Annotated in this window: 52 protein-coding genes and 2 pseudogenes (1 of these 54 running past the window's edge); 15 read left to right on the forward strand and 39 right to left on the reverse strand. The window is 40.0% G+C overall.

Annotation, left to right across the window (positions count from 1 at the left end):
• Nucleotides 1–133: 133 nt before the first annotated feature.
• Entirely contained in the window at nucleotides 134–1306 is a 1173-nt protein-coding gene (gene iadA, locus JOC78_RS15060) for a beta-aspartyl-peptidase (protein WP_204557383.1), read from the reverse strand.
• A 59-nt stretch (nucleotides 1307–1365) separates the two neighbouring features.
• On the reverse strand, nucleotides 1366–2862 hold the full coding sequence (yfcC, locus tag JOC78_RS15065; RefSeq protein ID WP_204557385.1) for a putative basic amino acid antiporter YfcC: 1497 nt from the start codon (nucleotides 2860–2862) through the stop codon (nucleotides 1366–1368).
• Nucleotides 2863–3015: 153 nt separating this feature from the next.
• On the opposite strand from yfcC, the gene JOC78_RS15070 reads away from it, so the two are divergent.
• Nucleotides 3016–5037 carry a sigma 54-interacting transcriptional regulator gene (locus tag JOC78_RS15070; RefSeq protein ID WP_204557395.1) on the forward strand — a complete coding sequence of 674 codons (2022 nt, stop codon included), beginning with the start codon at nucleotides 3016–3018 and terminating at the stop codon, nucleotides 5035–5037.
• Nucleotides 5038–5177: 140 nt separating this feature from the next.
• Here the strand turns inward: JOC78_RS15070 and JOC78_RS15075 are convergent, their stop codons facing one another.
• The 4 genes from JOC78_RS15075 to JOC78_RS15090 form a co-directional block, all read right to left on the reverse strand.
• Nucleotides 5178–5318 (reverse strand): FbpB family small basic protein, encoded by a 141-nt coding sequence (locus JOC78_RS15075; RefSeq protein WP_204557396.1) that lies wholly within the window; start codon nucleotides 5316–5318, stop codon nucleotides 5178–5180.
• 165 nt (nucleotides 5319–5483) lie between these two features.
• A complete protein-coding gene (gene acnA / locus JOC78_RS15080) occupies nucleotides 5484–8204 on the reverse strand; it encodes an aconitate hydratase AcnA (RefSeq protein WP_204557398.1) in 2721 nt (906 codons plus the stop codon).
• Nucleotides 8205–8417: 213 nt separating this feature from the next.
• On the reverse strand, nucleotides 8418–10922 hold the full coding sequence (locus tag JOC78_RS15085) for an AAA domain-containing protein (RefSeq protein ID WP_204557399.1): 2505 nt from the start codon (nucleotides 10920–10922) through the stop codon (nucleotides 8418–8420).
• A gap of 112 nt (nucleotides 10923–11034) precedes the next feature.
• Nucleotides 11035–11979, reverse strand: coding sequence for a magnesium transporter CorA family protein (locus tag JOC78_RS15090; protein ID WP_204557402.1), 945 nt, complete (start codon nucleotides 11977–11979; stop codon nucleotides 11035–11037).
• A 216-nt stretch (nucleotides 11980–12195) separates the two neighbouring features.
• Between JOC78_RS15090 and JOC78_RS15095 the strand changes: the two genes are divergently transcribed.
• On the forward strand, nucleotides 12196–12501 hold the full coding sequence (locus JOC78_RS15095; RefSeq protein ID WP_420829952.1) for a hypothetical protein: 306 nt from the start codon (nucleotides 12196–12198) through the stop codon (nucleotides 12499–12501).
• 103 nt (nucleotides 12502–12604) lie between these two features.
• Here JOC78_RS15095 and JOC78_RS15100 read toward each other — a convergent pair whose 3' ends face one another.
• The gene (locus tag JOC78_RS15100; protein ID WP_204557406.1) at nucleotides 12605–14752 is read right to left on the reverse strand and encodes a DNA topoisomerase III; all 2148 of its coding nucleotides are present in this window, start codon (nucleotides 14750–14752) and stop codon (nucleotides 12605–12607) included.
• Nucleotides 14753–14890: 138 nt separating this feature from the next.
• Here JOC78_RS15100 and JOC78_RS15105 point away from each other — a divergent pair, with 138 nt between their 5' ends.
• The gene (locus tag JOC78_RS15105) at nucleotides 14891–15793 is read left to right on the forward strand and encodes an AEC family transporter (protein WP_204557409.1); all 903 of its coding nucleotides are present in this window, start codon (nucleotides 14891–14893) and stop codon (nucleotides 15791–15793) included.
• Nucleotides 15794–15828: 35 nt separating this feature from the next.
• Here the strand turns inward: JOC78_RS15105 and tlp are convergent, their stop codons facing one another.
• The 3 genes and pseudogenes from tlp to JOC78_RS15120 form a co-directional block, all read right to left on the reverse strand.
• Complete coding sequence (tlp, locus tag JOC78_RS15110) at nucleotides 15829–16071, reverse strand: small acid-soluble spore protein Tlp (RefSeq protein WP_420829954.1); 243 nt, start codon at nucleotides 16069–16071, stop codon at nucleotides 15829–15831.
• Nucleotides 16072–16155: 84 nt separating this feature from the next.
• Nucleotides 16156–16917 (reverse strand): ABC transporter permease, encoded by a 762-nt coding sequence (locus JOC78_RS15115; protein ID WP_204557414.1) that lies wholly within the window; start codon nucleotides 16915–16917, stop codon nucleotides 16156–16158.
• A 229-nt stretch (nucleotides 16918–17146) separates the two neighbouring features.
• Nucleotides 17147–17669: pseudogene (locus tag JOC78_RS15120) on the reverse strand (ABC transporter ATP-binding protein); the annotation flags it as partial.
• Nucleotides 17670–17903: 234 nt separating this feature from the next.
• On the opposite strand from JOC78_RS15120, the gene yppF reads away from it, so the two are divergent.
• Nucleotides 17904–18134 carry a YppF family protein gene (yppF, locus tag JOC78_RS15125; RefSeq protein WP_204557417.1) on the forward strand — a complete coding sequence of 77 codons (231 nt, stop codon included), beginning with the start codon at nucleotides 17904–17906 and terminating at the stop codon, nucleotides 18132–18134.
• A 45-nt stretch (nucleotides 18135–18179) separates the two neighbouring features.
• On the opposite strand, the gene JOC78_RS15130 is transcribed toward yppF, so the two are convergent.
• The 5 genes from JOC78_RS15130 to JOC78_RS15150 all read right to left on the reverse strand — a co-directional run bounded on the left by JOC78_RS15130 (nucleotide 18180) and on the right by JOC78_RS15150 (nucleotide 23344).
• The gene (locus JOC78_RS15130) at nucleotides 18180–18323 is read right to left on the reverse strand and encodes a hypothetical protein (protein WP_204557420.1); all 144 of its coding nucleotides are present in this window, start codon (nucleotides 18321–18323) and stop codon (nucleotides 18180–18182) included.
• Nucleotides 18324–18437: 114 nt separating this feature from the next.
• Nucleotides 18438–19211, reverse strand: a complete 774-nt coding sequence (locus tag JOC78_RS15135; RefSeq protein ID WP_204557423.1) for a thermonuclease family protein — start codon at nucleotides 19209–19211, stop codon at nucleotides 18438–18440.
• A gap of 66 nt (nucleotides 19212–19277) precedes the next feature.
• Nucleotides 19278–19865: a lytic transglycosylase domain-containing protein gene (locus JOC78_RS15140; RefSeq protein WP_338023219.1), complete on the reverse strand. Its 588-nt coding sequence runs from the start codon at nucleotides 19863–19865 to the stop codon at nucleotides 19278–19280.
• A 151-nt stretch (nucleotides 19866–20016) separates the two neighbouring features.
• Nucleotides 20017–21528: a glycine betaine uptake BCCT transporter gene (locus JOC78_RS15145; protein WP_204557431.1), complete on the reverse strand. Its 1512-nt coding sequence runs from the start codon at nucleotides 21526–21528 to the stop codon at nucleotides 20017–20019.
• Between the two features lie 256 nt (nucleotides 21529–21784).
• On the reverse strand, nucleotides 21785–23344 hold the full coding sequence (locus JOC78_RS15150) for a hypothetical protein (RefSeq protein WP_204557434.1): 1560 nt from the start codon (nucleotides 23342–23344) through the stop codon (nucleotides 21785–21787).
• 222 nt (nucleotides 23345–23566) lie between these two features.
• Here JOC78_RS15150 and JOC78_RS15155 point away from each other — a divergent pair, with 222 nt between their 5' ends.
• The 5 genes from JOC78_RS15155 (at nucleotide 23567) to JOC78_RS15175 (ending at nucleotide 28648) form a co-directional block, all read left to right on the forward strand.
• Nucleotides 23567–23932: a DUF485 domain-containing protein gene (locus JOC78_RS15155; protein WP_420829953.1), complete on the forward strand. Its 366-nt coding sequence runs from the start codon at nucleotides 23567–23569 to the stop codon at nucleotides 23930–23932.
• Nucleotides 23929–25455 (forward strand): solute symporter family protein, encoded by a 1527-nt coding sequence (locus JOC78_RS15160; protein ID WP_204557441.1) that lies wholly within the window; start codon nucleotides 23929–23931, stop codon nucleotides 25453–25455. Before JOC78_RS15155 ends, JOC78_RS15160 begins: the two co-directional genes overlap by 4 nt.
• Before the next feature lie 148 nt (nucleotides 25456–25603).
• Nucleotides 25604–26329, forward strand: coding sequence for a L,D-transpeptidase family protein (locus tag JOC78_RS15165; RefSeq protein WP_239587210.1), 726 nt, complete (start codon nucleotides 25604–25606; stop codon nucleotides 26327–26329).
• A 108-nt stretch (nucleotides 26330–26437) separates the two neighbouring features.
• On the forward strand, nucleotides 26438–27664 hold the full coding sequence (locus JOC78_RS15170; RefSeq protein WP_204557443.1) for an ATP-grasp domain-containing protein: 1227 nt from the start codon (nucleotides 26438–26440) through the stop codon (nucleotides 27662–27664).
• A gap of 12 nt (nucleotides 27665–27676) precedes the next feature.
• Nucleotides 27677–28648: an ATP-grasp domain-containing protein gene (locus JOC78_RS15175; protein ID WP_204557446.1), complete on the forward strand. Its 972-nt coding sequence runs from the start codon at nucleotides 27677–27679 to the stop codon at nucleotides 28646–28648.
• On the opposite strand, the gene JOC78_RS15180 is transcribed toward JOC78_RS15175, so the two are convergent.
• From JOC78_RS15180 to JOC78_RS15220, 9 genes are all read right to left on the reverse strand, one after another.
• Nucleotides 28645–29208 (reverse strand): hypothetical protein, encoded by a 564-nt coding sequence (locus JOC78_RS15180; RefSeq protein ID WP_204557449.1) that lies wholly within the window; start codon nucleotides 29206–29208, stop codon nucleotides 28645–28647. The two genes, JOC78_RS15175 and JOC78_RS15180, sit on opposite strands and share 4 nt — an antisense overlap.
• 189 nt (nucleotides 29209–29397) lie before the next feature.
• On the reverse strand, nucleotides 29398–30510 hold the full coding sequence (gene ald / locus JOC78_RS15185) for an alanine dehydrogenase (RefSeq protein WP_204557451.1): 1113 nt from the start codon (nucleotides 30508–30510) through the stop codon (nucleotides 29398–29400).
• A 104-nt stretch (nucleotides 30511–30614) separates the two neighbouring features.
• Nucleotides 30615–31853 (reverse strand): PucR family transcriptional regulator, encoded by a 1239-nt coding sequence (locus JOC78_RS15190; protein ID WP_204557453.1) that lies wholly within the window; start codon nucleotides 31851–31853, stop codon nucleotides 30615–30617.
• Between the two features lie 141 nt (nucleotides 31854–31994).
• Nucleotides 31995–32429, reverse strand: coding sequence for a DUF1284 domain-containing protein (locus JOC78_RS15195; RefSeq protein WP_204557455.1), 435 nt, complete (start codon nucleotides 32427–32429; stop codon nucleotides 31995–31997).
• Nucleotides 32430–32629: 200 nt separating this feature from the next.
• Entirely contained in the window at nucleotides 32630–32809 is a 180-nt protein-coding gene (locus JOC78_RS15200; RefSeq protein WP_204557457.1) for a hypothetical protein, read from the reverse strand.
• Nucleotides 32810–33016: 207 nt separating this feature from the next.
• A complete protein-coding gene (locus JOC78_RS15205) occupies nucleotides 33017–33607 on the reverse strand; it encodes an SCO family protein (protein WP_239587211.1) in 591 nt (196 codons plus the stop codon).
• A 174-nt stretch (nucleotides 33608–33781) separates the two neighbouring features.
• Nucleotides 33782–35878, reverse strand: a complete 2097-nt coding sequence (locus JOC78_RS15210) for a heavy metal translocating P-type ATPase (RefSeq protein ID WP_204557458.1) — start codon at nucleotides 35876–35878, stop codon at nucleotides 33782–33784.
• Between the two features lie 115 nt (nucleotides 35879–35993).
• Nucleotides 35994–39125, reverse strand: a complete 3132-nt coding sequence (locus tag JOC78_RS15215) for an AAA family ATPase (protein ID WP_204557460.1) — start codon at nucleotides 39123–39125, stop codon at nucleotides 35994–35996.
• Nucleotides 39122–40267, reverse strand: coding sequence for an exonuclease SbcCD subunit D (locus JOC78_RS15220; RefSeq protein WP_204557461.1), 1146 nt, complete (start codon nucleotides 40265–40267; stop codon nucleotides 39122–39124). The genes JOC78_RS15215 and JOC78_RS15220 overlap by 4 nt, the downstream gene beginning before the upstream one ends.
• A gap of 128 nt (nucleotides 40268–40395) precedes the next feature.
• On the opposite strand from JOC78_RS15220, the gene JOC78_RS15225 reads away from it, so the two are divergent.
• The 3 genes from JOC78_RS15225 to JOC78_RS15235 all read left to right on the forward strand — a co-directional run bounded on the left by JOC78_RS15225 (nucleotide 40396) and on the right by JOC78_RS15235 (nucleotide 42304).
• Nucleotides 40396–40716: a DMT family transporter gene (locus JOC78_RS15225; protein WP_204557463.1), complete on the forward strand. Its 321-nt coding sequence runs from the start codon at nucleotides 40396–40398 to the stop codon at nucleotides 40714–40716.
• 21 nt (nucleotides 40717–40737) lie between these two features.
• Nucleotides 40738–41787, forward strand: a complete 1050-nt coding sequence (locus JOC78_RS15230) for a potassium channel family protein (RefSeq protein ID WP_204557466.1) — start codon at nucleotides 40738–40740, stop codon at nucleotides 41785–41787.
• A 91-nt stretch (nucleotides 41788–41878) separates the two neighbouring features.
• Nucleotides 41879–42304: a DUF2621 domain-containing protein gene (locus JOC78_RS15235; protein WP_204557468.1), complete on the forward strand. Its 426-nt coding sequence runs from the start codon at nucleotides 41879–41881 to the stop codon at nucleotides 42302–42304.
• Between the two features lie 39 nt (nucleotides 42305–42343).
• On the opposite strand, the gene JOC78_RS15240 is transcribed toward JOC78_RS15235, so the two are convergent.
• From JOC78_RS15240 to JOC78_RS15250, 3 genes are all read right to left on the reverse strand, one after another.
• The gene (locus JOC78_RS15240; protein WP_204557470.1) at nucleotides 42344–42841 is read right to left on the reverse strand and encodes a CcdC family protein; all 498 of its coding nucleotides are present in this window, start codon (nucleotides 42839–42841) and stop codon (nucleotides 42344–42346) included.
• A 141-nt stretch (nucleotides 42842–42982) separates the two neighbouring features.
• Complete coding sequence (locus JOC78_RS15245) at nucleotides 42983–43342, reverse strand: response regulator (protein ID WP_204557472.1); 360 nt, start codon at nucleotides 43340–43342, stop codon at nucleotides 42983–42985.
• A gap of 107 nt (nucleotides 43343–43449) precedes the next feature.
• Nucleotides 43450–44157: a cytochrome c biogenesis CcdA family protein gene (locus tag JOC78_RS15250; protein ID WP_204557474.1), complete on the reverse strand. Its 708-nt coding sequence runs from the start codon at nucleotides 44155–44157 to the stop codon at nucleotides 43450–43452.
• Nucleotides 44158–44375: 218 nt separating this feature from the next.
• On the opposite strand from JOC78_RS15250, the gene JOC78_RS15255 reads away from it, so the two are divergent.
• Nucleotides 44376–44567 (forward strand): Spo0E family sporulation regulatory protein-aspartic acid phosphatase, encoded by a 192-nt coding sequence (locus JOC78_RS15255; RefSeq protein ID WP_204557476.1) that lies wholly within the window; start codon nucleotides 44376–44378, stop codon nucleotides 44565–44567.
• Nucleotides 44568–44806: 239 nt separating this feature from the next.
• On the opposite strand, the gene JOC78_RS15260 is transcribed toward JOC78_RS15255, so the two are convergent.
• The 6 genes from JOC78_RS15260 to yneA all read right to left on the reverse strand — a co-directional run bounded on the left by JOC78_RS15260 (nucleotide 44807) and on the right by yneA (nucleotide 49194).
• The gene (locus JOC78_RS15260) at nucleotides 44807–45022 is read right to left on the reverse strand and encodes a YneF family protein (RefSeq protein WP_204557479.1); all 216 of its coding nucleotides are present in this window, start codon (nucleotides 45020–45022) and stop codon (nucleotides 44807–44809) included.
• Between the two features lie 80 nt (nucleotides 45023–45102).
• Nucleotides 45103–45549 carry a sporulation inhibitor of replication protein SirA gene (sirA, locus tag JOC78_RS15265; RefSeq protein ID WP_204557482.1) on the reverse strand — a complete coding sequence of 149 codons (447 nt, stop codon included), beginning with the start codon at nucleotides 45547–45549 and terminating at the stop codon, nucleotides 45103–45105.
• Between the two features lie 157 nt (nucleotides 45550–45706).
• On the reverse strand, nucleotides 45707–47713 hold the full coding sequence (tkt, locus tag JOC78_RS15270) for a transketolase (RefSeq protein ID WP_204557485.1): 2007 nt from the start codon (nucleotides 47711–47713) through the stop codon (nucleotides 45707–45709).
• Between the two features lie 180 nt (nucleotides 47714–47893).
• Nucleotides 47894–48127: a DUF896 domain-containing protein gene (locus JOC78_RS15275; RefSeq protein WP_204557488.1), complete on the reverse strand. Its 234-nt coding sequence runs from the start codon at nucleotides 48125–48127 to the stop codon at nucleotides 47894–47896.
• Nucleotides 48128–48199: 72 nt separating this feature from the next.
• Nucleotides 48200–48871: a YneB family resolvase-like protein gene (locus JOC78_RS15280; protein WP_204557491.1), complete on the reverse strand. Its 672-nt coding sequence runs from the start codon at nucleotides 48869–48871 to the stop codon at nucleotides 48200–48202.
• Between the two features lie 5 nt (nucleotides 48872–48876).
• Entirely contained in the window at nucleotides 48877–49194 is a 318-nt protein-coding gene (yneA, locus tag JOC78_RS15285) for a cell division suppressor protein YneA (protein ID WP_239587213.1), read from the reverse strand.
• Between the two features lie 159 nt (nucleotides 49195–49353).
• Here yneA and lexA point away from each other — a divergent pair, with 159 nt between their 5' ends.
• Nucleotides 49354–49971, forward strand: coding sequence for a transcriptional repressor LexA (gene lexA, locus JOC78_RS15290; RefSeq protein ID WP_204557494.1), 618 nt, complete (start codon nucleotides 49354–49356; stop codon nucleotides 49969–49971).
• A gap of 137 nt (nucleotides 49972–50108) precedes the next feature.
• Here the strand turns inward: lexA and JOC78_RS15295 are convergent, their stop codons facing one another.
• On the reverse strand, nucleotides 50109–50567 hold the full coding sequence (locus tag JOC78_RS15295) for a GNAT family N-acetyltransferase (protein WP_204557497.1): 459 nt from the start codon (nucleotides 50565–50567) through the stop codon (nucleotides 50109–50111).
• A 192-nt stretch (nucleotides 50568–50759) separates the two neighbouring features.
• Between JOC78_RS15295 and JOC78_RS15300 the strand changes: the two genes are divergently transcribed.
• Entirely contained in the window at nucleotides 50760–52331 is a 1572-nt protein-coding gene (locus JOC78_RS15300; RefSeq protein WP_239587214.1) for a sensor domain-containing diguanylate cyclase, read from the forward strand.
• Nucleotides 52332–52476: 145 nt separating this feature from the next.
• Here JOC78_RS15300 and JOC78_RS15305 read toward each other — a convergent pair.
• The 5 genes and pseudogenes from JOC78_RS15305 to hflX form a co-directional block, all read right to left on the reverse strand.
• Nucleotides 52477–53938: pseudogene (locus JOC78_RS15305) on the reverse strand (IS1182 family transposase).
• Nucleotides 53939–54085: 147 nt separating this feature from the next.
• On the reverse strand, nucleotides 54086–55420 hold the full coding sequence (gene glnA, locus JOC78_RS15310; RefSeq protein ID WP_204557500.1) for a type I glutamate--ammonia ligase: 1335 nt from the start codon (nucleotides 55418–55420) through the stop codon (nucleotides 54086–54088).
• Between the two features lie 40 nt (nucleotides 55421–55460).
• Nucleotides 55461–55868 (reverse strand): MerR family transcriptional regulator, encoded by a 408-nt coding sequence (locus tag JOC78_RS15315; protein WP_275582039.1) that lies wholly within the window; start codon nucleotides 55866–55868, stop codon nucleotides 55461–55463.
• 135 nt (nucleotides 55869–56003) lie between these two features.
• A complete protein-coding gene (locus JOC78_RS15320) occupies nucleotides 56004–57266 on the reverse strand; it encodes a methionine gamma-lyase family protein (protein ID WP_204557504.1) in 1263 nt (420 codons plus the stop codon).
• 17 nt (nucleotides 57267–57283) lie between these two features.
• Nucleotides 57284–57671, reverse strand: partial view of a GTPase HflX gene (gene hflX, locus JOC78_RS15325; protein WP_204557518.1) — the final stretch only. 869 nt of this gene lie beyond the right edge of the window; only the last 388 of its 1257 coding nucleotides appear in the window; its start codon lies beyond the right edge, outside the window; it ends in the stop codon at nucleotides 57284–57286.

Raw genomic sequence — 57671 nt, forward strand, 5'->3', positions numbered from 1 at the left:
TCACTATGGACACCCTTGCTTTTGGCTATGTACTTACCGCTACCAGGTCGTACTCGGGACTTTCACCCGTTAGAGTTCGCCCATGCTGGGCGAACGAAAAGGACTCGGAGTACATCCCCGAGTCCTTTTTTCATTATTCAAATGTTCCTTTTATCAGCGCCTTGCCTTCTTGGACCATGATCTGTCCCTTCGATATAACTGTATCAATTTCAAGCGTCTGTTCATTTAACAGAACAAGATCGGCATCCATTTGTTTTTTTATGAGCCCTTTTCTTCTCAGCTTTAATATCTTTGCCGGAGTGGATGTAATCACCTGGATAGCTGTCTCAAGAGGAATTCCTTCTATTAGTACAGCATCCCTTACTTCTTTAAAAAGAGAATTCACTTTTCCTAGCTTCAAGCCAATTAATTCACCTTGTTCATTAAAATCCGGGAGACTTGCCTGGCCATCTGAAGTAAAAGTTATTTGTTCGACCGGCACTTCAGCTTCCAGCGCGGTTTTTAATGCTCTGCTGCACTTAACCTCTCCTTCTTCTAAGAACTTAGGAATGGTGCTCGTAGTAAAATCAATGAATCCCCCTCTTTTAGCAAATTCTATCCCCGCTTTAAATAAATAAGAATTACGGTTGATATGAGTAGGATAGAATTGGGTAATCGGAATGTCAGTTTCATCAACCACCTGTTCTAAAAGTGTTAGACAATCCTTGCTGTCCCCTACGTGAACATTGACAATGCCCGCTTTGCCTGAAAGCATACCGCCAATTCTCGCAGCTGACGCGATTTTGGCCATTTCCTCTTTCGTCGGCTGAGAGGAACGGTGGTCCGCAATAGCGATCTCACCCGCTCCGATGATTTTATCAATGAGGATCAAATCATTTTCAATTGACCCTGTCAATGTTTTGACTGGCACTTGATAGGACCCTGTTTGCACATAGACAGTCAGCCCCTCTTCCTCTAAGCCTCTTGCTTTAGCAATTAGATTCTCCATCGTCCGCGTCGTGCCATCTGTTCCAATGACTCCAACTAGCGTGGTAATACCTGAGAGTGTAGCATCAGTTAAGTTTAATTCAGGCGTTCTCGTATGATAGCTGCCTTCACCGCCACCGCCTGTAATATGGACGTGGCCATCAATAAATCCAGGCACGAGAACCTTTCCTTGTGCATCAATGACTTCTATTTCAGCAAAGTCGGATGGCACATTAATCTGATCCGCTATCCGGCCAATCTTCTCGTCAATAATCAGCACATCTTGTTTGCCAAGCCGCTGAGGTGCATATACTTGTGCATTCTTAATTAACTTCAACATATTTGTCATTAACTCCTTTGCCATTCACTTCACTAAACGATTCATTCACCCCGTCGGATTTAAAAATCGATTAGAACTGCCCCAATTACAAATACACTTGATAAAATGAACATCAATATCATAAATTTCAAAATAAATTTCGCCCAAGTTCCCCATTCAATTCTCGCTGCACCGAGCGTTCCCATTAGCGCTGCTGAGGTCGGAACTAAAATGTTTGTCAGTCCGTCTCCAAGCTGAAAGGCAAGAACGGCTACTTGTTTTGAAACGCCAGTAATATCAGCCAATGGAGCCATTAATGGCATCGTCAAAGCGGCCTGCCCTGAACCGGATACAACGAAGAAATTAAAAATGGATTGAAAAACATACATAAACCATGCGGACAATACGACCGGAAACCCTTCCATCGCTTGACTTGCCCCGAAGAGCATTGTATTTAATACAGAAGGTTCAGCGGGGCTGTCTCCGCCTAAAATAATGACGATTCCTTTAGCCATCCCGACAATTAAGGCAGCCGGCAATAGATCTTTGGCTCCTGCTGTAAAGCTTTCTGCTATATCGTTCACTGTCATGTTGTTCAGTTTAAAAAGGACGCCAATGATTCCAGCCACAAGTCCCATTGTGAAGAATTGAGAGGCGATCTCAGGAATGTAATACGCACGCTCTACGACTCCCCAAACCACCCAGACAATTCCTGCAACTACTGTTACTATCACCAGAAGATGCCCTAGATTAAATGCCGATTTTAAGCTGCCCGTTTCCGCATCTTTAAAGTAAAGATCTGACTCTTTTGTTACTGAAAGCTGGGGGTTTTTTTTGATTTTAGATGCGTAAACCATCGTGAAAACAATTCCAGTTAAAGTGAATACTGCCCACATCGCCATTCGAAATCCTGATCCCGATAATACCGGCACTCCAGCTACACCTTGCGCAATCGATACCCCAAATGGATTCATCCATGATGTCGCAAAGCCAATCTGTGTCGCCACATACGTAATCATTACCCCGACAATGGCGTCGTAGCCGATTCTAATTATGACCGGAACTAAGATCATGGCAAACGCGATCGCTTCTTCTCCCATGCCAAATACGGCCCCCCCAAGAGAAAATAAGAAGAAGATGACAGGGATCATCAATCCTTCCCTGCCTTTTGTTTTAACGATCACTTTCATTAGGCCTTCATCAACAGCCTGCGTTCTCATGATGATTCCGAAAGAGCCGCCGATAATAATAATAAATGCTACAACACCAACTGCTGATCCCCATTTATCTCCGGAAACCATTCCTTCAAACACATAATTTAAAAATCCAGTCTCTCCTCCGCCTTCGAATAAAGAGGTGCCGTCTGTTTGCTTTTCTCCCGCCTCATTCATTGAATAAGTAAAGCTATCTGGTTTCACAACCGTTTTCGTCACTTCACTGCCGTCTTTTTCATACGTTACTTCTTCAGTCTCGAATTGTCCCTTTGGCACTACATACGTAAGAGCTGCTGCTAGAAGAACAACAAAGAAAACAATGACAAACGTATGCGGCATTTTCCAAGTTTCATTTTGTTTCATCTCTTCTCCTCCTTTGCTTTTCTGTATATTAATTATTGCAATTTTTGTGCCATGGCAGAGATTGCTTACATTCACTACTTTAAGTTAAAATAGGGTTAAAAATTATTAACCTATTTAACCAAATAACCTATTTAAAACCTAAAAGGAGAGACAATGACCATTTATAAACAATTAGCGTTAATCACTGGTTCCATTCAGACAAAAGAACAATTACATCAGCAGTTAGTTCAAATTTTTGGAGAATATATTAAAATAGAAAGCTACGCTGTGGATGAATCTGTCCCTCTTTCCTTCACCAACAAGATGATCGTCTACTCTTCTCATGCTGTTAAGGATGAAACGACTAACTTACACATAACCGGCTGCAGGGAGATTATCTCTAAGCGCACGGCCAACTATGATTATATCGATCAATTATTTTTATTAAAGAAAAACACGAAAGTTTTGTATGTAAATGATTCATTTGAATCCGCAGCTGAAGCCATAGATAACTTGCTGCACCTTGGTATGGACCATCTAGAATATATCCCCTATTCAAAAAGCCTCCCTGTTCCGTTCCAAATAGATGCAGCGGTCACACCCGGGGAAAATGAGTTAGTTCCGTCTTTCATCACCCATACCATTAACCTTGGCGTGAGACTGATAGATATTCATACGATCATTCAAATTGCTGATTTCTTCCAGTTGCCTGAAGCAACCGTAACGAGTGTAACGAATCGATATTTAAAGAAAATTATTGATTTAAGCCAAAAGCTCTCGTCCATTTCCCAAAAAGCCAAGTCGTTAAATCACTTTTTAGAAAAAGTGGTGGACGGTGTCAATGATGGAATTTTGGCTTTCACTGCCAACGGACAAATCACCGTATTTAACGAAGGACTGTCTAGAATGACAGGATGGTCAGCTGACCAGGCGATCGGAAAAGAACTCACCCGAATCTTTAAAGACGAGAAGATGGCTGAGTTTTTATTATATGGACAAGAAGAGGGAAACCAATACTTTTCGTTTGCTCACTCTAATGCAATGGTTTCAAGATTCTACCTCAAAGATGAAAAGACCATTGTTGCCACCTTTAAAGATGTCGACGAGACAATTAAAATGGAAAAGCTGCGCCACACCGACCTCCAAAAGAAAGGGTATCTATCTAAGTACAGCTTTCATGACATTATTGGGAATAGTTCCATTCTCGAAACCACCAAAAAAACAGCCGGGAAATTAGCAGCCGTCGAGTGGCCCATTCTTATTTTTGGAGAAACAGGCACCGGAAAAGAATTATTTGCAGGAGCCATCCATCAAGCCTCACCTAGAAAAGACAAGGCCTTTGTCGCTGTGAACTGCAGTGCACTCTCGGAGGATTTGCTTGAAAGTGAATTGTTTGGTTACGAGGAAGGTTCTTTTACAGGCGCCAAGAAAGGCGGAAAAAAAGGATTATTTGAACAAGCGGATGGCGGCACTTTATTTTTAGACGAAATCGGCGATATTAGCTCCAAGCTGCAAGCACGCCTGCTTCGTGTTCTCGAAGAAATGGAAGTACGTAGAATTGGAGGAGATAAACATATTCCAATTAACGTGAGAATTATTGCGGCGACTAACAAAGATCTGCACGCGAAGACGATGGACGGTTCTTTTCGAGCTGATCTATACCATCGCCTAAAAGTTCTCTATCTGCAATTGCCATCGCTGACGGAGAGAAAAGAGGACATACCTCTCCTAATCCGCCATTACTTAAATGAAATGAACAAACAAGATTTAGTTCTGCTTCCTGAAACTTTCCGCCTCCTAATGGACTATCATTGGCCTGGAAATGTAAGAGAGTTAAAGAATATGATCCAATATGTAGTAACGGTAGCTGACGATCAAGTCTTACCTGGGCACCTTCCTATTCAGCTACAAACAGAAGAAACACCCGTTCTTTCTGATAAAAAGCGAGAGTGGGTATCCCTTTTACAAATTATTTCAAAAGGCAATGCAGAGCGGCAATCCGTTGGGCGCAAATCTTTATCTGCACAGCTGCCTCCAACCTGTAAGCTAACAGAACAGCAAATTCGTACAAGATTAAAAGAACTGCAATCATTAGGGTACATTGTCATTTATAAAGGCCGCAGAGGCAGCCAAATGACTAGCGCAGGTGAGAAATTTCTCTCTGAAAACATTCACGCCGTCACTTTGCATGACTAGTAAATAAAAAAAGTTGGCTCAAATAGGTGAAATATTTATTTCACTCATTTGAGCCAACTCTGTTAAACATATATAACGGGATTGATTGCATAAGATAAGCAAGCAGTATCAATTGGCGCAGATCTTTAACTGCAGCGTTCTCACTTTGCTTGTTTTAATTTAAGCTCTAATCGTTCTTCGATTTTTTCTTCTAACAATCTCATCGCTTCTGCATCTCCCATTAATTCCTGCTTGTTTTCCTTCACTAAGTCAGCAAATGACTTCTTTCTCATCTTTCTCATTTTATTGCCCTCCTTCCGTCTCATCGTTATCTATATCTTACCCTCTTTCAACCTTATGTATACGGAATATTCTAATAATTTTACTGGAACTATAGGAAATATGTATGCTTCTAGTTTAAATAAGGAAAACCCCTTGCTGTAACAGCAAGGGGCAAACATTTATGATTATGCTTTTACGTCAGCTAATTTTCCGCGAAGAACCATTTGAAGGATTCCACCGTGACGGTAGTAATCTACTTCAACATCAGAATCAAAACGCACAAGCGCTTGGAATTCTTTCTTTTCTCCATCTTCATTTGTAGCTGTTACAGTAACTACATCACGAGGTTTCACTGAATCTTCAAGGTTCACTTCAATAACTTCTTTGCCAGTCAAACCAAGTGTAGTCGCATTTTCTCCCAATTTAAATTGCAATGGAAGAACACCCATCATGACTAGGTTAGAACGGTGAATACGCTCATAGCTTTCAGCAATAACCGTCTTCACACCTAGCAGGCTTGTTCCTTTAGCAGCCCAGTCACGAGAAGATCCCATTCCGTAATCTTTACCAGCAAGAACAGCAAGACCTGTACCGTCTTCTTGATACTTCATGCAAGCATCGTAGATCGGCATAATTTCTTCTGTAGGCCAGTAAGTTGTGAATCCACCTTCTGTACCTGGTGCTACTTGGTTACGGATACGGATGTTAGCGAATGTACCGCGCATCATTACTTCGTGGTTACCGCGTCGTGAACCATAAGAGTTGAAGTCACGAGGCTCAACACCTTTAGAGCGAAGGTACTTACCAGCTGGTGTATCCTTGCCGATCGCACCTGCAGGAGAGATATGGTCAGTTGTTACTGAATCGCCGAAGCGGCCCATTACACGCAATCCTTTAAGCGGCTGAATCTTCTCTGGAGCTGCAGACAGACCTTCAAAGAATGGAGGGTTCTGAATGTACGTAGAATCATCATTCCAGCTGTAAAGAGCTTCATTGCTTGTTTGGATTTGGTTCCAGCGTGAGTTGCTGTCAAATACGCGCTCGTACTCTTTACGGAATACTTCAGGAGTAACCGCACGCTGTACAGCTTCTTTCACTTCCTCAGTGCTTGGCCAGATATCTTTAAAGAATACGTCTTTTCCATCTTTATCTTGACCGATTGCATCTTTAGCAAAATCAATATTCACTGTTCCAGCTAGTGCATATGCTACTACTAACGGAGGTGATGCCAGGTAGTTAGCTTTTACAAGCGGGTGAATACGGCCTTCAAAGTTACGGTTACCGGAAAGAACAGATGTGACAAGAAGATCTGAATCAGCCACTGCTTTTTCAATTTCGTCTTTTAATGGACCTGAGTTACCGATACAAGTTGTACAGCCGTAACCAACTGTGTTAAAGCCGATTTTATCCATATATTCTTGCAAACCAGCATCGCGAAGGTAGCCAGTAACTACTTTCGAACCTGGAGCTAGAGATGTTTTTACGTATTTCGGTACTTCTAGACCAAGTTCAACAGCTTTTTTCGCCACTAAACCTGATGCAAGCATTACGTATGGGTTAGAAGTGTTTGTACAAGATGTGATCGCAGCAATTGCCACTGCTCCTGTTTTCATCTCCACTTTTTCGCCGTCAGCAAACTTTACAGTCGTTGTTTTTTCTAATTCTTTTTCTCCTAATCCGAAACCTTGGTTTCCTTCAGGAGCACTAACTGAAGTTTGGAATGCTTTTTGCATGTTTGATAGCGGAATTAAGTCTTGCGGACGTTTTGGACCTGATAGGTTCGGTTCAATTTCAGCAAGGTTAATTTCAACTACATCTGTGTAAACAGGCTCTTCATTTTCAGGTGTGAAGAACATGTCATTTTCTTTTAAATATTGCTCTACAACTTTAATGTGGCTTTCTTCACGGCCAGTTAAACGCATGTAATCTAGTGATTCTGCATCTACTGGGAAGAATCCGCAAGTAGCTCCGTACTCAGGTGCCATGTTAGCAATTGTTGCACGGTCAGCAAGCGGCAATACCGCTACGCCAGGGCCGAAGAACTCAACGAATTTACCAACTACGCCTTTAGAACGCAATACTTGAGTTACTTTAAGAGCTAAGTCAGTAGCCGTCGCGCCGTTAGGAAGTTCTCCTGTCAGCTTCACACCCACTACTTCTGGGATTGGGAAGTAAGATGGCTGTCCAAGCATGCCAGCTTCCGCTTCGATACCGCCAACACCCCAGCCTAGAACACCGATCCCATTGATCATCGTTGTATGAGAATCTGTACCGACTAAAGTATCCGGATACGCTTCCAATTCACCATCAGCTGTTTCTACTGCATGTACCACGTTCGCTAAATACTCAAGGTTAACTTGGTGAACGATACCTGTTGCAGGAGGAACTGCACGATAGTTATCAAATGCCTTTTGAGCCCAGCTTAAAAACTCGTAGCGCTCTGCATTTCTTTCAAATTCAAGTTCCATATTTCTTTCAAGTGATTCCTGAGTTCCATAAGTATCAACCTGAACAGAGTGGTCAATAACTAAATCTACTCCGATTTCAGGGTTAATGACATCTGGGTTTCCTCCCATATCAGCCATTGCTTTACGAAGTGAAGCAAGGTCAACAACTACAGGAACGCCCGTGAAGTCTTGCAGGATAACACGAGAAGGCTTAAAAGGAACTTCTGCTTCTTTAACATCTGCAGATCCCCAATTTGCCAAGTTTTCAACATGCTCTTTTTTGATTACATAGCCGTCATATTGACGAAGGACGGATTCTAAAAGCACCTTAACAGAATAAGGCAGGCGAGAAACTTTTGCCACACCCGCTTCTTCTAACGCTGCGATGCGATAATAATTGTAACGCTTACCATCAAGCTCAAATTTCGAACGGGCATTAAATACATCATTCTTTGCCATCCCGATTCCCCCTCTATTTATAAATATGTAATGTAAGCCGAAAAGCGGGAAATAAAATTATTTCTTACTTTTCATACATTTCCATCATAATACAAGGAATTGTATAAGTAAATAACTAGAATTGAATTGTAATTGATAAGAATTTCTTATCAATTACAATTCTTTCAAAACTATTCAAAAGGATGAATTGCTTTGGCCTTCCATATACAAACTCTAGACGAACCTGACAATATCATAGGTTTGATGGCAGCCTTGACAAACACCCTCCACCTTCTTTCCCGTCCACTCCGCAGAAATCGGACGGCTGCAGGAACTGCACTCAGCATTTACCCATTGAAAGTACTTATTCAACGTATGTTTAGAAATAAATTCCTCATATCCGCATCTCTCGCATTCTGTACGCACATACTGATTGGCAATAATTCGCATAGATATACAACCGCTGCATTGCCTGCACCTGACATAGCTTGAACAATAGTCCCTTAACGTCTGTTTCGGCAAATGCGCATTCTCTGCTTTCGTTTGCTTAAACCAAGTCTTTAGCTCTAGTGTATTATTCTCAGGACTGAACAGATCGTTGAACACTTTAATAAATTCTTCTGATTTAATCCTGATTTGAATATTGGGCAATGGGGCTCCTAGCCAAAATATTTCATCGTCAATGATGATAAAAGGATAGGGCACTGTCACAAATTTCATTTCGACTTGTTTAAAAGGCGTCTTTTTTAGTTTACATAATAATATTATAGAAACTTTATTCTCGATTTTTTTAAGAAGTGCCCAGAATTTTTTAGACGGTTTTGAACGAGGCGGCAAGCCAATGACGACAGATCTTTTAGCTTTCAATACATCTTTCATCCAGGCTATCTCGTCATTTCCAGAAAAACTTTTCAATTTCTTATTCATTTGGCGCTCTTCTTTAAATAATGTATCTAAACCATTTACACGATTGGCCTTTTGAAAATGCCTGGTCAGCTTTCTGATCAATTGTGCAGGAGAAACGGTTCTTTGCAGGAAGCTTTCATCAGCTAAAAGAATAAACTTCCCTCTCGCTCTCGTCATAGCCACGTTTATTAGCCGCTCACTTATATCACCCGTCAGGATACGTCCCGCCGCCAATTGGGGTGAACTGTCCGTGGCATCAAAAATAATCATATCCCGTTCTGAACCTTGAAATTTATGAACGGTCGCTGCCGCAAGGAATTGTTCTGCGTGTTCTTTTGGGAAAAATGTGGTCAAACACGCGTTCATCAATTGAGCTTGCGCACGGTAAGGAGTAATGTATCCGATTGATTCTATTCCGCTGGCCCTAGCTTCAAAGATCAGCTGCAGCGCAGACATTAGAGATAGAAGATTATATTTAGACGATGAATTTCCCTCTTTTAAACTAAGCGGCCATTCCGACTCTATGTTAACCATCACGGCGGCGCTTTTTGCAAACGGCCTTTTATTCGAGATTGCTTCTCGAGCTCTGTCCATTCCCGCAGCATCAAAAACTTTACTTTGATAAATTTCTTTATTCGTAAAGGCAGATATTTCTGGGTGCATTCTCCTTTGGGTGTCGAGCATAAATAAATGAGGATGCCCTTTTGGACTGAATGCGGCATTTGCAATTCCTGAGTGGTGAAAAATATCCTGTTTCAGCCATTTGGATGCTAGCGGATGACGGCTTAATCCGATAGGCGGCAGCTGCTTAAAATCTCCGCATATGATGATATGCTCACCAAGCGTTGCCGCAAATGCCAGCTGAGGCACATAAGCCATGCTCGCTTCATCCACGATGACTAAATCATATTCCTGTGAATAAACAACGGGGTCAATAGCCGATTTAGACAAAGTGGATCCCAGCACTTTTGCATTTTGTGCCAGGTCATTCACTTCTTTTTCCCACTCTTTCTTCACTTTTGACAGTTCCCGGTCCTTACGGCGAAGAAAACTATCTTGCTCCAGTTCTTTCTTTTTTTCATATAAAGCAGCATTTTTTTGAGCAGCGAGTGCCCCTGCATATAAGTCCATGTTCTCCGCTGGCTCATTATGAAGCATCGTTCCGTGCCTTAACACCTCACCCGTTTTCCACTTGCCTTTTAATTTTAAAAAATGATACAGCTCTTTTAACAGCACATCAGCTGCCGCATTGCTTTGGGCAAGAATTAATACTTTTCTCCCTTTCAAGTAATGAGCGGCGGCTAATCTTGCTAGTGTATATGTTTTTCCTGTCCCAGGCGGACCCCAAATATAAGTGACCGGATTATATTTCGCGCGGAGGACGGCTTCATGAAGACGATTTTTCACCTTTACTTTCGGATGCTGATCCGGCATATCAGGATAGAGAAGCTGATTCATCCGCTTCATCCCTTTGGCTGTTTCTTCTGCTTCCTCAATCCGCTCAGATAATTTTTGCAAAAGCTCCCAAGGTTCATTAAAAAGACTCGCGGAATCAATGTCGTTTCCTAAGTAATCATCAAGTTCAATGATCACTTCCCTTCCGCGAGCAGAAAGCAGAACCCCCTGACATTCAGCGTCTTTCGTTTCTAGACGAATAGGAGAATTATCTGGAATCCACATGTCCCAGGCACTTTGAAAAGAATAGATCGATTTTTTATCAGTTTGGGAAAGACAATCTCCGTTTCTTATAGGGATGCCTGCTCCGCCTTGATCCTTTAAAGCATAAATTTCCTGCTCAATGGCGATTTTCCATTCATTAATGACTTGTTTCATCTATATGACACTCCAATAAAGATACTTACTTTTTCAGCTTGTCCAGCATAACAAAAAAACCTGCTTCTTACAGCAGATTTTTATATAGAACACATGGAAATTGTTGAAGGATTTATTTAAAAAATGAATTCTTTTTTTGCACTCTTAAAATATCGCCCATCCATCCCTTTTTCTTTAAATATATATATACGCCTACTGATGAGGCAATAATTAATCCCCATGATAATAAGTAACCCAGTTTCCATTCCAGCTCCGGCATGACTTTAAAGTTCATTCCCCATATGGCTCCCCAGACAGTGGCCGGGGTAAATAAAGTGGTAATGACTGTCAAGGTCTTCATAATTTCATTGCCTCGATGACTAGATACAATGTTTTCAAGTTCAACCAAGCCTGAGATCTCTTCTTGATATTCATTTATTAATGACCGTGCTCTTTCCACTCGATGAAACGTTTGTTTATAATAATACGCCTCTCTTACCTCTTCTCCAAAAGCTTCTATTACCCCCATGCGCACTTCTAACGCTGGAGTCGTCAAGTTTTTCCATATAAGCAATTCATGTCTGGTTTGAACAATTTGATCAAGAAGGTCTGTATTATTTTTCTCTTTAATATTCCAAAGCAAATCGCGCAGCCTGCTTTCAAAGCAATCGATTTTTTGCAGAATATGAGTGACGATTTCTCCAATCAGAGTCAGAAAGCCTTCAATTGGCGTTTCACACTGTTCCATTTTTGCTTTCATTTTCTTCTGATCTGCTTCATCTAATAATGAGAGGTTCAGTCTATCGGTAATAAAAAAATCTCTAGTTAAATAATAATGGAAAATATCTTTTTTGCCTTTTTCCTCTACGTCCTGGAAATAGATGATAGACCCCCACATGACCTCTTTTCCAGGATCTTGAGTATTCATATTCAATGTATTTATATCTTCATTTTTTTCAATGCTGTCTAACCAGTCATTGCACGTATGATATTTTTCGGTCAGCTGTTTAAAATCTATATCCTCTGACTCATCAATTTCAAACCACGTCCACTTATTTTCATTAAATGTATACTTCATATTGATTTCTCCTTTAATCCGGCTCTGCAGCTATTCTACCTTTCATACTGCCTTCATCTTTACCCCTTTATAAATATCAGTGAAACTATATATATGAAATGAATTTTTTTCCAACAGCGCGATCAAGATGGTTTTAATTCTTCTCTTTCGGGTAAACTTAATTATGGATGAAAAATTAACTAATTAGCTGTATTTTTGACAAGGAGGAAGAGAATTATGTTTGGTAAAAATATGGGAAATGCTAGAAACAATCAAAAAAGCGGTGGGCTTGGGTATATGCTATTAGGTGCAAGTGCTGCTGCCTGGTGGCTGTCAAAAGATGAAAACCGCACTAAGTTTGATAGCTTTATGAAGCAAGCGAAAAAGAAACTAAATTCAAATGCTACCCCTTCTAAAGAGGAATTCCCTGTATTAAAAGCAGGACACCCAGACCCTGAAGATGTGGAAGATAACAAAATGGTCGAAGAAGGTTCTCAATTTGGTGTAAAATATTATAATGAAAAAGAACAACAAAAAAAATAATACTAAAAAACAGTCCTTTTACATGATAGGACTGTTTTTTCATTTCATCATACGCTTTTCTTAAGGAAGAGACGCTGCTCATTTTGAATGTAGCGTCTCTTATTTATTTCTCAAACGAAAATTGGATTTTACTTTTTGTTTCGTCTAAGGATAACATGGCATTAAACGTCTGATCCCCTTTTTTAAACCCTTTAATAAGTTCCGTTTTTCCGGCCGCGATCAGTTTTTTTACATTTGTTTGCGAGATTTTCTTGCCTAGAATTTTCTTTGAAACTGTAAATTTGCAGTTTGATTTTTTATAATTAGAACACCCGTAAAATTCACCTTTATCTACAATATCACCAGAGCACAAGGGACAGCTTCCGATTTTTTTGCCCACCGTAAATTTGGAGTTCAGCCGCTGGATTGACTCTGTATTGTATCTGCTGAAATCCCAATTAGGTTCATTGTTGGCTGCATCTTCAATTATTTTGCCAGCAAGCTTTTTGGTTTGTTCAATAAATTGCAAAGGGGATGCTTTTCCTTCTCCGATGTCAGCTAACCGCTGTTCCCATTTAGCCGTCATTTCTGGTGAAGCTAAGATCTCATCTCCTATTGCACCAATTAGCACCTTCGCTTTATCCAGTGCAAACACTTGGTTTTTCTTTACTTCAATATACTTTCTGTCTTTAAGCATGGTAATGATGCTTGCTCGGGTTGCTTCCGTTCCCAATCCTTCTGTTTTTTTTAGAACTTTCTCCAGTTCCTCATTATCGAGGTATTTTCCTGCCGTTTTCATTAATGTGATTAACTGCCCTTCCGTATAGCGTTTAGGCGGATGGGTTTTACCAGATTTCACTTGGACTTTTTGTACCGCACCTGTCTCTCCTTTTTCTAAAGCAGGCAGGATCACATCTTTTTCTTCTTTTTGCACGATCACTTTTCTCCAGCCTTCATTTATTAATTGCTTACCTTTAGAAACAAATTCAGCCCGTCCATCCACCAATGTAATGATTGTTGAATAATCAAACACTGCAGCCGGATAATGAGCAGCGATTAAACGGCGCACAATTAAGTCGTATATCAGCCTTTCATCTGACGGCAGATTCTTCGGATCCTTGACTTGTTCAGTCGGAATGATCGCATAGTGATCGGACACCTTTTTCTCATTTACGAATCTTTTATTTCCTGCAATCGAATCAGATGGAGCCGGGAGAAGCGATTGATAGTCGGTGAAACCACCGAGTTTTTTTAAGATCTCAGGAAAGGTCGCAGCCTCTCCCTCCGTCACGTAATTGGAATCCGACCGCGGATAAGAAATGATTCCCTTCTGATATAAAGACTGGGCGATATCAAGCGTCTTTTTCGGTGAAAACTTAAATGCTTGATTGGCAGTTGCCTGCAAAGAAGATAGATTAAATAGTAAAGGTGGCTGAAATTCTTTTCGTTCCATTTTCATCTCTCGAATTTCGGCAGGCTTTCCTTTGCAAAATGCCGCAATTTTATCCGCAAGTTCCTGCTGATGCAAACGAGATTCCCCATTTTTCTCCCATTTCCCTTGAAACTTCTTTCCGTTCATTTCAAAATCAGCGATCACTTCCCAAAAAGGTTCCGATTGAAACTCTTCAATTTCCTTTTCCCGCTTAACAATTAAGGCTAGAGTTGGAGTCTGAACGCGTCCTGCGGAAAACAAGTCGTTCATTCCATGTTTCTTTAATAAAATGCTAAAGGCTCTTGATGCATTCATTCCAATCAGCCAGTCAGCACATGATCTTGTATAAGCTTCGAAATACAGATTTTTTGTCGCTTCGCCTTCTAGCAGCTGTTCAAAACCTTGTTCGATGGCGCTTTTTGTTAAAGAGGAAATCCAAAGCCTCTTCATCGGCTTATTCACCCCGCACAGCTGAATGATATTCCTTATAATTAATTCTCCTTCTCTCCCTGCATCACCGGCATGAATGATTTCGGTCACTTCCGGCTTTTTCAATAAACTTTTCACGAGATTAAACTGTTTATATTTCGATTTTGTCACTTCGTATTGAAATCTCTCAGGAATCATTGGCAGTGTATCCAGCTTCCACTTCTTCCATTCAGATTGATAGTATTCAGGCGGACAAAGCTGGGTTAAGTGCCCGATCGCCCAAGTCACATATGCTCCTTTAGGGAACAATCTGTTTGGTTCAATTTCTAAATATCCGTCACGCTTTTTAACCGTAAATGGTGAAGCCAGCGTGCGGCCTTGATCCGGTTTTTCAGCAATAATTACTTTCATGTACATTTCTCCTTACTAGTGCTGTCTTTATTATATCTATTAAAATAAGAGGTTTCATTCAATTGATTTTATATGAATGGTAAACTAAAAGAGGATGATTAAACTGAGGTTATGAATCTTTTGCCAAAGGAGAGTAAAATGGAGTTTCTTAATGTGCTGCTTCCTGTATTCGGTATCTTCGCACTCGGATTTATCGGGGAGAAAAAAATAGGGTTTGATACGAAAACGATTTCCACGATGTCTCTTTACTTAATGTCGCCTGTTCTCGTATTTCGGACGTTTTATTCGACAGAGTTCAATCAAGACTATCTATATATGACGATGTATTCTGTGGTTCTTTGTTTTGCCCTAATAGCTATTGTATATGCCTTTGCCTACATACGTAAATACTCTGTGACAGAAACTTGCGCCATAATTTTAGCATCGGTGTTTATGAACAGCGGAAATTACGGAACACCTGTTGTATTGTTATTGTTTGGGACAGCTGGTTTTGAATATGGAGTTATACTAATGGTCATTCAATCTCTTGTCATGTGTACAGTGGGAATTTACTTTGCTGCAAAAGGCAGTCCTGGGGCGGATGGAATACGCTCTTCACTTAGAGCTGTACAGCGTATGCCCATTATTTATGGGGCGATGACAGGCGGCCTTTGCCAGCTGCTGCACATTCCTGTCAGTTCTTCGGTTCAACAAGCAGTCGATCTTGTTGCGGATGCAGCGATTCCTACTATCATGATCGTTTTAGGCATGCAGCTGGCGAAAATCTCGATCAAACAGCTGCAATTTGAAAAGCTTGGACTTACATTGTTGATCCGGTTTGGCCTCTCTCCGCTCATTGCTTTCATCATCACGATTTTTCTGCCCGTTGATGAAATGATCCGTCAAATCATGATTATTACAGCAGCCATGCCAACAGCGGCCAATACGACGATGTATGCGATTCAATTTCATACAGAGCCTGAGTTTGTGTCTAGCGCTACTCTCATCAGTACTTGGTTAAGCCTGATTGTCTTACCCATTATTTTTTTGATCGTATTATAACCATAACAAAAGGGCGCCGAGGCGCCCTTTTTCTATTATTGCTCGTTTCTATATCCGTTTTCGCGAGCAGCTGACTCTTCTTGAATTTCATTTCTGAAGCTCTCGATGCTTTCTTCACGGCGATTATTTTTTTCTTCAATGTTTGCACGTTCTGCAGCTGTTGCATTTTGCATAGTCGCTTCTGACTTTTCAATATTTTCGATCGTGTTTTCCACCATATTTTCTAATCTTTCCACATTATTTTCGCGGTTATCTGGATTATTTCTGTTCATTATAATTCCTCCCAAATGATATGATATGGCCTTGCAAGACATATCATGCCCCGCTCTTTTTAAAAATATGACATACATGACCAAGAAATTTTAGCGTTTTTCTGTTTCCGCTACAAGCTGCTGGTATTGATTAAAATAGAGCGGATAAGTTAAAAATCCTAAGAAAATACTTGTAAAAGCTGCAGCTGAGAGCAAGGAGAAGACAATCAGCAATTGATACCGGACCGCCTCTACAGGATCCGCACCTGCGATAATCTGACCCGTCATCATTCCAGGCAGCTGCACAAGACCGATCGTTTTTGCACTGTCGATCGTCGGAATCATGCTCGCTTTTACCGCATCTTTAACAATTAGGCTGACCGCTTGTTTAGGGGTGCCGCCTAAAGAGAGAACGACCAGAACTTCTTGCTTGCGATTGCGAAGCTCAGAAGCGAGCCTATTTAAAAGCAAACTGGATATAACCATAGAACTGCCAATAATCATGCCGCTGATTGGAATAACGTAGCGAGCAGTCGGAGGAATGATATTTAAGCTAAGCATAAAAAACATCGTCATCAATTCAACAGCTAATAAAACGGCACCTACACGCCAAAACATTCCCTGCTTAGCTTCTCCTCTTCTGACCACGTTCTGTGAAGCTACAGTTATCATTAAGGAGATCATGAGCAGCAAAAAGATGTAGCTGTCTGCCTCAAACACAAAAGATAATAAGTAGCCTACAATCAGCAGCTGAATGGTCGAGCGCACAGCGGCGATTAGCATATCTTTTTCGAGTCCAAGTTTAAGTCTATTAGATAAGATGACGGCCACTAATACAAAGACGAGAGCAAGCATTAATGTGAAAAGATTCATGATGTTCTCCCCTGCCATTCACCTTTTAAAAACAACTGGGTCTCCTCATGTTCAGGCTGATGAAAGAATTGATCTGTCTCAGCTGATTCGACCAGCTGACCATCCGCGATTAGCCATGTATAATCTCCTACTCTTTGAGCCTGTGCCAGATCATGAGTCACCCAAAGAATCGTATTTCCTGAATCCTGATGAATCTTCATAATCAGCTTTTCTATTTCTTTCGCTGCTGATAAATCCAATGCCGAGGTGATCTCATCTAATAGCATGATGGACGGATTCGTCACAAGCATTCTTGCCAAAGACAAGCGCTGCTTTTGTCCTCCTGATAAATCCTCTGCCTCTCTATCCAATAATTCACGCGGCAGCCCTACATAATCCATCATCTCTTCCGGATTGCCCTGATCGGTTTTATGCAGGCAAGATGATAAGGTTAAATTGTATAAAATAGTGCCAGGAAGCATCGCAGCAGTTTGAAAAGCCAGACCTACTTGCCGGCGCAGCTTTTGAACATTCCATTTCCTTACTTCTGTAGAGTAAACTAGCACTTCCCCTGCATCAGGTGTGATCAAAAGGTTACAAAGGGATAGCAGCGTACTTTTACCAGATCCAGATGGCCCGACAATGGTGACAACCTTTCCTTTTGGAACTGAAGCGCTCACATTGTGAAGAATATATGTATGTTCTTTATGGGGATTGTTTAAAGAGACATCTTTAAATTGAATAGCCATTTCTTCTGAACTTTTATTGATCATTCGGCACTCCTCTCCGATTGCTGTCGTTGATTTTGCTTTTATTATTCCCCTTTTCTAAAAAGAATAAGCCATCTATTGGCCTTTAAAAGACGAGAAACAAAAAGTGACACGACTTCGGTCAAGATGTGTGAAATTTGAAAGAAAGTGTCTAACGATTTAGGGCAATACGCAAGAAATTACATGTTATGATTTTTATAACATCAGCCGTAAATAATAAAAGTGGAGGAATGAATCATGCTATTAGAAGATTTGATTATACATTTCATTTTACTGAAGAAACAATTGCCAAAACACGCCAACGACCTGCTAGATCATATACAAAAAAGCTATCTTCTTGGAGATCTAAGCCTGCTGGAATACAAATGTTTGCTTTTTGAACTTGAACAAAGAGGAGCGGAGAAGCCTGGTTTAATGGCCAAATTTCAGTATTTAGTTCAATCAAACCCATCAGCTTGTTCAGGTTAAACAGTGTTCAAATGAAAAAGCAGCCATGCGGCTGCTTTATACTGACTAGTCTTTTTTCGCTTTATTTTCGTTTGGCTGATGAAACGGGCGTCTTTTCCCCCACCAAAACTCGTGGCGGCGTCTCATCATTTCTTCCATCTCGGCCTTCGTCGGTTCCGGTCTTTCTTCGCGTTTGCGGTTATTGTCCATTGTGATCTCTCCTCTCACATAATTGTTGACAGGATATCTTATGAAAAAAAAAGCAAAACGTGAAAGGAAGCTGATGGCTGTTCAGATTGCTGACGTATTTTTCACCTGATTATATTATCTTTTAGCTGCCCGGTATCCTGCTTTTTCAGCTTCGGCTTTCGTGCAAAATATTTCTTCAGGCTTCGTTACTTCGTAAGATTGATTTCCTGGAATATGATAAATTTTATCTCCTGAACTTGAAATGTTGCCTTTAATTTGACAATCCTCTGAATGAGAGGCATTGCCGGCTGAACTGACTGATTCAGATTTCTGCTCATCATTATATCCCCGCTCAGCCACATAATTTTCAAGAGACCATATCCCTGCTTTAGCTTTTTGAGCAATGGATTGAACTTCCCGAAAGCGCTCTACATACTTCGTGTTAGGAGGAAATATAGCCACCCTCGCTAAACCTTCGGCAATTAACTGTTCATTGATCATTTCTCCTTGATGCCACACATACGCGAGAATCCTTCCATACTGATCACGTTCCTGCACATCAAATTCAAGCTCCACCTGCTCGTCTGTCAAGGCGTTCTTTGTAAATTCGGATGCTTCTGGCCCAAATGGCTGTACACCTTTAGAAGGATGTTTCGTCTCCGGTGTATCTACTAAAGTTAATCGTACTCGTTCCTTTTTTCCGTTTGCTAACTTCACATCAAACGTGTCTCCATCTACTACATAGATCACTTGCCCTGATAAACGAGAAGCAGGATCTGTTGCACCGTTCTTTTCCTGCTGAATGTTTGAAGGCTCAGAAGATGCTGGGCTATTCGTCTCCTTAGTCGTATCTGCCGCACATCCGGCGCTTACTAATAAGCAAGCCGCAACTACTAATTTTTTATACAATTGGCACTCTCCTTTTCATTCCCCGTGACGTCCTAAGTCTGTAACAGTCCAGATTGAATAGCCAATCTACTGATTTTTGCTGTATTCCTGCAAAAAATGCAACACATCATTAACGTACGTCTGGCTATGATTGTAAGCAAATATGGCTCGTTCTAACTCTCCGTCTGCAGCTCCATTGGCTTTTAAATAATGAGCCGCACTAAAGACCGCATCTTCTAAATCAAATGGATCTGCCTTGCCATCGCCATTTGCATCTACTCCGTATCCCCCATATTTGCTGATGACAGCTGGATTAACCTTCTCTACATGAGGAATTTCCCCTTTTCCTAGTCCGCTGCAAGTGGGGTGACTCCAGCCTACAAATGTACATGGCATAAACTGCATGTGCCCTTCAGCACCAGCGGGCGAAAGAAGCGGATCCATTCGTGAAAACTTTGTTTCCACTCGGTGATGGGCCGCTAAAAGCTCCCACGGTACACCATATTCTTTTTCTGCGGCTTTATAAATGGGTATGTATTCAGCTGGCACTTCTTTAGGAGCCAGCATATTTTTGGGCTTCGGCGGCTGTTCAGTCATTATAAAAATGAGCAGAATTATAAACGGAATGGCTATTAAAGCCCGGACTACCGAGCGTTTTAATCGTTTTCTTTTCACCTTAATTGTTCCCCTTCGACAAATCATGCATATTTTCAATTCCTATCTATATTAGAAAAGTCGAAGAGAAACTGCAAGGATTATCAAAAAAAATAAAAAAATGCACAGTGTGCTTTTGTTCTAAGACAAGAGACACTGTGCACATTTCTCACTATTTTGCTTTTGGTCCACGCATAGACTGGACAATTTTTTTCCGTTCAAGTGTTAATGAGCGGTATAAAGATACCATCATTAAAACCATAATTATTGAAAACGGGAAGGCTGCGATGATTAGCGCATTTTGCAAAGCCTGCAGTCCGCCGCTGTACATTAAGATCACTGCAACTAATGATTGTGCAATTCCCCATGTCATCTTCACCCGATTCGGAGGAGTCAATGAACCATGAGTCGTTTGCATACCTAACACAAAGGTAGCTGAGTCGGCTGATGTGATAAAGAACGTGCCAACAAGCGTAATAGCTACAATAGAAAGAACAGTTGACCACGGAAACTCATTAAACACAGCAAACAATACTTCTTCTGTCGCATATTTGGTTAAATCTGTTGCTCCAGACATTTGAATATCCATAGCAGAAGCACCGAACACAGCGAACCAGAAGAAACTCACTAAAGAAGGCATTAAAAGTGTTCCGATTAAAAATTCGCGAATCGTGCGCCCGCGTGAAACCCGGGCAATAAAAATGCCGACGAACGGTGACCAAGAAATCCACCAAGCCCAATAAAAGATGGTCCATCCATTGATCCAAGACCGATGTTCCTCATTTAAAGGAGCAATTTGAAAGCTCATCCGCACTAAATTTTGCATATAGGATCCCAATGTATCCGTAAATAAATTCATGATAAACATGGTAGGTCCAATGACAAGCATTAACACGAGCAACAGAATGGCTAACACCATATTGGTATTACTTAATATTTTTATTCCTTTGCCTAGTCCGCTCATAGCAGAGATTAAGAATAATACCGTTACTACGGCTATGATGATAAATTGGACACCAAAACTTATCGGAACACCGAATAGAAACGAAAGTCCGCCGTTTATTTGTGCCGCACCAAACCCAAGTGTAGTGGCTACTCCGACTACAGTTGCAAAGACGGCAATCACATCTATCATTGTTCCTATTGGACCTTTCACTTTATCGCCTAACACAGGGGTAAGTGTGGCACTTATTAAACCAGGTTCCCCTTTTCTGAACTTATAATAAGCCAAAGCAAGGGCCACTAAAGCATAGATGCCCCATGCATGTACTCCCCAATGGAAATACGAGTAGCGCATTGAATCTCTTAATGCTTGATCAGTTCCTGCCTCTGCTAAAGGAGGACTTGAAGCATAATGACTGAGCGGCTCAGCTGCCCCCCAAAATACTAAACCAATTCCCATACCTGCACTAAATAGCATCGCAAACCATGTTGGAGTGGAGTAATCCGGCTTTTCTCCAGGCTTGCCTAATCGAATAGCCCCCACAGGACTAAACACTAAGAATAAACAAAATAACACAATAACGGAAACTAAAATTAAATAATACCAGCCAAAAGCTGATGTGATGAACGCTTGTACATTTGCTGTGATTTTCTCAAAAGCACCAGGTGCAGCTGCACCGAAGCCAACAGCAATTACGACAAGTGCGATCGTAAACCAAAAAACATTTGATATTTTCTTCATGCATTTCTCCTTTCAAAAATGTCTTTCTAATGCACATGGGAATGGGCAGTATCGGCTGTTTTTTTGTCACAGCCTTATTTACATTAACAAACTTCGACATTCCCTTCAACTATTAACCACTTGCTGAATAAAAGACATTTTTTTGTTAATATGCGGATTTTAGAATTTTTTTATTCTTCTCCCCCTACATTTAACTATCTTGCTAAGTGGCCGACCCTCACTCAAGTCCAATGTAAAAAGGCAGCCGCAGCTGCCTTTAATGATGAAGATGATTGATTTCCTTTCCAATTTCAACTCCATACACGTCTTTTAATCCATAGGTTCTTTTTTCAGCCAGTTCAATTTTTTTTCGTTCTTCTTTTTCCTCCGTTTTCGCTTTTAACAGCGCCTCTTGAAATTTCTCTATTTTATGTTTAATTTCTTCCTGCTGATGGGTGATCTCTTCTAGCTGATGTTTAGATCTGTATATTTCTCCCGTTACTTCTGAATTATAATCAGGATATTTCTCTAAAACGAGCGCAGCAATTTCCGAGAAAATCTTGTCTATTTTCTTTTCTAATTGGGCCTTTTCTGATTGAAGATAGCTCGATTTAATAAAACCAGATACCGCTTTTAACATCCCTTGCTTTTTATCTGACTCATCTTCTAGCTTTTCATTTATTTTATCTAGCTTTTCTTGCAGGCGATTATTTCTTACACTAAGATCACCAAAGTATGGCCTGTGTGGATCGTGCTTTAGCATCTGCTTTAACTTTTCATTCAGTTGTTTATGATACGACTCCGTTTGATGTAAGGCTGTTTCGTTTGACACAAGCTCTTCTTGTAAAAGAGCAAGACCTTTCTGCCAATCATTTTGCTTTTTGACCAGTTCGTTGACTGTCCGCAAATGAGATCGATATAACTCAAGCCTATGACTCCATGTGTTTGAGAGCCTGTTAAGATCCGCGTTTTTTTCTTCTTCCGTTAAGTATGGCAAAGCTGTCTGCATAATGACAATAGGGATTAACCCTTTGTTATAAAGCAGGTTTTGATAGCGGTACAGCACTGTTCCACCTTTTAAAATAAGGGATAGCAGCAAATTAGGATTCGTCATCCATGAAAAATATGCCATTTCCTCAGGCGGCTGACTCTCTTCATTTTTATTAAATGACTGAAGTAAATATTTATAGAATTCAAAACCTGTGCGGTCGGTAATTTCAGTAAATAAGAAAAAGAGGCCGTAGTCTTTAATTGCCTGTTCAAGTTCAATGCCAGTCATGGCGGCCATATCTAATGACTGCATCAGCTGCTCCTGATAGTAACCCGGCAGGTCTTGAATAAACCCGACAATCTCCTCCACCCAAAAGGCAGAGGAGTGATCACGTTTTGACTGTTCTTCGATCAAATGACGATACATCTCTTTCATTTCCCAATGAATAATAAATTCTAGTTTGTTTTTATTGAAGGATTGTTCATAGGTTTCTTTAAAATCCTTATATTGTTTTTGCATCTGAGCAAATAATTCTTCTATTAGATCCTGACACTGTTTCTCAATTTCATAAGCATCCTTAAAACTCCTGCCAGGCAGCTTTAACGTTTGACTTAGTTGCAAGAGCAAATCTAGCTGCAGTTCTTCTGCTTCTTGACCTTTTAATTCTTCTGCTTCCTTCTCCATCCATTTATAGAAATGATCGGATTGCTCTTTCGAAACCATATCTTTCGTTTTTGAGGAAACAAGCTCCCATACATTTAAGTCCTTCATCATCACGTATACAAATCTTAAATGATTGTCCTTTAAAGAAACTAATGCCTGTGCTAATTGTGTGCCTTCTACCATTTACATCCGTCCAATCTTTTCTTGATCATGTACAACTATTATATACAAAACGAGGGCAAATATCGATTATTAACGAGATTCAAACATGCTTGTCGAATGATGTCAAATAAAATATTTGAACTTTTTTTGAAATTTCTCTTGCCAAAACTTGGATTATTTTTTAAAATTAACACATAATTCTGAAACTTGAAACCGGTTTCAGAATAATACGCTTCAAGGGGGATGTATATGGATAATCGAATTTTGAAAGCGGATTCACCCAAAAAGAAAGCGATTGATTACGAGGAGATTGCAGCTAGCGCTGACTTTCAATCCTTAGTAAAAAAGAAAAATAGCTTTCTGTTGCCTATGTCGTTATTCTTCTTAGCTTTTTACTTTTCTTTGCCTCTTATGACTTCCTACTCAAAAGTTTTAAATACTCCTGCAATCGGCGCTATTTCATGGGTATGGATCTTCGCATTAGCCCAGTTCATCATGACTTGGACTCTTTGTATGATGTATGTTAAAAAAGCCAACAAGTTTGATGAAATGGCCGAAGAGATTATTAAAGACTACCAAACGGATGATGAAGGGGAAAAAAGCTTATGAGTATAATTGGATTAGCGTTTTTTGTCAGCATTGTAGGCTTGACACTAGTAGTTACTTGGTGGGCGGCTAAACGAACGAACACTGCCAGTGAGTTTTACACAGCCGGAGGCGGACTGACCGGCTGGCAAAATGGTATTGCGATTGCGGGTGACTATTTATCTGCTGCCTCGTTTCTTGGAATAGCCGGTGCCATCGCTCTTAATGGATTTGATGGGTTCTTCTTCAGTATCGGGTACTTAGTAGCTTACCTGGTTGTTCTTTATATCGTTGCTGAACCATTACGTAATTTAGGGAAATATACGCTGGCGGATATGATCACGGCTCGATTCAACCAAAAGAAAATCCGCGCGACGGCCGCTTTCAGTACAATCACGATTGTAATATTCTATATGATTGCACAGCTTGTAGGTGCAGGAGCGCTTATTCAGTTGCTTTTAGGCATTGATTACTGGATCGCAGTTCTGATTGTTGGAACGATGATGACCATTTATGTATTGTTTGGCGGAATGGCTGCCACTAGCTGGGTACAAATTATTAAAGCAGTTCTATTAATGATTGGTACTGTCATCATTTCATTCTTAGTTTTAATGAAGTTTAATTTCAATATCTTAGAGATGTTTTCACAAATGAAGACGGCTACGCCACTAGGTGAAAACTTCCTGAACCCTGGAGTTAAATACAAAAACCCGATTGACACGATGTCAATTACAATGGCATTAGTGCTTGGTACAGCTGGATTGCCGCATATCCTTATGCGCTTCTTCACTGTAAAAGATGCGAAAACAGCTAGAAGCTCCGTTGTTGTCGCTACTTGGATTGTAGGTATCTTCTACATTTTAACTATTTTCTTAGGCTTCGGTGCTGCCGCATTTGTTGGAGCAGATGATATTATTGCTGCTAACGCAGCCGGCAACATGGCCGCGCCATTACTTGCCCAAGCTTTAGGCGGAGATCTATTAATGTCCTTTGTATCTGCGGTAGCATTTGCTACTATTTTAGCGGTAGTAGCTGGATTAGTATTGTCAGGAGCTTCAGCCTTTGCCCATGATATTTATGGTGAAATTATCAAAAAAGGTAAAATCACTGAGAAACAGCAAATGCTTGCTGCTCGCTATGCGTCTATTACCGTTTCCGTTCTTTCTGTTGTCCTAGCTTTATTTGCTCAAAAAATGAATGTCGCGTTCCTTGTTTCATTAGCATTCTGTGTAGCAGCAAGTGCGAACTTACCAGTTATTATCTACACGATCTACTGGAAAAAGTTCAACACAACAGGCGCAGTTACAGGTATGATTGTAGGTCTTGTATCGGCTTTAGTGCTTGTGGCGATCAGCCCGAACGTACTAAGCCCAGAAGGTACAGCTATTCTTGTTGGGAACCCAATCTTCCCATTAACGAACCCGGCCATTGTTTCCGTTCCATTAGGCTTCCTCGGCGGTTATCTCGGTACGGTACTATCAGCCAAAGCAGATGCACGCAAATATGCTGAAGTTACCGTTAAAGCGAATACAGGATTAAAGGGTTAAACCTTGCAGCAGGTGCTTAGGCATCTGCTGTTTTTTTATGGAATGAACTGAGTACTTTTGTATGAATAGACGAAAAATCCTTTATTTTTGGTCGCTTCGTGGATATTATTGCTATAATAGAAAGAAAAAGTAAAAGGTGGAGAACAATATGAAAAAAGTAACTGCACTTTTGATCTTGACTTGTCTGTTCTTCTTATCTGCCCCCTCCCCTTCTTTGGGTGCAATGACCATGCCCGCTTTTGAGCGCAGCATCGAGCAATCAATCGGAAACGTGAAGGATTCCCAACAGTTAATTATCGTAGAGGGCCAACAAAAGAACTTTCGAGCGGTTTATCGAACGTATGAATTCACGAACGGTAAATGGGTAAAAAAATCTGTTTCCCCTGCAGTCGTTGGAAAGAATGGAATTTCGCCTTATAAAATAGAAGGTGATGGAGCCTCTCCTCAAGGTCTGTTTGCCATTGGTGAATCATTTGGATACGGAGCTAAACCTGCGAACTTAAAAGTTAAATACACAAGAACAAATCACTATCATTATTGGGTAGATGATGTTCAGTCACCTGATTATAATAAGTGGGTGTACTATAAAGGAAATCCATATACTAGATGGAAATCTTTCGAACGTTTAAACCATCCGCTATACAAACATGCATTAATTATCCGCTACAATGAACGACCTATTAAAGGGAAAGGCAGTGCCATCTTTATTCATCGCTGGCGCTACTCAACGGTTCCTACGGCTGGATGTGTTGCCTTATCTGAACCTGATCTTGTAAAGACATTGCAATGGATCGATCCTTATAAAAACCCAAAAATAATCATGGGTGATCAAACTTCCATTTTAAATAAGCTGAACACCTATCCAACTAAATAAGATTTTCTTCATCAACCGTCAATCAAATGACGGTTTTTTTAATTCTTTTCCTGTCTTGTACATATAGTACTAATATGGGCAATCCCTTCTAAACAAGGAGGATCATCTATGGACACAATAATTTTTTTAGAAGCCAATCAATCAGGCACCAGCCGTGATGCGATACGCGCCGCCAGCGAACTAGGGCTCTATACCGTTTTGTTCACACAAAAAAAGCAGCTTCTTCGTAAACGTGACAACTTTAAAGAGGTACATAGAATGATCTACATCAACGATTTGCATGATGAACAGGCCGTACAGAAAAAAATTACTGAAATAAAACAGCTTGGAGCTGCTATTCTGTCGATTATCAGTTTTATTGACGGGTATGTCCGTTTGGCTGCTCATTACTCTCTCCCATACAGCCATGTCCCTTTCTCTCTGCCGGCGATTGGGCTTATGGAAGATAAAATATGCACAAGAAAGATCCTTAAAGATCATCCGGCAAACTTAGACTTTCAAGTGATAGATTTACAGGGCAAGAATATCCGGGTGGATTTGCCCTTTCCATTTATTTTGAAATCACCTAATTCCAGCGGTTCAAAGGATGTATTTCTCATAAACTCCCATGATCAGCTGCAACAATCCATTTTAGCGTTCAAGAAAAAAACTGACCTGCTTTTAATAGAAGAATATGCAGATGGAGATCAGTACTTAATTGAAGTGCTGATCAAGGATTCCGTTCCTTATATCATGGCAGTAATCAAACAAACCATTACACATGAAGAACGTTTTATTGTCACTGGCTATTCTATCTCTCCCGTATACAGAGAAGAATTTTTTCATAAACTGCAAAAAACCATTATCAGCATAGCGGCAGAGTTTCAACTTGCAAACGGAAGTGCTCACTTTGAAATGAGATATAGCTCTAACGGGTGGAAGTTAATTGAAATTAATCCCCGCCCAGCTGGAGGAGCCATAAATCGGATGGTCGAAAAAAGCACCGGTATTCAATTAGCCAAAGAAACGATTAACTTAAATTTAGGCCGCCCGCTCTCGTTAAGAAATAAAAGGCAAATAAACATTCACACAGCCTATTTAACCGTGCCTAAAGATGGCGTATTAAAAAAAGTGACGGGTTCTTTAAAGGCTGCTTTATCAAAGGGTGTGATAGATGTCTTTATTAAACCATCAGAGGGCTCCAAACTCTTTAAACCTGTTTCTATGGGACATAGGTATGGGTATGTCATGGCAGCAGGAAGAACGGTAGCTGCAGCAGAAAGATTTGCGGTTCAAGCTGCTAAAGAAATATGTTTTCATGTAGAAGAATACAAAGGCCAGTCGGCTGCCAATTAAGGGGGGAATGTAATGACTGTGATCGGCATGCTAGGCAGCTGTAAACATCCAGATATGATGATTCAGGTGTATTCGTATGCCGCTGTCGCTAAAATGGAAGGCGCTGAGTTCTTTTATTTCACTGAAGACCATGTGAAAGCAGAAGAAAGAATAATAGAAGGGTATGTCTATGAAGATGGTCAATGGAAGGTTCAAAGCTGCCCCTTTCCTGGCACAGTCATTCTAGCTGACCCCCATTTAGCAGTGAGCCAAAGGGTCATGAAAGAGCTTAGGAAATGTGCAGTTCTTCTAGGAGAGGCCTGCTATGATTATTTTTACCTTCATCAAAAAATAAAAGCAGCTGAACAATATGCCCATTTTCTCTTGCCTTGTTTTGAAATAGACACGATCAATCAATTAACTGATTTACTGTTTCGCTATGTGAAGGTTCAAGTCATTCTGCCATTGTCAGAAAATAAGCCTTGCTTTACTATTGAACGCCAAGCCCATCTATATACTCTCATCAGTGAAGGGCGATCTGAAACAATGACGATTTCTTCTCTAAAAAAAAGGATGCAAGACCATTTGCATCACTATCCTGTGTATGTACAGCCATTATCTAAAGGTTGGAAAAGCAATCAATATACCGTTCGCACTCAAAAGTCCGCGACTGGTCAATGGCTCATTAGGTCAATCTCTGCTTTAAACGCTTGCGAGACAAATCACACGATTACTTCAATCAAGCCCTTGGAAAATGAAGCGTATGACATTACCCGCTATTTAGAGCATTTTTCTCTTAGATGTTCCGAGCATATCGAGTCTCTAGAGGTGGATCGTCTATTAGATCAATTGGAATTTATTCTAATCATCGATTCTAACGGCCGTTTATGGATTCAGCACATTCACTTTCACCTAGAATATACACTCTCCTTTGACCAAATGCTGGATTCCATTCGAGAACGGTTGAGATATGCTATGTATTTAGAAACATCGGCTAATGCTTAAGTGGGATTAATTAGTGTTTCGAAACTTTGCATTCTTTCCTCAAGCTCTGTTTTCAAAGCTTTTTCTTTGCTGGATAATGTGCTTGGATCTTTACTTGGCTGAGTAGCTAAATGTAAATACTCTTTATAAATAATATGCACATCTAACAGCTGTAAATAGGGTTTGATCAGTTCTTCCGGCGGATCATTTAATTCAATCAGCAGTTTATTGCAAGTCTCTGAATCTAGAAGCACTTCATCAATCGTTCCATTATTTTTTAAGTCATTATATGAACTCATGCTGCCAGCGACAACTCCTTCACCTACCTGCACTTTTTCTGTGAGGGGATCGTTAAGTGAATAACTTTGAATAATTGTATGAGCCTTATCTATATTTCCCTGCATGAGGTGATTGATTCGAATCATCTTATCAGCATAGGCAGCATAGTATTGTTTTTCTTTATAGTTCATATAGAGGCCAATACTGACAAACAACAAGATACTGCATGAAGTAATAGTGAAGAATGAGGCGTACTTTTTAAACAATTTACTGGCATTGACTTGATGAAAGCTGTTTTCCATGAACAACCCCTCCTCTGTAACCAGATCAACCGATTGAATCCTACTTTGCAATCCCCATTTATTTACCCTATTAAAAGTAAAATATTCAAAAAATTTATTGTTTTTTCCAAATTTAGAAGAAATATTCCCCATGAAAAAACTGCCCCAACATTTACCGTTCAATGTTGGGACAGCCTCTCTTGTTGTGTATTAAACTAATTCTTCTACCGCTTTGTAGTCATAACCAAGATCAGTTGCAACTGCTTCATATGTTACGAAGCCGCCTAAAGTATTAACGCCTAGTTTAAGTGCTTCGTTTTCTTTAATCGCTTTTTCGAATCCTTTATTCGCAATTTGCAATGCGTAAGGGATTGTTACGTTTGTTAATGCTACTGTTGATGTACGAGGTACAGCTCCAGGCATATTGGCTACTGCATAATGAACGACACCATGTTTTTCATAAGTTGGGTTATCATGAGTAGTAATACGGTCAACCGTTTCAAAGATTCCGCCTTGGTCGATAGCTACATCGACAATCACAGAACCAGGAGACATTTCTTTCACCATATCTTCTGTTACAAGTTTCGGCGCTTTTGCACCCGGAATTAGAACCGCACCAATCACAAGATCGGACTCTTTTACTGCTTCCGCAATATTTAATGGATTAGACATTAATGTTTGAATGTTTGATCCGAAAATATCTTCTAGCTGACGTAGACGGTCCGCACTTAAATCGATAATTGTTACATCTGCACCAAGTCCTGCAGCGATTTTAGCTGCGTTCGTACCAACCATACCGCCGCCGATTACTGTTACTTTACTTTTGCGAACACCTGGAACTCCGCCAAGAAGAACGCCTTTTCCGCCTTTAGGCTTCTCAAGGAATTGAGCACCGATTTGAGCAGACATACGGCCCGCTACTTCACTCATTGGGGAAAGTAAAGGCAATGTACGGTTTACAGAAACAGTTTCGTACGCAATACCAGTGACACCATTTTCCACTAGAGCTTTAGCAAGTGCCGGCTCAGCTGCAAGGTGAAGGTAAGTGAATAGAAGCAAATCTTTACGGAAATATTTATACTCAGACTCTAAAGGCTCTTTTACTTTTAGAACCATTTCAGCTTTTGCCCAAACATCCGCCGCACTGTCAATCATTTCAGCGCCTAGCTGTACATATTCTTCATTAGTGAAACCGCTTCCAATTCCTGCCTCTTTTTCAACTAAAACTTTATGTCCAGCTTTAACTAAAGCACTTACTCCAGCAGGTGTAATAGCTACGCGGTTTTCATTATTTTTAATTTCCTTAGGAACACCAATAATCATTAATAACAACTCCCTGAATTTTTAATATACCATTATAGTATGACAAAAATAGCAACTTTTCATCAGTATAAACAAAAAATAAAGGGAGATGTTTTTGTGGATTTTTACAAATCAGATTCCTCTAGCTGCTTAATTAATAAATCCAAATACAATGTAATTTTTTCATTGGCATCTTTTAAATCAATTTCAGAGATCTCAGCTATTCTTTTTAAACGATAGGCAAGTGTGTTGGCATGAACATGGAGCGCTTTAGCTGCTTCGTTCATATTGCCGTCAAATTGCAGAAACACAAAGATTGTTTCAAGCAGATTGGAATGGTGGTCATTATCATATTTCATTAATTTTTTGATGGTCTGATTTTTGTAAGAGGTATTCCGGCGAATCTTGGCCAGTTCTTCTATAAACTGAAATACGCCCAGTTTCTCATAACAATAAATTTCTGACGCAGCGAGCGGAAACTGCTGTTTGATTTTTAATACATGAAGAGCCTCTTTATAGCTTTTCTGAATGTGAAGTCCGTTTTCAGCAAAGCTGCCAGCTGCCGCCTGAATGCCATCGATCTGCTGGCGCTCATTGATTTTTGCAGTGAAATTCTTAATGAATTTATTTAAATGGCCTGATTGATCAATCTCCGGCACCTTCACTAATAAAATCATTTGTGCCGCGTCATAGGTTCTCGCAACAATCGGAAGCTGCTGAATGGTTTCCGCCAGATAATCCGCTTGCCGCTCAAGAGAACGATGAATCGGCTGAACAAAATCGAAAATGATCACTGAAAGCGGACCAGCTAACCTCAGTTTGTGCTGCAGATTCGCATTGTCAATATCTCTTAACCGGTCAAAGTGGCCAGTTAACAGCTGCCAGAAAAATTCTTGATAGCTTTTCTCTGTCTCTTTTTTTCTTTTCTGATATTGGGTAAGCTGATTCTTTACTGCTTTTGCCGCTTCTTCAAGAATCATTAATTTTTCTTCATTAAATTCTTCTTTTGGATGTGCCCAAATAAATCCGACCACTTCATTATGCTTCCGTACGGAAATGGCCACCCGGTCTCCAAGTGAGACCTGATCGATCCGCGGTATAATGACTGGGTCTTCAATTTCAAACAGCTTAGGGATCGCTCCGCTCTTCCAAAGGCTATTAATAACATGTTCAGGAACCCGTCTTCCCATGATCGTTGCAATTCGAACGGGGTCTACCTCGTCTTCATGCCGGCTATAGGCAATGATTCGATGGTTCGCATCCTCAATCGTGATCGGACAGCCAAGTTCTTCGCTGATCCGGTCTGCAAGGATTTCTATGGAATCATAATCGTTTGAAAAATAATTTCCTGTTGCTCTTACCATATAGTGATTTTCCCCCAATAAGATCGTTAATCATTTAAGTATTGTATCATTTTCCCGCCTACAATCCTACATGTAAAAATGTCGATCACCTTAAAGAAAAAACATCGGAATCTATTTTTAACCATATGTTCAGCTGCTGGGTTACAGACAACGATTCAGCTCTTGTTTCTTTAATTTTCTAATCCCTTCTTTACACACGCCTGATTGAAGCCATGAACAGTTTTCGCACAAGCGATCAAGATCGTCAGGTTCCACATTCTTGGCGGTTTGTTCCACTAAAAAAGACTTCCGGTAGCTCTCTCCTTCTATTAAACCTAAATGGCTAATCACATTTTGATCCAGCGTTACCACATGGTCTTGTGAGCCTTCAGCCGCATTGCATATGGCTTCTCTCCTGTTTGGACATGATAAGCAGGCTTCATCGATACTAGCAGTCACTTTTATGAAAAAGTCTTTCTCGTTGTTTCTAATATCATTAACAATGCTCGTCATTGTCTGTATGAACTCAGAACTGTAGCCCATCCCTTCGAATCCATGAACGCAAAGAAGATGATGACCGCGAATGATTTTTGTCATCAAACCCACCTCCATTTCCTATTTATTATTTATAGTTTATAAGACATTTTTATTGCTGAAAAGAGCATAGGAAAAACGGAACGGCTGTATGAGAGGCCGTTCCGTTTTAATTGGCTGATTAAATGATGGATTAGCTGATTAGTTTAGTAATTGCAGACTAATTGGAAAGAATATTCGAAGACTAAATAGACAGGAGGATCTTAATACTTTCTGGACTCACAATTAGGGCATAGATAAACATCTTCTGCATCAAAAATAGAGCCGCACTTCGTTTGCTCCAGAACAACCATGGCTTTTCGCAAATCTGCTCGGACACCTTCCCAACCGCATTCACAATTAATACGATTATAAGAACCAAATTTGTAAACGCCGTAGTTCATAAAATCACCCCTTTAAGAATTTTCAGAAAAATCTCTGTACTTACATATTACACAGTTGAACGCCGAAAATCAATTACAAAATTGTGAATTTTTTGTTAAAAATACAAAAATCAAGCCTTGATTTTTAAAAAAAATTATTTATTTTCGTCTGATTTTACTGGTTTTAATGAAAAAACAGCGCTTTTGATCACGCTGCTTTATTTGTATTTATTCTTTTATTAATTGTTTCATGTCTAAAACAATTTCATCAAACGGCACATCTTCATTTCCAGGATAGCTTTTCACTACTTTCCCTTCCTTATTAACTAAATAAAAGCTTGTGCCATGCATAATTTGATTAGAATTAGGGTCTGGAACCGCCAGCGTTTGAAAGTTCTTTTCAGCAAACTCCCTGATGTATTCAGCATCATATCCCGTTAGTAAATCCCAATTTTTTTCGTCAGCGTCATAAAGAGAAATATATTGTTTTAGTTTTTCCGGCGTATCAACTGTTGGATCTACGCTGAATGAAACAATTTGGTAATCTTCTACGCCTTCCTCTTTCAATTGCTTTTGAAGATCCGACATATTTTTAGTCATCGGCGGGCAAACCGTTGTACAGTTCGTAAAAATTAAATCAGCAATCCACACCTTGCCTTTTAAATCTTCCAGACTTACTTTTTTATTATCTTGGTTCACATGTTCAAACTTTTCCATTTCCACATCCATGTTTCCTTGAAAATCGGAATTGCTGCAGCCTGCTGCAACTATTATAATGCTCATCGTTAATAAAAGAAAAAATGCACGAAATAATTTCAAAATCTTCCCTCCAGCCAAAAACTAACTTTCTTACTTTAATCGTAGTACAAAGGTATAAATTTCTCAATGGGATGTCAAATTTTATCATGAACAATTTATGAATTATATTTTTTTGATAAATAATAGCCGCCATGGAGAACGGGGCGGCTAAAAACCTTGTATTGATTATATGATTCAATGAACGCTATTTTTTTCTTGCTTTTTTTCAATTAATACGGTCAGACTGATTAAAGTCACAATGATCGTTGCCCCCATGTCTGAAAGGATAGCGATCCAAAGTGTCAGCCATCCAGGTATCGTCAACAGAAGCGCAAATATCTTTATCCCTAAAGCGAAGGCAATATTAAATTTAATGATTTTATTGACTTGGCGGCTAATTGAAATAGCTTCAGGCAGCTTTCCTAAATGATCCTGCATTAACACGATATCAGCCGTTTCAATCGCGCTGTCTGTTCCTTTCCCCATAGCAATGCCGAGATCTGCAGTGGCTAAAGCAGGAGCATCATTTATGCCGTCTCCTACCATGGCTGTTTTCGATAAGCGTGACAATTCTCTGACTTTCTCAACCTTTTCATCAGGCAAGAGACCCGCATAGTAGTGAGTAAGACCAATGCTTTCTGCCACTTTCTCAGCTGTTTTTTCATGGTCTCCTGTGAGCATCACTGTAGATTTAACCCTAGCCTTATTCAGCTTTGAGATCAGCTCTTTACTCTCTGGACGAATCTCATCTCTGATTCCGAATAAACCAAGCACCTCTTTGTCGCTTGAAACCGCTACAAGGGTATAGCCGGATTCTTTCAGTGAAGCCATATCATCTTTTGCTGATTGACTAAGAAGGAGAGACTCAAGACCGCTTTCATTGCCTATATAGTACATCTGATTAAAGACACGTGCCTTTACACCCTGCCCCGGGATCGTAGTGATGTCCTCTGCTTCAGGCAAATGACTTTCCTTTTGGCTCACTTCATCGAGAACGGCTCTTGCCAATGGATGAGAAGAATTTTTTTCGATAGCACCTGCCACTTTATAAAAGAGATCCGGATAATAGACATACGTTTTCTCGACATTCGGCTTTCCTTTTGTCAAGGTCCCTGTTTTATCAAACGCTATCGTTTCTATTTGACCGAGCTGCTCTAAATACACTCCGCCTTTAATTAGAATTCCATTTCTCGCATTTCTAGTGATTCCACTGACAATCGCTATTGGTGATGAAAGAATTAACGCACACGGACACCCGACAATTAAAACAGCAAGCCCTTGATAAAACCATTCACTCCACAGGCCTCCGGCTACAAGAGGAGGGCCAACCATTACAATGACCGAGATCATCATGACAGCTGGTGTGTAATATTTAGCAAACTGATTAATAAACAATTCAGTCGGCGTTTTTGTCTCTTGTGCTTCTTCGACTAGATGCAGAATCTTCGCAAGAGAGGAGTCTTGATAAGCTTTCTCTATTTCTATTACTAAGACGCCTTCATTGTTCACGCTGCCGCCGAATACCTTTTCTCCTTCAAGTTTATCAACAGGCATCGATTCCCCAGTAATAGCCGCTTCATTCACTGAGCTGTGGCCTTTAATCACTTTTCCATCAGATGGAATTTTTTCTCCTGATTTGACAAGGACGTAATCTCCTGCTCGAAGGGATGCAATCGGAACCACATGTTCTTGGCCATTCTCGAGCCTCACCGCTTCTTTTGGTGCAACCTTTAACAATGACTCCATGGATCGTCTAGCCTTTTCCATGCCTAGACCTTCTAAATATTCGTTCAAGCCAAAGAGAATTGCTACAAGCGTTCCTTCCCTCCACTCACCAATACTAAAAGCTCCAATAAGAGCAACCGTCATTAAAGTGTCTATCGTAAATTTAAACCGGGCTAAATTTTTTAAGCCCTTCAAGAAAGTATGATAACCGCTAATACCAGCTGCCGCTAGATAGATGATAAAGACAGCTGCACCCGGAATTGATCCTTCCGCGATTAGCCCTATTGAAAATAATAGGACGGAAATCAAGAGAGAGAGTTTCCAGTTAGGCATGCGCTGGGCGGCTTGTTCACCTATTTCTTCCTGACCATCTTCTAAAACAAGAGATGCTCCATCTGCTGCTAATATGCGTGTCACATTCTGCATGTCTACTTGATCAGGCACAGATAATTTGCTCGTATTAAAATAAATTTTTGCCTCTTCGCCATTAGGCAGCTTTTGAATGGCTTCTTCTAATTCACGTGCGCAATTGGCGCATGATAACCCTTTTAATCGATAGTCAGCCATACAGACACCCCGTTTAAGTATGTGTTAAAGAAATTTTATCATATATTTTTATTTTCTTATATGATTATATGCTCATATTCACAAAGTTGTGTGGATGGATGTCTTGTGAATCCAATTATTGATAAAATTCAAAGCTGGTATAGCTGCCTGTTTGCGTAGAAACCACTTCCAGCCGAGCATCGATTCGTTCCTTTAATTCAGGTACATGAGAGATGACTCCAACTAACCGCCCGCTGCTTTGAATATCCATTAAAGCTTCAATCGCTTGATCTAACGATTCTGGATCCAATGTGCCAAAGCCTTCATCAATAAACATCGTCTCTAAAGACACACCGCCTGCATGCTGCTGCACTACTTCTGCCAGTCCTAATGCAAGCGCAAGCGCCGCTTTAAAGCTTTCTCCGCCGGATAGTGTTTTGACATGCCGCTCCTGACCCGTATATTGATCAAATGTTAATAATTCAAGCCCGCTTTGCACGTTGCCTTTTGCCCGGTCAGTTTTCCGAAGCATCTGATAACGTCCGCCGGTCATCTTCACTAACCGTTCGTTTGCCACTTGCAGAATTTCATCTAAAAACGAAGCCAGCACATACCGTTCAAACGTCAGCCTATGCACATTATTGCCATGGGCCATTTCATATAAATGACCAATCACCCTGTAGGCAGTCTCCTGTTCTTTCAGTCTCGCGTTCACTTCCTCAACTTCACGTCTAATCCTATCGTAATCGCGAATCAAACTAACAGCTTTCACCCATTCTTCATGTTCCTTTTCTATTTGGTTCTCTGCCTTTGTAATATCTACCCTCATTTTTTCCAAATCCGGCCGTTTCATGTGCTGCAATTGCTGGCTTAAGTCCTTCAGCCTATCGCCTACTGAACGCAAGTCTTCGTTATATCTATTGATTTCTTGCTGCCTCATTTTTATCTGTTCTTCTGTCCGCTTAGATTCTTCATAGTGTTTGTAACCATCAAAATTTTGTTCAGCCATCAGTTCTTTAAAGACCGATTTTTCAGCTTCTAAGTTTTCTTTCATTTTGTCTGCCATTTGCTGAATTTCTTTTAAGCTGGACTCAATGGAAGCCACTTCTCTTTCAGCCTTCTGTTTGATGTCAATAGCCTTTTCCAAACAGTCCTGCAAGTATTGTTTCCGTTTTTGCGCCTCAAGCAGTGCCTGATCATATTCTTTTTTTATTCGAATCGACTCAGGGATCGCCTCGAGCATATGATCCACTTTATACTTTTGTGACATAAAGATATCTTTCATCTCAGATTCTTTCTGCTGGCAATCATTGATCGCCTCTAACAAATGCCGTTTCGCTCCGTGATACGTTTCTTTCTCTTTCAGTAATATTGGCTTTTGCTCCAATTTGCCTTTAGCTGTTTTCAATCGCTGTTCACATTCTTCAATTTGCGCAGTCATCGCTTGTTTATAATCGCTCGCTTTGTCTAATGAGAAAGCTGTTTCATATTTAGACACCTCAAGAACTAACTCATCGAGTGCTTCCTGAACCAAGGTGAGGCGTGCGTCTGTATTTATCCGTTTTGTTTCTATGCCCTGCCTCTCATGATCTAATTGGTTTACCCGCATTTTTGCTGCATTCATTTCTTCTTCAGACGGTAAATCTCCTTCTTCTGACGCATATTCTGGATGGTCCGTTGACCCGCACACCGGACAGGTTTCACCCGCTTTTAGCGACCTGGCTAATATGCCCGCTTGATGTTTATGCCATTTCTTCTCTAATCCTTCATACGCTGCTTTTTCTTTTTCATACCGGTCATTTATTTCAGAAGCTGCATTCGTTAGCAATTGCTGTTCTTTTGTCAGCTCCTTGCATTCCTGATCTTTTGCTGCTGCCTTCACGATGATTTGTCTGGCAGATTGAAGCTTTTGTTCTAGCTTTTCGTTTTCATAAAAATCTTTTTGGACTTGATCTAACTCAGACAATTTCTTTTCCACTTGACCGGCATGTTGTTCCGCTGCTTCATATTTTTTTTGCAGCGCTTCTTTTTCATTATTTAATGCATGTACTCGTTCTTGCGCTTCAAGAAGAATGCTTTTTTCTTTATCTAATGAATAAACCGCTTCCTTTAAAGAAGTCAGTTTCATTACATGTTCGTTTGCTTCTTCTCGTTCAGTTTCTTTTGCCTTCTCTTGCTCTAATGCTGTCTCTGCTTGATTCATATGCACCTGTGCAGTCTGAAGCTGAACGGCTATTTCTTTCCGGTTTTTCTCTAGTTCTCCTGCCGCTTTGCTTAGCTTAAAACACTCCGCTTCCTGAAGCGCCAGCTTGACTGCTTTTTCTGCCCAAACGATTTCTTCCTGCTTATTTTTTATTTCGCTGCTTTTTTCTTGAAGCATGGCATATTCCTGCTTCAGCCTCTCCTGTTGATTAAGCTGTTCAACTACGCGTTCAGCCTGATCATATTCTTTCTTTAAGAGATCTCTTTTTTCTTGAAGCTGATCGATCCGCTCTTTTCCTTCCTCAGATTCTTTCGTTATTTGCTGCTGATCAATCATAAGCCGTTCAAGGATCAGCTCTTCGTTTGCAGCATCTTTTGCGAGCAGCTCGATCATCTCGTTCGATGCAGGCTGAATTCCTTTTAATAGCCTGCCTCGCTCATGGATATCTGATTCTACTCGCTGTTTCAGCTCGCTTGCTTGCTTCTTTAATTTCTCTTCAATTTTTTTATAAAACTCGGTATGAAACAGTTTTTGCAGAATTTGTTCTTTCTCTTTACTGTCAGATACGAGCAGCTTTCTAAACTCACCTTGAGGAATCATTAATATTTGCCTGAATTGATTGGCGTCTAGCTGCATCAGATCTTTAATTTTTTCATCAACTTCCCGAACATTCGCTGCTAAGATCTCTTTCTCGCCCTGTTCATTTATTAAATACAGCTCAGCTTTCGCATTGACTGTTGTAAACCCGTCTCCCCGTGCTTTTCTTTTTTCCTGCTGAGGAGATCTCTGAATGAGATAGGTGCGATTTCTTAAACTGAATTGAAGGGATACTTCTGTTGGCACTTGATCTTTTGCAAACTGGCTGCGAAGTTCACTGCCAGACCGTTCTTCCCCGCTCGCCCGGCCGTAAATAGCAAAGCTGATCCCGTCAAAAATAGTTGTTTTCCCAGACCCTGTTTTTCCTGAGATGACAAACATCGTTCTGCTCTCAAGCTGATTGAAATCGATGACTTCCTTGCCGGCATACGGACCGAACGCCTGCATCGTGAGTAATATAGGTTTCATTTTTGTTCCGCCTCCGTCTTTGCTTCCTGGATCACCTGATTCATAATGTTGCGTTTTTCATCAGTGAAGGATTCAGAAGTCATTTGATGATAGAAGTCAGCAAATAGATCAATATCGGCTTTTTTCTCATCTCTTACCATTTGGTAGCTTTGCTTTTGCCGCAAATTCGTCAAGTCGACTTTTCTTTCTAAATGAAGAACATTCGGGTATAGCTTTCTCAGCTTGCCAATCGGATCAATGATTGCCCCCTGATCTAGAAGCGTGACTTTTAAATAATCTTCCTGACCACTTGCATCCATGAAATTAGCATCCATCAATTCTTCCAGAAATCCTTCTACTTCGCGCATATCTCGCTTTGGCTTCAGCACTTTTTCCTCAAATGAAACTCGTCCATGATTGTCGACATTGACAATTGACACGCTCTTTCTCTGCTTCGCTTCCGAAAAAGAATATTTCATCAATGATCCAGAATAGCGCACCGTTTCATGTTTAATCGCATCCGGGCTATGCAAATGCCCTAATGCTGTATAATGAAAAGGAGCAAAAAGATCCGCACTTACACACCCAGATCCACCAACAGATAGGGTTCGCTCAGAATCAGAAGTAGCCCCGCCAAGCACAAATGCATGTCCTACTAAAATATTGGGCTCACTCGGGTTCAGCTCTTGTTCAATTTTTCCAACAATGGCTTTCATCGCATCTTGATGGGAATGAATGGAGTCATCTTGAAAGAGGTGGCGGACAGTACCAGGTTCCGCGTAAGGAACACAATAAAAATTCACTCCATTGACTCGAACCGGCGCGAAATCAGCCGTCAGTTTTCCTTTCAAATGAAACCCGCTATGCTGAAACCAGGAAGAACCGAAAGAGAGGCGTTCCGCACTGTCATGATTGCCTGATATCGCAATGATTGGCGTTTTCAACTCTACGTTTATCTTAAAAAGCATTTCATTTAATAATTCTACCGCTTCTGTTGGCGGTACCGACCGGTCATATAAATCTCCGGCGATCACCACTGCATCTGGCTTTTCCTCTTCTACTAATCTAACAAATTGAGTTAAGACTTCTCTTTGTTCTTCTGTCATGTAGATTCCATGAACCAATTTACCTAAATGCCAATCGGCTGTATGAATAAATTTCAATCGTCTCACCTCAAAATAAGTATGTATGTTCTTATATTCTATAGTAACGAATTTTTGTCAGTAAGCAAACATCTATAAAAATGGTAAACTGATAAAATAGCAAATTATACAAGAAAAGGAGATTACCCATGCCATACATATTTTTAGCTATCGCAATAATATGTGAAGTGATTGGCAGTTCCATGCTGAAAATGAGCAGCGGCTTTACAAAATGGTGGCCTTCTCTCATTGTTTTCATTGGATATGGAACCGCTTTTTATTTATTATCACTCTCATTAAAATCCATTCCTTTAAGTGTGGCCTATGCCATCTGGTCTGGTGTTGGTACCGCCTTAACCGCTTTGATCGGCATTTACTTTTGGAAAGAAGCTTTCACGCTTCAAACATTCTTAGGCTTGACGGCGATCATCGCAGGCGTGGTACTGTTAAATTATCCTGTAAAAAACTAAGAGATGAAAGTAGGTGAACCTATGCATTTTTTTCTTAAGCTGCTTGGCACTGTGCAAAAAATTGGATTTGGATTTTTATTTTTACTCGTAGTCGGCGGCGTTGCCGTCTCCTCTGTCATTATGAAGTGGCTTGAGCCTGAGACTTTTCCAAGCCTGCTAGACAGTGTTTGGTATGTGATGACAACGATCACGACTGTAGGGTATGGAGATTATTATCCGGTTTCAACAGCGGGCAGAGTATTTGCCGTCTCTCTGCTATATTTAGTCGGAATTGGTGTGCTTGGTGTTGTCATCGGAAAGATTGTTCAAGTATTTTCGTTTTATCAGCGTTTAAAGGAGGAAGGAAAATTGGCGTATCATAAAAAAGGACATTATATCTTCATTGGCTGGTCAGAAGAAAAAACGAAGGAAGCCGTAGTTTCCATCCTAAATGAATATCCAAAAGCTGAAATCGTTTTAATTGATACAATGAATAAGACCCCCTATGAACACGACCGGTTTCATTACATCCAAGGCGATCTCACCGAAGAAGAAACACTGAAGCAAGCCAATATTCAAGAGTGCAATCGAATTTCTATTTTCTCCCCATCTGAAGTGCTAGACTCAACATTAGCAGATGGCCATACTTTATTAATTGCCAGCAGCATAGAAGCCTATGGTGAAAAGCACGGAGTGAATCTGCATATTGTCGCAGAAATGAGAAAAGAGAATCACCGGGCAAGCTTTGAAAAAGCAAATATAGAAGACATTGTCTTATCTACTCAATCGATCGCTAAAATGATGGCGAAAGCTACTGTTATTGATGGAGCTAATCAGCTATTCTTTCAGCTTCTTAATGATCAGGCCGGTGAAGACTTAAGAGAGATTCCCACCTGCAAGTTGTGGGCTACATACGGAGAAGCGAATGAATGGCTTGAATCAAAAGGAGCTAACCTCATTTCCGACCGCGGAGATTTAAGTATTATAAGAAAGAAACATGAGCCGATTCCTCCATCTGCTTGTCTATTAGTCGCATGCAACGATGAGAGTTATGCGGAAATTTGCAAAGAGTTAAACCGCAAAACCAGCTGATCCACTAGATGAATCACCATTTAATATCTTGTCCGCGTTTTCACCTTTGTCTATAATGAGTATCGAGAGATTAATTTGGGGGTTCCACAACATGCTTAATACTTGGTTTTCTTACTTTATCCTTCTATGGGTAATTATTTTAACTGGAAGTTTCGCTATAGGCGGATTTTTTATGTTTCGCAAATTTTTAAAACGATTTCCTAAAGCAGATGGACGGTCTGATTTAGATTGGGAAGAATATTATCTTAATAAAACGAGACATCTGTGGAAGCAGCCAGAAAAGGACTTATTAGAAGAATTAGTCAGTCCAGTACCGGAATTGTTTCGTGATGTGGCAAGACAAAAAATCGCCGGAAAAATAGGGGAACTCGCACTTAAAGAAAAAGCAAAAGCGATTACGCTCGATTTAGTCATCCGAGGATATATTGTTGCAACGCCAAAACGAGATCATAAATTTCTGCGAAAAAAACTAGCTGAAATGCAGATAGACGTCTCCCCTTACCAGCATTTATTTTAATAAAAGTAAAGAAGAGCTTGCCCGATGGCAAGCTCTTCTTTATATCACAGGTGTCTCTGCTTGATCACTTTCAATTGAACGCAGCAGTTTGCGATACTCTACATACATCGCAATACGCCAAGGAACAATCATTGAAAAGGCCAGAATAAAAAACATTCCGCTCAGTTCCCCAAGGTCAATAGTGGTGCTTAACATCACCTTACCAACGAGACGAATGACTAAAAGACTCATTAAGATGATAGGAAAAGCCTTAGACCGCTTTAAATAAATATCCTCCCCGCGAATTTCAAACTTAGATGTCTTGATTAATAAAATAGAAAAAATCATTCCAACAGCCATCGCTTCAAGAAATTCCATTAACGTGACTCTAAATTCGGGAACGACAAACATAAGTGCACCTGTACTCATAAAAAATGGAGGTAAAATTATTTTTTTAACTGATGTTGGTTTTTTGGCAGCCTTCATACGGATAAAGATCACGCCAATTCCCATGACCAAAGCTAAAATGGATGAAGCAGCAAGCATCATCTTTATCATTCCTTATCTGCTGAATAAATTGCATTGCTATTATAAATCAAATTGCAAGAAAAAACAAAAAAAACTGTCCCGACTCGCCTTCTCTAAACCACTGCTAATTTCCGAGTGTAATAGAGAGGTTAAGATCGAGCCGGACAGTTTTTAACCTAATAAACGTCTAAGCGCTTCATCTACTCTGGCTTCATCAAAAGGTTTCACAACGAAATCTTTTGCTCCAGCTTCAATGGCTTCCATGACCATTTTCTGCTGTCCCATCGCAGAACAAACGATAATCTTTGCATCGGGAAATTCTGATAATATTTTACTCGAAGCTTCTATTCCATTCATGCCTGGCATGGTAATGTCCATTGTGACCACATCGGGTTTCAGCTGGCGATAACGCTCTACTGCTTCTTCTCCGTTTTCAGCCTCTCCCACTACTTCATGTTTTAAATTCCCCAACATATCAGAAAGAGTCATTCTCATAAATTTCGCATCATCTACCACTAGTACCCCAGCCAATGAATATTTCCCCCTCATTCCCCTTGGGAATTATTGTCACGTTTTCTCCACATTTACTATACCATTATTATTGATTTTTTTGCAATGGTATTTAGGTAAAAAGGGAATTAGAACCCTTGGAAATCTCCAAATATCGGGCTGAATAACGTAATGATTTTAGTCATCCAATCAAAAAACAAGATAATACCCATGATGATCATCACGTACCCGCCCACTTTCACCATTTTCACACTGTGTGTGCGGATCCATTTCATGCGGCTGATAAAGAAAGATAATACAAAAAACGGAATGGAGAACCCTAAAGTATAAGCGATCATGTACATCATGCCAGATCCTGGATTAGAGGCTGCAAGAGCAATGACAGACAAGAGAATCGGCCCCGTACAAGGCGTCCAGCCTGCTGCAAATGCAAGTCCAATAACGGCTGATCCGATATAGCCGCTTGGACGATTCTGAAATTCAAGCCTGCGGTCTTTCATTAAAAATTTAGGCTGGAAAACACCCACTACAATAAGTCCAAAGACGACAATAAAAATAGCTCCCAATTGCCTGATTAAATCTTGATATTGCCGCAAGAATTCACCTACAAAAGAAGAGGCAAACCCTAAAGCGATAAAAATAAGAGAAAAACCGAGTAAAAAGAAGGCTGTGTGAAGCATACTTTTCTTTTGCATCATGGCTTTTTCATTTTTTATTTCGCTGACACTCATCCCTGTAATATAAGAAAGAAACGCTGGATACAGCGGCAAACAGCAGGGGGAAATAAAGCTTAAAAAACCTGCTCCAAACGCTAAAAAAATATTTACATCCGTCATTAAAAAACGCCTGCCCTTCCTTCATATTGTAACAAGGTTGCCGCCGAAAGTGAAAAAAAGGAATTATGAATTATTTGTGACAAAATGATAGCTGAAAAACGAAGTCTTTTCCTTTGTTTTTTTTGAAAAATAGTTTATATTTATGTATACTTAAATAATTGGGAGAGAATGGTTATTAATAAAGGATGATCAATCTTTTTGAAAGGAATTTGCCCATCGTGTGTAAAGAAAAATTACTAAACGCAATTGAAAAGAAGCGGCTTGAACTTTTTGAAGTCGTGGCAATGAATGGTTTAAACTCTCCGCTAGCAATCAGATATAGCCAGGAGCTTGACCGCTTATTAAATGACTATGACCGAAAGTATATCCAGTCATCCTTTTCTCTATATAATCGGCAATGTCCTAACTAAAAGATGCAGGATCTTAAACCACCTGCTCTTTTAGTTATCCGATTTGTTCAGCGTATTGGATGCCGCATTTTATCCCTTCCTATTACCTCTTATTTCACTTCCAGCCTGAAAGAGTCTTTCTCCCAATATTAATTGCCGCATTTACCATAACTTTACATCTACCTCCTGTTTCATTTCATTTTTTGTTCCATCAGTATCTTTTTTCGACAAAATAAAAAGCACTCATAAAGAGTGCCCTTTTATTTATCGTTAAACTGTTTGTTCATTTGGGACATCATTTGATTTATTTTTTTCTGGGACGGCTTTTGCCCCATTTGCATCATCATCATCCGCAGCATTTGTTCATTAATAGGCGGATTTTTCTTTAGGTAATCCATCATGTATTTACGAGCGATGAAAAACCCAATAGCAACCCCAGCCGCTAAAGCCAGAATTCCAACTAACACATACCACATATAATACTTCCTCCTTCAGGTTGTCTACTAAAAGTTTACTAAACCAAAAGACATTATACAATATGAAAGAGAAATTTTCTTCAATTTAACAATAATTCTTTTTTAACCGGCTTTAACCAACCATAATTCTTCCGCTCAAAATCCACAGCAAATAGACAGTCATCCAATTTTTTTAATGCGTGGAAGATCACAGCCTCTGTTTCGTAACTTCCTAATGCTTGTAATAATAAGGACTTAGGCTGCAAATACAAGATCGCTTCACCTTTTCCGTTTGAAAGCTGCAATTTAAATGATCCATCATCTGCCTTACGAATACGGTTGCTTTCTGCCAGAGAGTGCAATAAGATATTTTCGATCGCTTCGACCTCAAACCTTTTTGTAATATAACAAATTTGTTTATCAACAATTGTTTGTTTTTCATTTTCTGATGAACAGCCATCGAAAAACAGCTGATAGAAGTTCCGTTCTCTTCCATAGAAATAGTTAGCAAACTCTTCGCGGATCCAGTAAATCTGATAGCTTCTCATTACCTTTCCTCCCTGCTTACTTGTCTCATTTCATTATAAAGAAACGCTTGTACCAAACCTGTTGAAGCTTGAAAAAAATCCTCACTAGTTTTGTCGATTAGGCATAAACAGAAAAAAGCCGTTAAAGAGAGGAAGCCTCTTTAACGGCAACAGTTATTTATTTATCTAATAATGCTTTTGTGCGTGTCACAACATGCTCAACAGTGAAACCATATTCTTTCATAATCGTTTCACCAGGTGCAGAAGCACCGAATTGATCAATGGCAATAATATCTCCTTCATCACCTGTATAACGTTCCCAGCCCATTGATGAACCCATTTCAATGGCAAGTCGTTTCTTCACATCTGTTGGAAGAACAGACTGTTTGTACTCTTTATCCTGCTTTTCAAAACGATCCCATGAAGGCATGCTTACTACTGATGCATGAACACCCTCTTGCAGAAGTGCCGCTTGGGCTTCAATTGCTAAATTCACTTCAGAACCAGTAGCAAGAAGCAGCAAGTCCGCTGTTTCTTTTTCAGCAGGCGAGATTACATAAGCTCCTTTAGAAACCCCTTCTGCTGCTTTATCCGCTGAACCTTTCATTGTTGGAAGGTTTTGTCGCGTAAGAACTAAAGCTGTTGGCGTTGACTTAGAGCTTACAGCCAACTTCCATGCTGCCGCTGTTTCGTTGCCATCTGCAGGACGGATGACAGATAGATTAGGCATTGTACGTAAGGAAGCAAGCTGTTCAACAGGCTCATGTGTCGGGCCGTCCTCACCTACTGCAATGCTGTCATGTGTAAATACATACGTTACTGGCAAGCCCATAAGAGCAGCTAAACGAATGGCTGGACGCAGGTAATCCGAAAATACAAAGAATGTACCTCCAAATACTTGTAACCCGCCATGCAAGGCCATTCCATTCATAGCCGCTCCCATGGCAAATTCACGCACGCCAAACCAAATGTTTCGACCTTCATAAGAACCTGGCAGGAAATCCTGCGTATTCTTAATATCTGTTTTGTTTGATCCGGCAAGGTCCGCAGACCCCCCGATAAATGTCGGAAGATTTTTAGCAATAGCATTCAACACTTCACCAGAAGATGCGCGGCTTGCCAAGCTTTTTCCTTCTTCATAAACTGGAATATCTTGATCCCAGCCTTCAGTTAAGTCTCCTTTAATTGCCTTTTCAAGCTGAGCAGCTAATTCTGGATGCTGCTGTTTGTAGTCAGCAAATAAATGATTCCAAGCCTTTTCCTTTTTATCTCCCTCTTGTACCATCCGCTCTTCAAAACGGCTGTATACTTCAGAAGGCACATGGAAATCTTCTTCAAACGTCCATTTATAGTACTCTTTCGTCAGCTTCATTTCATCTTCGCCAAGCGGTGCTCCATGAACATCAGACTTGCCAGATTTATTCGGAGAGCCATAACCGATCACCGTTTTCACTTCGATCATTGTTGGACGAGTTTCATCTGTTTTTGCCTCTTCAATTGCTTTAGCAATCTCATCAAGGTTATTTCCGTCTTCTACTTTAATATATTGCCATCCGTAAGCTTTAAAACGGTCTTCAATGCTTTCAGAGAAAGATTTGTTTAATTCTCCGTCTAGGGTGATGTCATTGGAATCGTATAAAACGACCAAGCGGCCTAATTGCAGATGCGCAGCCAATGATGCAGCTTCTGAAGCCACACCTTCCATTAAATCGCCATCTCCGCAAAGACTGTATGTATAATGATTAACCACTTCAAAATTGTCTTTATTATAAGTAGCAGCTAAATGACGTTCTGCCATAGCCATTCCCACAGACATGGCAATACCTTGTCCTAGTGGTCCTGTTGTAGCTTCTACACCTTTTGTATGCCCATACTCAGGGTGACCTGGTGTTTTACTTCCCCATTGACGGAAATTTTTAATCTCCTCCATAGACAAGTCATAACCAGATAGATGAAGCAAGCTGTATAATAGCATGGAACCGTGTCCTGCAGAAAGTACAAAACGGTCACGATTAAACCATTCAGGGTTTTTAGGATTATGATTTAAAAACTGGCTCCATAGAGTATAGGCCATCGGTGCAGCGCCCATAGGCAATCCTGGGTGTCCGGAATTCGCTTTTTCAATCGCATCAATAGATAATGTACGAATTGTATTTACAGCAAGTTGATCTACTTTATCAAACATTGGCAAACATCCTTTCCAACTATATAGTGTACAACCTAATATTATAGGTCTTTGTCGAATTATACAAGAAATGTGTAAGAAAGCCGAGTGATTGACAGAAAAAATAAAATTTTTTTAAAACATACGGATTTTTTACCGTAAAACAAAGAAAAAACCAAGAAATTTTTCTTGGTTTAAAGTTTAATGCATTTTCTTTTTCTGCTGAATGTCTTTTACCTTTTTAGGGGTGACTTCATTTCCATTAGGGTCAAATATACGTACAGTTTCTACTGTGTTTTTCATTGAAGAGCGAAAAGACTTCAGATATTCCTGACGAAGGTTCTGCTGTTCCTGCTTCTCTTCTTTATTTAAGCCTCTAGATTTAGAAAGCTTGGACAATTCATTAATTCGGGCAATTTTTTCTGGGGAAAGCATATATTCTACTCCTTTTGTAACCATCATTATGGTCATGTTACTAAAAAATAAAGAACCAGGCAAGAACCTTGCCTATTCGGCTGGTTCATCCTGGCTGGCGAAAGATTGTGATTCTATAAACTCCTTATACCTTCTATGTACGGTGGCCTTAGATACATTATGGCCAAAACCTCTTAGTGTCGCAGCAATTTCTTCAAACGTTAGGTCATTTTTTCTTAATCGGATGATCTCTTGTACCGGAAGCTCTTTTCGGTCTCTGCCTGCAGGGTTGCCTCGATTTTTTAAGTTCTTTTCAGGACGAAACCCTTTTTCCACCGCCCGCTTCATTCCGCGCTTTATTTTTAAATTATGTATTTTGCGCTGATACTCTTCAACCATGCTGACGATATTTAACACCATTGAGTCAGACTCCGACAACCGCAGTTCTCCATCATCTGCCATACTGTAAACTTTAACTCCTTCTTTGAATAAGCAGTGCAATAAAGCTATTTTAGCATTGCCTCGTCCAATTCTTGTTTCATCGGTTATTAAGACTGCCTCTATTTCCTCACTTTTAACTAAGTCCAACAGCTCCAGCATCCCAGGACGATCCAAATCATACCCGCTTGCCTGATCCTTAAAGACAGCTTCTGCATGATATTTTTTTCTCCTGGCTAAATCAAGCAGTTCTTCTTCTTGACGGTCAAGTGAAGTCTCCTGGGAATCTTTTTTCGTGCTGACTCTGCAATATATAATCGCCTTCATCTATATTACTCCTCATTATAAGCCATTTGCCTGCCGCCTTGCTGCGCAGAAGGATCAATGGGAATGATTAATTCATCTCCCGGTTTTATTAAAGTTGTGTAAAGATGATTCTTCTTTTGCACCCAAGCTATAAACTCTTCCTTATTCATTTCGCTGCCATCATTATATTGATCAGCTAATGTCCATAATGTATCGCCTTCCTGAACAAAGATCTGCGTGTAATCTCCATCTTCACTTAGACTAAAGATCAAAAACATTCCTGCTATAAATGAAACTGCCATAAATAATAGCACAAAAGAGTAGTTTTTTAGTAGATTTTCCATCAAGATCTCTCCTCGAGCGAATATTTGTTCGTAATTTGTCGTTAAATATATTGTATGACGAACATTCGTTTGTGTCAACAATTATTCGAACTTATGTTTGTATCGTAAAATTGTGCATGTTATAATACAACAAAGAGACAAAACTAAGAGGTGCAAATTATGACTAAGTTATCTAAAAGACAGCAGGATATACTTGATTTTATTAAAGACGAAGTCAGAGCCAAAGGCTATCCTCCATCCGTTCGGGAAATAGGTGAAGCTGTGGGTCTTGCTTCTAGTTCAACTGTTCATGGCCATCTTGCCCGGCTTGAAAGCAAAGGGCTTATTCGCCGCGACCCTACAAAACCTCGGGCGATTGAAATTCTAGAATTAGATGATTCCATCCCTCGCCAAAACGTAGTTAATGTTCCGCTCGTAGGAAAAGTGACAGCTGGCACACCGATCACAGCGGTGGAGAATGTGGAAGAATTCTTTCCTTTGCCTGAACGTTTAGCTCCTGCCGATGACCAGGTTTTCATGCTCGAAATCATGGGGGACAGTATGATTGAAGCGGGAATTCTTAATGGTGATTATGTGGTTGTGCGCCAGCAGCAAACGGCTAAAAATGGCGATATCGTTGTAGCCATGACCGAAGATGATGAAGCGACTGTGAAACGATTCTTTAAAGAGTCTGACTTCATCCGTCTGCAGCCTGAAAACTCATCCATGGAACCTATTATCCTTCATAATGTAACGATTCTAGGGAAAGTGATCGGCGTCTACCGCCAAGTTCATTAATCTATAGAATCCTATATTCATAGTTATGCAGCTCGATTTGACAGTATGATAAAAAACTTCCTTAGAGCCTTATTGATTTAATTTAGGCTGTAAGGAAGTTTTTGTTTGCGGCCATTTAGGGGGTGTAAAACTATCTTCTATTCTAGTATTTTTTCATAACAATCGACTGCTTTTCCTTCCCACTGGCTTGTTCCATAACGTATAAAACCCATTTTACCCCAAAAAACTTTTGCCTCTTCATTCGTCTGCAGCACACCAAGACGAATCTTTCCTATCCGTTCATTTCTCAATTTTTCTTCAAAGACATTGTAAGCCCTTTTCCCATACCCTTTATAATGATCGCTGCCTTTGATCATCAGCAATCCGAGCCAGGGTGTCTGATCTTTATGGTTATATTTTAGATAATCTATCACTCCCACCCATTGATGATCTCTCTTAATTAGATAACTTTCTGTTGTATCATTCATCAATTCTTTGCGGACCTCGTCCAACGTTCTCGTAAAGCTGCCATTTTCTAAATAGTTATATTCCTGGTTCGAGTTGATTATTTCTGCTGCTGCCTCAATGTTCATTTCATGAATGGGTACTAGCTTCAATTCATCTGACCTCCCTCATAAAATTTTTTCTATTCGTTTAATTTATTCGATATCCTTGTATTTGTAAAATCGGCATATAATATGATGCTCTAACTTTAAGTCTATTGTCTAAATAAAAAGTCCTATACAGCCGTTTTTATTATTGTTAAGATAATGGATGGAAGAAATGGAAGTTTCATGGAGTATAAGGGGATGAAAGAGTCAATTATGTTTGTAAAAAAAGGAGTTAAACTCCAGCTGGCTATCAGTATGTTAGTGATTATGACGGTCCTCATAACAACGATGGTCAATTGGTATTCTGCAACCAAGGCACTTGATGAAACATTAAGTGCGAAATATCTTGAGAGCAACTATAATTATGCGAATAAATTATCATTAAGCACGAGAGACTTATTAAATTATATGCAAGCCAATATCAATGCTATTGCAAAAAGCACAGGGGTTCATGGCTTAAGCCAAGATGATTTAGATACATGGCATTCTGCAAACGGGCATCAATTTAATTCCTTGTTTTTATTAGATGATGACGGATATATTCAGTTAATCAGCCCTTCTAAAGTTCAATATAAAAACGGAACCCTCGTTTCAACCGGCATGAAAATTCAATCAGATACCATTAAAAAAGCTCTTACGGTGAAAAAGCCTTTTATTTCTGAACCGTATCAGGCCACTTCTGGTCAACTAATTATGCTTATTTCCGCTCCTGTTTTTGATAAAAGCGGTACCTATCAGGGACTGATCGGAGGAACCATTCATATCGAGAGCGATAACGTGATCAGAAACACATTAAACAATCATGAATATGAAGATGGTTCATATGTATATGTTGTTGATAAAAACGGCCGAATTATCTATCATCCGGACCCAGCACGCATTAACGATATTGTGGAATCAAATAAAGCGATCAATCTGCTAAAAAAAGGGAAAAGCGGCTACTCACAATTGGAAAACAGTGAGGGAAAAGAATTTTTCGCCGGTTACAAGTATGAAGAAACGCTGGGATGGGGCATTGTTTCGCAAACAGCTGTCTCGGTTATAAATGAGCCTTTACTTAACTTGTTAAAGAAAATGATTTGGCAATCACTTCCACTCTTGCTGATCACTCTCATGTGCGCAGGATTACTTGTACGAAATATTACGAAACCATTAAATACATTAGCCAAATATTCTGAGGATGCCATGAGCAGTCAAAAGCCTTCTTTTGATCAGCCAAGAATTCTAAAACCATCTTATATTTATGAGGTAAATCAGCTTTCTTCTCAAGTCGATAACCATATTAAAATGCTAAATACTGAAATACAAATTGATGGATTAACAGAGTTAGCCAACCGAAAATCATTCGATTTTGTAATTAAAAAATGGATGGATGAAAAGACGAGGTTTTCACTAATTTTGTTAGATATTGATAATTTCAAGCAAATTAATGATCAATACGGCCATTTAACTGGAGATGACGTGTTGAAGTTTTTGTCTTCTGTTATGAGCAAAAAAGCCAGTTCCGATGATCTGTGTTTTAGATATGGCGGTGAAGAATTTGGCTTACTGCTTCAATCACAAGAAGCGGATAATGCAATAGAACTTGCTGAACAACTGCGTCAAGAAGTGGCAGCACGCATTAGCCCTACCGGAAAGCCGATTACGATTTCAATTGGTGTTGCCACTTATCAAGAGACAGATTTAGAACCATACTCCATTGTTGAAAGAGCAGATGCTGCACTTTATCAATCGAAGCGCGATGGAAAAAACAAAGTTTCTTTTCTATAATATTTACGCTAAGAAAAACCCCTTGAAGCCTCTGCGAGGACGCTGAAAAACTTACGTTTTTAATATGGCACGGCTGTAAATAGACGAAAAAAAGCAACTTCCCCTCCGGAAATGGGAGGAAGTTGCTTTTTTCTTTGCCTATTTCTTACCCTTTTTCATTTAGTAGCTTTATAATTCTTTTGAGATTGACCGCAAATATGGTGGTGGCTCCCTGAATTTGCATTCCAAATAAACCCGCACCGATGGATTTTTCATAGCCATGCGCGTGTTTTAGTTCGCTATTTTTCGCTTCAATTTTATAACGGGTTTTTGCCAGGGCTTTAAATCTTTCTGTGTTTTGGAAAGCTTCCTGATCAATATGTTCAGTCGACTTAAGCGTGATTGAATAGGACTTGGTTCTGGCACCTTCTTTATAACATCCCTCACTAAAAGGACAGATTTTGCATTTTGCAGTATCAAAAAAGTACTTAATCCTAGCGTTTTTACCTTGTCCTCTTCTTTCATCATGTTGTTTGTGGATCGCCATATGTCCAGCCTTACATACATACATTCCTGCATCTTTATTAAATTGAAATTCATCTTCTTTTGTCCGTAAACCATGTGTGACATTAGGATGTAATTTGGATACTAATTCCAATTTATTTTCTTTGGTAAGAAGAATATTCTCTTTTTCAGAATAAGCCGTATCCCCAATAACCGTGTCTATTTCCATACCTGTCGCTAGAGTCTTTTCAATTAGTTCCCCCAGGTATTTACCGTCACTTTTTTCGCCTGTTGTTACAACTGCCGCGGTGATCACCCTTTCGTCGCTCATTGCGAGATGAGTTTTGTACCCAAAGAAAGAAGAATCTGCATCTTTATGTCCTACCCGTGCATCTGGATCCGTTGAATAGTGTAGTTGTTCGGTGTAGTCTTCTACCACTTCTTTTAAGACATTTAATTTTTCTTTAACGGAAGGAATTTCTGAAATTCTAGGTTCTGATTCAACGACGGAAATAACCTGACGACAATAATCCAGCTCATCTTTCACCTCATTAGAAGAGGTTTTCGGGGGGGAATTTCTCTTTCATGGATTCATCTATTTGATAAGTAGCTTTACGTACATTCTTAGTTTTTTCTTGTAAAAATTCTTTCGGTGACTTGTGATTATAACGTGCTTTTGTATGTGTGGCATCTAAGATAATGCTTTTACTTTTAATAGTTTCTTTCTCCAGCGCAATCTCAACGCTCTTATTAATAAGCATGTCCATTAAACCCACATCTTGAAGACGGAGCTTACGAAATTTCGTTAAAGAACTTGGGTTAATGACGGAATCCTCCGGTGCCATCCCAAGGAAATATTTAAAGGACATATCATATTTAGAACGTTCTACTACATCGACATCCGATAAATCAAAAATTGATTTTAGTAATAAATATTTAAACATACGAATCGGTGGCACTGCATTGCGGCCATTATCAAGGCAATATTTCGTGTTCAATTCTTCAAGGATAAAGGTAAAATCTACAAGTTCATTGATTTGACGAAGCATATTATCTTTTGGCACAACAATGTCGTATATAGCCATAAATGGGCTAAGAGTGAGCGTTTCTTGATTGGAAATCATTTAAATACCACCTACATACATTTGATAGAACTATTATAAAACAAAAAAGCAGCTGAAAGTTCGAATGAATCGAACTTTCAGCTGCTTGATTATAACTAATAGACTTTTTCAGTGGCTTCAGCCTCTGCTCAAGGGGTTTTACCTATATTAATACATTTGCAGGTATTGCTCGCGCTCCCAAGGGTGAACTTGTGTGCGGAACATATCCCATTCAATTTCTTTCGCTTCTACGAAGTGTTCAAAGATATGCTCGCCTAGTGCAGACTTAATCACTTCGCTCTTTTTCAATACTTCAAGAGCTTCCGCTAATGTTGCTGGCAGATCTTCTACGCCTTCCGCTTCACGCTCTTCTTTATTCATCGCATAAATGTTGCGGTCTACAGCCGGTGGTGGCGTCATACCATTTTTAATGCCATCAAGTCCAGCTTGCAGAAGAACAGCCATTGCTAAATAAGGATTAGCAGCAGGATCTACGCTACGCACCTCAACACGTGTACTCATTCCGCGAGATGCAGGAATACGGATTAATGGGCTGCGGTTTTGTCCTGACCAAGCAACATAACAAGGTGCTTCATAGCCAGGTACTAAACGCTTGTAAGAGTTAACTGTCGGGTTTGTAATTGCTGTAAATGCGCTGGCATGCTTCACTGTGCCGGCAATAAATTGATAAGCTGTTTCGCTTAATTCCAATTCGCCATTTTCATCATAAAACGCATTCTTTCCGTCTTTGAATAATGACATATTGCAGTGCATACCGGAACCATTTACACCAAATAGAGGTTTTGGCATGAATGTCGCGTGCAAACCGTGTTTACGGGCAATTGTTTTTACGACTAATTTAAATGTTTGGATGTCATCACAAGCTGCAAGCGCATCAGCATATTTAAAATCGATTTCATGCTGCCCTGGAGCTACTTCATGGTGGGATGCTTCAATTTCAAATCCCATTTCTTCTAGCTCAAGAACGATATCACGACGGCAGTTTTCTCCTAGATCTGTTGGAGCTAAATCGAAGTATCCGCCATTATCATTCAATTCTAAAGTTGGCTGTCCGTTTACATCTAATTTGAATAAGAAGAATTCCGGCTCAGGCCCTAAGTTAAAGTTAGTAAATCCGTGTTCTTTCATCTCTTCTAAAAGACGCTTCAGATTGTTTCTTGGATCACCTTCAAAAGGCGTGCCATCAGGCTTGTAAATATCACAAATCATACGGGCCACTTTACCTTTTTCAGCTGTCCAAGGGAATACTACCCAAGTGTCTAAATCCGGATATAATTTCATGTCAGATTCTTCAATGCGGACAAAGCCCTCAATAGAAGAACCATCGAACATCATTTCGTTATCTAATGCTTTTTCTAGCTGACTTACCGGAATTTCTACATTCTTAATCGTTCCTAAGATATCTGTAAACTGCAATCGAACAAACTTTACATTTTCTTCTCTTGCCAAATTCATAATGTCTTCACGCGTATACTTTCCCATGTTCATTCCTCCTAGAAAATTTAATACATGAATGCCTAGATCATTGAAAAAAACGGTTAGAGTCTTTTACATTTTGGGCCGATCGATTAAAACGTCCTGCATTGATTAATTCTTTCCGCAGAATTTTTCTCAATTCCTCATCAGTAAAATCTCTTTTATGCTTTTTCACTGGTTCTTCCGCATCCTTATGTAATGCTTCAGTTTCTTCTTTTAACAACATCTTTTTAATGCCAGCCATGTTAATGCCTTGATCCAGCAAATCTTTAATCTCAAGCAGCTGATCAATATCATTTAGAGAAAAAAGACGGCGATTACCTTCTGTCCGTTCAGGAGTAATCAATTGATGTTCTTCATAATAACGAATCTGCCTGGCAGTTAACTCAGTGAGTTTCATCACGGTGCTAATCGGGAATAATGCCATGGACCGTCTAATATGATTATTCATCATGATCTCCTCCTTGTTATTTTCTCTTATATTTCATATTATATGCGATGTCAGAAAAAGTGTCAACACTATGTTATATTTCCTTACATAATATTATTTAAACCTAAACATATAAAAAAGCAGAGAATTCTCTGCTTTTTAAAGTAGTTCTTTTTCTATTAATTGATCGAGAGCACTGCATATGGCAATCTTGACATGGGAGAACGTTAATCCCCCTTGTACAAAGGCCATATATGGCGGGCGCAAAGGACCATCCGCTGAAAGTTCTATACTTGCCCCCTGCACAAATGTGCCTGCCGCCATGATGACATCGTCTTCATATCCAGGCATGTAAGCAGGATATGGCGTGGCATGGGAATTAACGGGTGAGGCAAATTGAATTGCTTGGCAAAAAGCGATCATTTTCTCCCGGTCGTCAAATTGAACCGCTTGAATGAGATCGGTTCTTTTTTCATCCCAAGCAGGAGTGGTATTCATTCCTGCATCTTTTAGAACAGCCGCTGTAAATGTCGCACCTTTTAAGCTTTCTGCCACGACATGCGGAGCTAGGAAGAACCCTTGGTACATTTCTTGCAGACTGTATAGGCTTGCTCCGGCCTCCGCTCCAATTCCAGGAGACGTCATTCGATAAGAGCAGCTTTCTATCACTTCTTTCTTGCCGGCTAGATAACCGCCTGTTTTAGCCAATCCTCCGCCTGGGTTTTTAATTAACGAACCCGCCATTAAATCAGCTCCTACGTGGCATGGCTCCTTCTCTTCTGTAAATTCTCCGTAGCAATTATCGACAAATACGATTACGTCGCTCTTTATTTCTTTAACAAAGTGAATCATATTCTTAATTTCATTAATGGTAAATGAAGGCCGGTTCGCATATCCTTTTGAACGCTGAATGCCGATCATTTTTGTTTTAGGGGTGATCGATGCTTTTATGGCCTCATAATCCGGCTGGCCACCCTCTGTTAGTGCCACACTATTATATGTGATGCCGAAATCCTTTAATGATCCGTTCCCTGTCCCCCGGATTCCGACAATTTCCTCTAACGTATCATATGGATTCCCAGTAATATACAGCAACTCATCTCCTGGACGCAAAATACCAAACAGCGCAATGGTGATGGCGTGGGTGCCGGAAATGATCTGCGGACGTACTAGAGCCGCTTCTCCTCCAAATACATCGGCATATATTTTCTCTAATGTATCTCTTCCGCTGTCATCATAGCCATACCCAGTTGAAGGGGTAAAATGAAAATCACTGACTTGATGACGCTGAAAGCTTTGCAGAACGCGAAACTGGTTCATCTCTGCTGTCCGATCTATTGTTGAATGTACTTCTGCAATTTTCTTTTCTGCCTCTTCCGCCAGAACTTGAATCTTCTTTCCGTGTTTTAAATAATCAAACATGTTTCTTTTCTCCCTCATCATGTACGAGTAAATTTTTGGATATCGCCATATACCGGGTGATCAGTAAATGTAAATCCTCTTACCCGGTAAACTTGTTCTTCTTCGATAAATTCAATTTCTTCTAAAATTGTATCCCTTTTCAGTTGAGCAATCAGTTTACCTTCTGTCGCGGGAATGAACGCCTGATAAGTGTGCATCTGCTCTTTCATTTTCTTTTCAATCACGACTTTAATTAATTCTCTATCATGCTCATTCAGCGCGCTGACCAATATATGGTCTACCGCTGCAGATGGTATAAAATCCTCATGCTGTTTGTCTCGCTTATTATATACGGTCAGTTCAGTCACGTGATCCATCTCTAGCTGTTCAAGCAATTGATGTACCGTTTCTTCATGCTGGACATAG

The organism is Bacillus ectoiniformans, assembly GCF_016908875.1.
GTDB classification, from domain to species: domain Bacteria; phylum Bacillota; class Bacilli; order Bacillales; family Domibacillaceae; genus Bacillus_BX; species Bacillus_BX ectoiniformans.

Coding starts and splice junctions, on each gene's coding strand:
- JOC78_RS15095 (WP_420829952.1), top strand. CDS start 12,196: ATGTTTGGTAAAAATATGGGAAATGCTAGAAACAATCAAAAAAGCGGT.
- JOC78_RS15240 (WP_204557470.1), bottom strand. CDS start 42,841: ATGATAAAGATGATGCTTGCTGCTTCATCCATTTTAGCTTTGGTCATG.
- JOC78_RS15075 (WP_204557396.1), bottom strand. CDS start 5,318: ATGAGAAAGATGAGAAAGAAGTCATTTGCTGACTTAGTGAAGGAAAAC.
- JOC78_RS15210 (WP_204557458.1), bottom strand. CDS start 35,878: ATGGCTGACTATCGATTAAAAGGGTTATCATGCGCCAATTGCGCACGT.
- JOC78_RS15315 (WP_275582039.1), bottom strand. CDS start 55,868: ATGATGAATAATCATATTAGACGGTCCATGGCATTATTCCCGATTAGC.
- JOC78_RS15215 (WP_204557460.1), bottom strand. CDS start 39,125: ATGAAACCTATATTACTCACGATGCAGGCGTTCGGTCCGTATGCCGGC.
- JOC78_RS15235 (WP_204557468.1), top strand. CDS start 41,879: ATGCTTAATACTTGGTTTTCTTACTTTATCCTTCTATGGGTAATTATT.
- JOC78_RS15225 (WP_204557463.1), top strand. CDS start 40,396: ATGCCATACATATTTTTAGCTATCGCAATAATATGTGAAGTGATTGGC.
- JOC78_RS15145 (WP_204557431.1), bottom strand. CDS start 21,528: ATGAAGAAAATATCAAATGTTTTTTGGTTTACGATCGCACTTGTCGTA.
- JOC78_RS15275 (WP_204557488.1), bottom strand. CDS start 48,127: ATGCTTTCCCCAGAAAAAATTGCCCGAATTAATGAATTGTCCAAGCTT.
- JOC78_RS15190 (WP_204557453.1), bottom strand. CDS start 31,853: ATGGTAAGAGCAACAGGAAATTATTTTTCAAACGATTATGATTCCATA.
- JOC78_RS15180 (WP_204557449.1), bottom strand. CDS start 29,208: ATGGAAAACAGCTTTCATCAAGTCAATGCCAGTAAATTGTTTAAAAAG.
- JOC78_RS15085 (WP_204557399.1), bottom strand. CDS start 10,922: ATGAAACAAGTCATTAATGAATGGAAAATCGCCATTGAGCAGGAAATT.
- JOC78_RS15150 (WP_204557434.1), bottom strand. CDS start 23,344: ATGGTAGAAGGCACACAATTAGCACAGGCATTAGTTTCTTTAAAGGAC.
- JOC78_RS15160 (WP_204557441.1), top strand. CDS start 23,929: ATGAGTATAATTGGATTAGCGTTTTTTGTCAGCATTGTAGGCTTGACA.
- JOC78_RS15165 (WP_239587210.1), top strand. CDS start 25,604: ATGAAAAAAGTAACTGCACTTTTGATCTTGACTTGTCTGTTCTTCTTA.
- JOC78_RS15195 (WP_204557455.1), bottom strand. CDS start 32,429: ATGACAAAAATCATTCGCGGTCATCATCTTCTTTGCGTTCATGGATTC.
- JOC78_RS15115 (WP_204557414.1), bottom strand. CDS start 16,917: ATGAATCTTTTCACATTAATGCTTGCTCTCGTCTTTGTATTAGTGGCC.
- JOC78_RS15250 (WP_204557474.1), bottom strand. CDS start 44,157: ATGACGGATGTAAATATTTTTTTAGCGTTTGGAGCAGGTTTTTTAAGC.
- JOC78_RS15170 (WP_204557443.1), top strand. CDS start 26,438: ATGGACACAATAATTTTTTTAGAAGCCAATCAATCAGGCACCAGCCGT.
- ald (WP_204557451.1), bottom strand. CDS start 30,510: ATGATTATTGGTGTTCCTAAGGAAATTAAAAATAATGAAAACCGCGTA.
- glnA (WP_204557500.1), bottom strand. CDS start 55,420: ATGGGAAAGTATACGCGTGAAGACATTATGAATTTGGCAAGAGAAGAA.
- acnA (WP_204557398.1), bottom strand. CDS start 8,204: ATGGCAAAGAATGATGTATTTAATGCCCGTTCGAAATTTGAGCTTGAT.
- yfcC (WP_204557385.1), bottom strand. CDS start 2,862: ATGAAACAAAATGAAACTTGGAAAATGCCGCATACGTTTGTCATTGTT.
- JOC78_RS15230 (WP_204557466.1), top strand. CDS start 40,738: ATGCATTTTTTTCTTAAGCTGCTTGGCACTGTGCAAAAAATTGGATTT.
- JOC78_RS15175 (WP_204557446.1), top strand. CDS start 27,677: ATGACTGTGATCGGCATGCTAGGCAGCTGTAAACATCCAGATATGATG.
- JOC78_RS15155 (WP_420829953.1), top strand. CDS start 23,567: ATGTATATGGATAATCGAATTTTGAAAGCGGATTCACCCAAAAAGAAA.
- JOC78_RS15300 (WP_239587214.1), top strand. CDS start 50,760: ATGAAAGAGTCAATTATGTTTGTAAAAAAAGGAGTTAAACTCCAGCTG.
- JOC78_RS15260 (WP_204557479.1), bottom strand. CDS start 45,022: ATGTGGTATGTGTTAGTTGGAATTCTGGCTTTAGCGGCTGGGGTTGCT.
- JOC78_RS15070 (WP_204557395.1), top strand. CDS start 3,016: ATGACCATTTATAAACAATTAGCGTTAATCACTGGTTCCATTCAGACA.
- tkt (WP_204557485.1), bottom strand. CDS start 47,713: ATGTTTGATAAAGTAGATCAACTTGCTGTAAATACAATTCGTACATTA.
- JOC78_RS15100 (WP_204557406.1), bottom strand. CDS start 14,752: ATGAAAGTAATTATTGCTGAAAAACCGGATCAAGGCCGCACGCTGGCT.
- sirA (WP_204557482.1), bottom strand. CDS start 45,549: ATGAGAAGCTATCAGATTTACTGGATCCGCGAAGAGTTTGCTAACTAT.
- JOC78_RS15320 (WP_204557504.1), bottom strand. CDS start 57,266: ATGTTTGATTATTTAAAACACGGAAAGAAGATTCAAGTTCTGGCGGAA.
- iadA (WP_204557383.1), bottom strand. CDS start 1,306: ATGTTGAAGTTAATTAAGAATGCACAAGTATATGCACCTCAGCGGCTT.
- lexA (WP_204557494.1), top strand. CDS start 49,354: ATGACTAAGTTATCTAAAAGACAGCAGGATATACTTGATTTTATTAAA.
- JOC78_RS15280 (WP_204557491.1), bottom strand. CDS start 48,871: ATGAAGGCGATTATATATTGCAGAGTCAGCACGAAAAAAGATTCCCAG.
- yppF (WP_204557417.1), top strand. CDS start 17,904: ATGCTATTAGAAGATTTGATTATACATTTCATTTTACTGAAGAAACAA.
- JOC78_RS15090 (WP_204557402.1), bottom strand. CDS start 11,979: ATGAAGTATACATTTAATGAAAATAAGTGGACGTGGTTTGAAATTGAT.
- JOC78_RS15105 (WP_204557409.1), top strand. CDS start 14,891: ATGGAGTTTCTTAATGTGCTGCTTCCTGTATTCGGTATCTTCGCACTC.
- JOC78_RS15130 (WP_204557420.1), bottom strand. CDS start 18,323: ATGGACAATAACCGCAAACGCGAAGAAAGACCGGAACCGACGAAGGCC.
- yneA (WP_239587213.1), bottom strand. CDS start 49,194: ATGGAAAATCTACTAAAAAACTACTCTTTTGTGCTATTATTTATGGCA.
- JOC78_RS15200 (WP_204557457.1), bottom strand. CDS start 32,809: ATGAACTACGGCGTTTACAAATTTGGTTCTTATAATCGTATTAATTGT.